49 protein-coding genes and 1 pseudogene are annotated in these 51,304 nt (G+C 60.5%); 36 read left to right on the top strand and 14 right to left on the bottom strand.

From position 1 onward, the window contains the following. Positions 1-136: 136 nt before the first annotated feature. Complete coding sequence (locus AWB69_RS35495; protein ID WP_062091469.1) at positions 137-385, top strand: hypothetical protein; 249 nt, start codon at positions 137-139, stop codon at positions 383-385. Between the two features lie 43 nt (positions 386-428). On the opposite strand, the gene AWB69_RS35490 is transcribed toward AWB69_RS35495, so the two are convergent. Then, positions 429-1,334, bottom strand: coding sequence for a LysR family transcriptional regulator (locus tag AWB69_RS35490; protein ID WP_062091468.1), 906 nt, complete (start codon positions 1,332-1,334; stop codon positions 429-431). A 176-nt stretch (positions 1,335-1,510) separates the two neighbouring features. Between AWB69_RS35490 and AWB69_RS35485 the strand changes: the two genes are divergently transcribed. The 6 genes from AWB69_RS35485 (at position 1,511) to AWB69_RS35470 (ending at position 4,969) form a co-directional block, all read left to right on the top strand. After that, on the top strand, positions 1,511-2,518 hold the full coding sequence (locus tag AWB69_RS35485; protein WP_062091467.1) for an aldo/keto reductase family protein: 1,008 nt from the start codon (positions 1,511-1,513) through the stop codon (positions 2,516-2,518). Beyond that, a complete protein-coding gene (locus tag AWB69_RS50620) occupies positions 2,502-2,711 on the top strand; it encodes an SDR family oxidoreductase (RefSeq protein WP_082913735.1) in 210 nt (69 codons plus the stop codon). Before AWB69_RS35485 ends, AWB69_RS50620 begins: the two co-directional genes overlap by 17 nt. 30 nt (positions 2,712-2,741) lie before the next feature. After that, positions 2,742-3,548, top strand: coding sequence for an SDR family NAD(P)-dependent oxidoreductase (locus tag AWB69_RS35480; RefSeq protein WP_062091466.1), 807 nt, complete (start codon positions 2,742-2,744; stop codon positions 3,546-3,548). Then, entirely contained in the window at positions 3,523-3,924 is a 402-nt protein-coding gene (locus tag AWB69_RS47275) for an Arm DNA-binding domain-containing protein (protein WP_082913732.1), read from the top strand. Before AWB69_RS35480 ends, AWB69_RS47275 begins: the two co-directional genes overlap by 26 nt. 535 nt (positions 3,925-4,459) lie before the next feature. Beyond that, on the top strand, positions 4,460-4,723 hold the full coding sequence (gene flhD / locus AWB69_RS35475) for a flagellar transcriptional regulator FlhD (RefSeq protein ID WP_051888582.1): 264 nt from the start codon (positions 4,460-4,462) through the stop codon (positions 4,721-4,723). 51 nt (positions 4,724-4,774) lie between these two features. Further along, positions 4,775-4,969, top strand: coding sequence for a hypothetical protein (locus tag AWB69_RS35470; RefSeq protein WP_062091465.1), 195 nt, complete (start codon positions 4,775-4,777; stop codon positions 4,967-4,969). 582 nt (positions 4,970-5,551) lie between these two features. On the opposite strand, the gene AWB69_RS35465 is transcribed toward AWB69_RS35470, so the two are convergent. Continuing rightward, positions 5,552-6,295: a bestrophin-like domain gene (locus AWB69_RS35465; RefSeq protein ID WP_231937337.1), complete on the bottom strand. Its 744-nt coding sequence runs from the start codon at positions 6,293-6,295 to the stop codon at positions 5,552-5,554. A 607-nt stretch (positions 6,296-6,902) separates the two neighbouring features. Here AWB69_RS35465 and AWB69_RS48200 point away from each other — a divergent pair. Continuing rightward, complete coding sequence (locus AWB69_RS48200; protein WP_062091464.1) at positions 6,903-7,130, top strand: LysR family transcriptional regulator; 228 nt, start codon at positions 6,903-6,905, stop codon at positions 7,128-7,130. Positions 7,131-7,829: 699 nt separating this feature from the next. Here the strand turns inward: AWB69_RS48200 and AWB69_RS35455 are convergent. From AWB69_RS35455 to AWB69_RS35440, 4 genes are all read right to left on the bottom strand, one after another. Further along, positions 7,830-9,557: a carboxylesterase/lipase family protein gene (locus AWB69_RS35455; protein WP_062091463.1), complete on the bottom strand. Its 1,728-nt coding sequence runs from the start codon at positions 9,555-9,557 to the stop codon at positions 7,830-7,832. A 665-nt stretch (positions 9,558-10,222) separates the two neighbouring features. Continuing rightward, complete coding sequence (locus tag AWB69_RS35450; protein ID WP_062091462.1) at positions 10,223-11,566, bottom strand: SUMF1/EgtB/PvdO family nonheme iron enzyme; 1,344 nt, start codon at positions 11,564-11,566, stop codon at positions 10,223-10,225. A 104-nt stretch (positions 11,567-11,670) separates the two neighbouring features. Next, a complete protein-coding gene (locus tag AWB69_RS35445) occupies positions 11,671-12,411 on the bottom strand; it encodes a helix-turn-helix domain-containing protein (RefSeq protein WP_075644048.1) in 741 nt (246 codons plus the stop codon). Positions 12,412-12,544: 133 nt separating this feature from the next. Then, positions 12,545-13,018 (bottom strand): universal stress protein, encoded by a 474-nt coding sequence (locus AWB69_RS35440; RefSeq protein WP_062091460.1) that lies wholly within the window; start codon positions 13,016-13,018, stop codon positions 12,545-12,547. Between the two features lie 351 nt (positions 13,019-13,369). On the opposite strand from AWB69_RS35440, the gene AWB69_RS35435 reads away from it, so the two are divergent. From AWB69_RS35435 to AWB69_RS35425, 3 genes are all read left to right on the top strand, one after another. Continuing rightward, positions 13,370-14,878 (top strand): MFS transporter, encoded by a 1,509-nt coding sequence (locus tag AWB69_RS35435; protein WP_062091459.1) that lies wholly within the window; start codon positions 13,370-13,372, stop codon positions 14,876-14,878. Between the two features lie 119 nt (positions 14,879-14,997). Continuing rightward, positions 14,998-15,252 (top strand): AbrB/MazE/SpoVT family DNA-binding domain-containing protein, encoded by a 255-nt coding sequence (locus AWB69_RS35430; protein WP_062091458.1) that lies wholly within the window; start codon positions 14,998-15,000, stop codon positions 15,250-15,252. Beyond that, complete coding sequence (locus AWB69_RS35425; RefSeq protein WP_062091457.1) at positions 15,252-15,614, top strand: type II toxin-antitoxin system PemK/MazF family toxin; 363 nt, start codon at positions 15,252-15,254, stop codon at positions 15,612-15,614. Before AWB69_RS35430 ends, AWB69_RS35425 begins: the two co-directional genes overlap by 1 nt. A gap of 143 nt (positions 15,615-15,757) precedes the next feature. Here the strand turns inward: AWB69_RS35425 and AWB69_RS35420 are convergent, their stop codons facing one another. The 3 genes from AWB69_RS35420 to AWB69_RS35410 all read right to left on the bottom strand — a co-directional run bounded on the left by AWB69_RS35420 (position 15,758) and on the right by AWB69_RS35410 (position 19,499). After that, on the bottom strand, positions 15,758-17,329 hold the full coding sequence (locus AWB69_RS35420) for a DHA2 family efflux MFS transporter permease subunit (protein WP_062091456.1): 1,572 nt from the start codon (positions 17,327-17,329) through the stop codon (positions 15,758-15,760). 175 nt (positions 17,330-17,504) lie between these two features. After that, positions 17,505-18,299: an ABC transporter substrate-binding protein gene (locus tag AWB69_RS35415; RefSeq protein WP_062091455.1), complete on the bottom strand. Its 795-nt coding sequence runs from the start codon at positions 18,297-18,299 to the stop codon at positions 17,505-17,507. A 45-nt stretch (positions 18,300-18,344) separates the two neighbouring features. Then, positions 18,345-19,499: a methionine aminotransferase gene (locus tag AWB69_RS35410; RefSeq protein WP_062091454.1), complete on the bottom strand. Its 1,155-nt coding sequence runs from the start codon at positions 19,497-19,499 to the stop codon at positions 18,345-18,347. A 125-nt stretch (positions 19,500-19,624) separates the two neighbouring features. Between AWB69_RS35410 and AWB69_RS35405 the strand changes: the two genes are divergently transcribed. Further along, entirely contained in the window at positions 19,625-20,539 is a 915-nt protein-coding gene (locus AWB69_RS35405) for a LysR substrate-binding domain-containing protein (RefSeq protein ID WP_062091453.1), read from the top strand. Positions 20,540-20,624: 85 nt separating this feature from the next. On the opposite strand, the gene AWB69_RS35400 is transcribed toward AWB69_RS35405, so the two are convergent. Further along, positions 20,625-21,785 (bottom strand): branched-chain amino acid ABC transporter substrate-binding protein, encoded by a 1,161-nt coding sequence (locus AWB69_RS35400; RefSeq protein ID WP_062091452.1) that lies wholly within the window; start codon positions 21,783-21,785, stop codon positions 20,625-20,627. Positions 21,786-22,544: 759 nt separating this feature from the next. On the opposite strand from AWB69_RS35400, the gene AWB69_RS35390 reads away from it, so the two are divergent. The 12 genes from AWB69_RS35390 (at position 22,545) to AWB69_RS35335 (ending at position 36,500) form a co-directional block, all read left to right on the top strand. Next, positions 22,545-24,098, top strand: coding sequence for a carbohydrate porin (locus AWB69_RS35390; protein ID WP_082913728.1), 1,554 nt, complete (start codon positions 22,545-22,547; stop codon positions 24,096-24,098). Between the two features lie 38 nt (positions 24,099-24,136). Continuing rightward, positions 24,137-25,276 (top strand): NHL repeat-containing protein, encoded by a 1,140-nt coding sequence (locus tag AWB69_RS35385; RefSeq protein ID WP_062091450.1) that lies wholly within the window; start codon positions 24,137-24,139, stop codon positions 25,274-25,276. A 54-nt stretch (positions 25,277-25,330) separates the two neighbouring features. Continuing rightward, positions 25,331-26,611 carry an iron uptake transporter deferrochelatase/peroxidase subunit gene (gene efeB / locus AWB69_RS35380; protein ID WP_062091449.1) on the top strand — a complete coding sequence of 427 codons (1,281 nt, stop codon included), beginning with the start codon at positions 25,331-25,333 and terminating at the stop codon, positions 26,609-26,611. A gap of 76 nt (positions 26,612-26,687) precedes the next feature. After that, a complete protein-coding gene (locus tag AWB69_RS35375) occupies positions 26,688-27,713 on the top strand; it encodes an iron ABC transporter substrate-binding protein (protein ID WP_062091448.1) in 1,026 nt (341 codons plus the stop codon). A gap of 12 nt (positions 27,714-27,725) precedes the next feature. Beyond that, positions 27,726-29,381: an ABC transporter permease gene (locus AWB69_RS35370; protein WP_062091447.1), complete on the top strand. Its 1,656-nt coding sequence runs from the start codon at positions 27,726-27,728 to the stop codon at positions 29,379-29,381. A 6-nt stretch (positions 29,382-29,387) separates the two neighbouring features. Further along, on the top strand, positions 29,388-30,443 hold the full coding sequence (locus tag AWB69_RS35365; RefSeq protein WP_062091446.1) for an ABC transporter ATP-binding protein: 1,056 nt from the start codon (positions 29,388-29,390) through the stop codon (positions 30,441-30,443). A gap of 83 nt (positions 30,444-30,526) precedes the next feature. Beyond that, positions 30,527-30,958: a MarR family winged helix-turn-helix transcriptional regulator gene (locus tag AWB69_RS35360; RefSeq protein ID WP_062091445.1), complete on the top strand. Its 432-nt coding sequence runs from the start codon at positions 30,527-30,529 to the stop codon at positions 30,956-30,958. A 69-nt stretch (positions 30,959-31,027) separates the two neighbouring features. Continuing rightward, on the top strand, positions 31,028-31,216 hold the full coding sequence (locus tag AWB69_RS35355; RefSeq protein WP_062091444.1) for a Rossmann-fold NAD(P)-binding domain-containing protein: 189 nt from the start codon (positions 31,028-31,030) through the stop codon (positions 31,214-31,216). A gap of 31 nt (positions 31,217-31,247) precedes the next feature. Continuing rightward, complete coding sequence (locus AWB69_RS35350) at positions 31,248-32,435, top strand: thiolase family protein (protein ID WP_062091443.1); 1,188 nt, start codon at positions 31,248-31,250, stop codon at positions 32,433-32,435. Between the two features lie 380 nt (positions 32,436-32,815). Beyond that, positions 32,816-33,286: a hypothetical protein gene (locus AWB69_RS35345; RefSeq protein WP_062091442.1), complete on the top strand. Its 471-nt coding sequence runs from the start codon at positions 32,816-32,818 to the stop codon at positions 33,284-33,286. Positions 33,287-34,085: 799 nt separating this feature from the next. Beyond that, complete coding sequence (msrB, locus tag AWB69_RS35340; RefSeq protein ID WP_062091441.1) at positions 34,086-34,598, top strand: peptide-methionine (R)-S-oxide reductase MsrB; 513 nt, start codon at positions 34,086-34,088, stop codon at positions 34,596-34,598. 99 nt (positions 34,599-34,697) lie between these two features. Beyond that, the gene (locus tag AWB69_RS35335) at positions 34,698-36,500 is read left to right on the top strand and encodes a cytochrome c biogenesis protein DipZ (protein ID WP_062091440.1); all 1,803 of its coding nucleotides are present in this window, start codon (positions 34,698-34,700) and stop codon (positions 36,498-36,500) included. A gap of 52 nt (positions 36,501-36,552) precedes the next feature. Here the strand turns inward: AWB69_RS35335 and AWB69_RS35330 are convergent, their stop codons facing one another. After that, positions 36,553-37,257, bottom strand: coding sequence for a class I SAM-dependent methyltransferase (locus AWB69_RS35330; protein WP_062091439.1), 705 nt, complete (start codon positions 37,255-37,257; stop codon positions 36,553-36,555). A gap of 208 nt (positions 37,258-37,465) precedes the next feature. On the opposite strand from AWB69_RS35330, the gene AWB69_RS35325 reads away from it, so the two are divergent. The 5 genes from AWB69_RS35325 to AWB69_RS35305 all read left to right on the top strand — a co-directional run bounded on the left by AWB69_RS35325 (position 37,466) and on the right by AWB69_RS35305 (position 43,108). Further along, the gene (locus AWB69_RS35325) at positions 37,466-38,485 is read left to right on the top strand and encodes a LacI family DNA-binding transcriptional regulator (RefSeq protein WP_062091438.1); all 1,020 of its coding nucleotides are present in this window, start codon (positions 37,466-37,468) and stop codon (positions 38,483-38,485) included. Between the two features lies 1 nt (position 38,486). Continuing rightward, positions 38,487-39,974, top strand: a complete 1,488-nt coding sequence (locus AWB69_RS35320) for a sugar ABC transporter ATP-binding protein (RefSeq protein ID WP_062091437.1) — start codon at positions 38,487-38,489, stop codon at positions 39,972-39,974. Further along, entirely contained in the window at positions 39,955-40,971 is a 1,017-nt protein-coding gene (locus AWB69_RS35315) for an ABC transporter permease (protein ID WP_062091436.1), read from the top strand. Before AWB69_RS35320 ends, AWB69_RS35315 begins: the two co-directional genes overlap by 20 nt. Positions 40,972-41,033: 62 nt before the next feature. After that, on the top strand, positions 41,034-42,008 hold the full coding sequence (locus tag AWB69_RS35310) for a substrate-binding domain-containing protein (protein ID WP_062091435.1): 975 nt from the start codon (positions 41,034-41,036) through the stop codon (positions 42,006-42,008). Between the two features lie 44 nt (positions 42,009-42,052). Further along, positions 42,053-43,108 (top strand): sugar phosphate isomerase/epimerase family protein, encoded by a 1,056-nt coding sequence (locus AWB69_RS35305; protein ID WP_062091434.1) that lies wholly within the window; start codon positions 42,053-42,055, stop codon positions 43,106-43,108. 57 nt (positions 43,109-43,165) lie between these two features. Here AWB69_RS35305 and AWB69_RS35300 read toward each other — a convergent pair whose 3' ends face one another. The 3 genes from AWB69_RS35300 to gndA form a co-directional block, all read right to left on the bottom strand. Beyond that, the gene (locus AWB69_RS35300; protein WP_062091433.1) at positions 43,166-44,308 is read right to left on the bottom strand and encodes a hypothetical protein; all 1,143 of its coding nucleotides are present in this window, start codon (positions 44,306-44,308) and stop codon (positions 43,166-43,168) included. Further along, entirely contained in the window at positions 44,298-44,867 is a 570-nt protein-coding gene (locus AWB69_RS35295) for a DUF4365 domain-containing protein (RefSeq protein WP_062091432.1), read from the bottom strand. Before AWB69_RS35295 ends, AWB69_RS35300 begins: the two co-directional genes overlap by 11 nt. A 187-nt stretch (positions 44,868-45,054) precedes the next feature. After that, the gene (gndA, locus tag AWB69_RS35290) at positions 45,055-46,461 is read right to left on the bottom strand and encodes an NADP-dependent phosphogluconate dehydrogenase (RefSeq protein ID WP_062091431.1); all 1,407 of its coding nucleotides are present in this window, start codon (positions 46,459-46,461) and stop codon (positions 45,055-45,057) included. Positions 46,462-46,856: 395 nt separating this feature from the next. On the opposite strand from gndA, the gene AWB69_RS35285 reads away from it, so the two are divergent. The 7 genes and pseudogenes from AWB69_RS35285 to AWB69_RS35260 all read left to right on the top strand — a co-directional run. Beyond that, entirely contained in the window at positions 46,857-47,228 is a 372-nt protein-coding gene (locus tag AWB69_RS35285; RefSeq protein ID WP_062091430.1) for a hypothetical protein, read from the top strand. A gap of 106 nt (positions 47,229-47,334) precedes the next feature. Continuing rightward, on the top strand, positions 47,335-48,291 hold the full coding sequence (gene panE, locus AWB69_RS35280; protein WP_062091429.1) for a 2-dehydropantoate 2-reductase: 957 nt from the start codon (positions 47,335-47,337) through the stop codon (positions 48,289-48,291). A gap of 172 nt (positions 48,292-48,463) precedes the next feature. After that, a complete protein-coding gene (locus AWB69_RS35275; RefSeq protein WP_062091428.1) occupies positions 48,464-49,048 on the top strand; it encodes a chromate transporter in 585 nt (194 codons plus the stop codon). Beyond that, complete coding sequence (locus AWB69_RS35270) at positions 49,045-49,575, top strand: chromate transporter (RefSeq protein ID WP_062091427.1); 531 nt, start codon at positions 49,045-49,047, stop codon at positions 49,573-49,575. Before AWB69_RS35275 ends, AWB69_RS35270 begins: the two co-directional genes overlap by 4 nt. 93 nt (positions 49,576-49,668) lie before the next feature. Next, positions 49,669-50,007 (top strand): thioredoxin family protein, encoded by a 339-nt coding sequence (locus tag AWB69_RS35265; RefSeq protein WP_062091470.1) that lies wholly within the window; start codon positions 49,669-49,671, stop codon positions 50,005-50,007. A 162-nt stretch (positions 50,008-50,169) separates the two neighbouring features. Further along, positions 50,170-50,304 (top strand): annotated as a pseudogene (locus tag AWB69_RS48895) (hydroxypyruvate isomerase); the annotation flags it as partial. Between the two features lie 222 nt (positions 50,305-50,526). Beyond that, the coding region (locus tag AWB69_RS35260; RefSeq protein ID WP_156529073.1) for an aldehyde dehydrogenase family protein at positions 50,527-51,304 on the top strand (778 nt) is incomplete at its 3' end.

Below are 51,304 nucleotides of genomic sequence, written 5' to 3'. Positions count from 1 at the left end.
GGTTGCCGGTCTATCGCGCGTGTTCAAGCGCCCGCTGCGCGACGTCCCTGTGGCGCGAACCATACCTGCGGATGCGACCGGGCGTGCCGGATGATTTCTTCAAGAATCCAGATCCGCGACCGGTAGCCGGTCACATATGGATACATCGTCAGTTGGAAAATTATCCGACCCGAAGGTCATCGCGACTCCGCACGTCGGCGGTCTCACGCTGTCCGCCAGCGAAAACCAGGCAATGGACACGGTGCGTCAGGTGCAAGCGCTGCTGGACGGCGTCGTGCCCGATCATGCGGTCAACGCCGGACACGCCGCGCGGCGGACGCGCTTGCCGAGTTTTTCTGGCGCTTTGCGCCCCGTCCTTTGGGGCGACGAAGACATCAAGCTGTGACGATAGATGCCACGCCGCTACGAAGTTCCCGTTGGCGATGCCATCAGCCCTTCGTTCCAGTACTGGAAGTCTTCCGAAGGCCAATCTCCCTGGCCATATCCACAAAAGCGCGCAAGCTCGCGGCCGTGTGGCGACGTCCAGGATAATAGAGTGAATACCCGGGATGTGAGGGTGTCCAGTCGCTTAGAACTTCAATCAGGCTGCCCGAGGCGATGTCATCCGCAACCGTCCAATCGCTCACATAGGCAAGACCGATACCAGCCCTGCTCGCTTGCACCATCGTGCCGGGCTCATCAAGCGTGAGTGATCCGGGCACATCAATCGTCGTCGCTTCGCCGGCACGTGCGAACTCCCAGCGATAAAGAGTGCCACTTGGAAATCGAGCGCGGATGCATTCATGCCTCATCAGGTCGGCCGGAACAATGGGGCGGGACCTATTCGCGAAATAGCTTGGCGCTCCGACTACGACATGGCGCGTGGTCGGACTAAGGGGTATTGCAACCATGTCACGCGGAACAGCTTCGGCCAGACGTATTCCGGCGTCGAACCCATCCTTGATAATGTCGATCAGTTGTCCTTCCGTTACGACTTCGACGTTTATCTCGTTATAACGACGAAGATACTCGATGACGAAGGGCATCAGCACATGGCGCCCACCGGAGGGTGAGCAATTGAACCGTAGCGTACCTGTCGGTTTGCGGCTGTGATCGGCCACCGCCTGGTTGGCGTTGTGGATGCACGCCAGCGCTGGAGTGATGGCCTCGACGTATTCGCGTCCAGCATTCGTCAGGCCAACGGTGCGAGTCGTGCGGTTGAAGAGGCGGACGCCAAGGTGCTTTTCAAGACTAGCAACGGCATTGCCGATTGCTGTCGGCGACACGTCAAGTTCGGAAGCCGCTGCGCGGAAACTTCCGAGCCTGGCGATAGCGACCACGGCCTCGAGTTCCATCCACACACTTTTGTGCTTTGTCACGATTTTTGGGGTTACACGATAACTGTTTAATCGTCGCCCTTATTGTAGGCATTATCGCGATTTTCGTGTTACACGATCTCAGTTTGCACCGTTTATCGCGACGATCAGAATCCGATACGATGCGGCCATACTCAATGCAAAAGGAGTTTGGAATGCCCAAAGCCCCTGTCACTAACATCACCTTCGGCACCATGACGCTCGGCTACCGCGGATACGGAGCCCGGGTTCATGACGCTGCGACTGCAGACGCAATGCTTGGCGCCGTCTTGGAATTCGGCCACGACCAGCTCGACACGTGCTCTGTCTATGGTGATGGTACCTGCGAACAGATGTTGGGTGATCTCCGCGCAGCCGAACGGTTCGGCATTGCCACGCGGATTCATTCCGGAAACACTCCCGGCCACGAACCTGGGAATCTGAAGCGAGTCTTCGAACCTGAGAACCTGAAGCGAGTCTTCAAGGAGTCCTTGGCGCGCCTGAAGACCGATAAGGTCAAGATCTTCTATTTGGTGACGCCCGACAGCGCCACGCCGATCGAATCGACGCTGTCGGCCGTCCAGGAACTTCATGACGAAGACCTGTTTGAGGAGTTCGGCCTCAGCAATTACAGCGCGTGGCAAGTGGCGGAGGCATCGGAAATAGCCGCGCGCCATGGATGGATAAGGCCGAGCGTCTACCAGGGACTGTACAACGCGATCACGCGTGCGGTCGAACCGGAACTATTCAAATGCCTCGGCAACTATGGCATCCGCTTCCATGCTTACAATCCGCTGGCCGGCGGTGCTTTCAGCAGGAATTTTGCCGATAGCGCTGCGGTGGCTGCCGGCTCGCGTTTCGACAGATCAACTGCTCAAGGCAAGCTGTATCGCGATCGCTATATGAACGACGCCTATCTCGGTGCCTTGGCGGAAATTCACCGATCGTGTGAAGGCCATGGTCTTGATGCTATATCCGTGGCGCTGCGCTGGCTGATTCACCACTCCCAGCTAAACGCCGAGCGCAATGATGGCATTATCATCGGTGCCTCGTCGTTGGAGCATCTCCGACACAATCTCACGGCCGCAACTGAAGGTCCGTTGCCAACCGAGGTCTTGGCTGCGATCGACGACGCAGCTCTAAAGGCCCAGCCGAAATGGCCACCCTATTTCTCGGGGGTTTAGGTTTTGGTCCGGGAGCGAGGCGAGCGAAATCGAAGCCGGAGCGTGCCTGGACTTTATCCCGAACGACATTCGGCGCCTCGGACGACCTGAAGAGATTACCGCCGCCGTCGCCTATCTTGCGAGTCCTCACGCTGACTACGTCAGCGGTGCAATGATCCGTGTCGATGGCGGCCTGAATAGTTCAATCCCCTGATCCAATCGTCATATCTAAGGAATGCTAAATATGGATATGTTGTTGAAAGGAAAACGTGCACTTATCACAGGGAGCACTTCCGGGATTGGTGCACAATGCGCGCGTGTCTTGGCCGGTGAAGGTGTCAGCGTCGTCATCAACGGCAGGAGTGCGGATCGGGCAGCAGCCGTTACGGAGGAAATCCGTAAGGTTGGCGGCCAGGCGAAATTTGTTCTTGGCGATGTAACGACCGAGGATGGATCGAATGCCGTTATTGAGGGGGCTAAATCGGCTTTTGACGGCATCGATATCCTCGTGAATAACGTCGGCAATCCCACTCAAGAGTCCCACGTCTCGTGGTTCGACGCTCCCTTTCAGGAATGGATCGACGACTACCATCAGAACACGATCGCCGCGGTTCGCCTGGTCCATGCCTTTACTCCGGCGATGAAAGAGCGCGACTGGGGACGTTTGATCCAAGTCTCGTCTCGAAACGCTATCTCGCCACACGCGCTTCTCCCGGCCTACGGCGCCGCGAAGGCCGCGCTCAACAACATGACCCTCAGTCTGTCTAAGGAACTGGCTGGAACTGGCGTCACATCTAACGGGATCATGCCCGGCCTGATCTACACACCGCAACTGGAAAAGTTTTTCGTCGAGATCGCGCAAAGGCAAGGGAGTGACGACCCTGAGTTTGGCAAGCAGTATGTTCTCAAGAACATCGTGCACCAGACCGTCAGCAGGCTTGGGCAGCCTATGGATATTGCAGCCGCGGCTTGCTTCCTAGCTAGTCCGCTAACCGACTTCATGACCGGCACGACTTTCCGCATCGATGGCGGCTCGACACCCACCGTGTAGAGCGCTGAAACCAAAGAAAAAAGACTACAAAGTGACCGACCACGACGGGATGTATGTTCACGTCACGGCAAAGGGCGGGATGTCCTTTCGGATGGACTACCGTCTGAACGGGCGACGGGGGACGATTTATCTCGGCAAATATGGACCCGACGGATTGTCGCTAGCTCGGGCACGCGAGAAGTGCATCGACGCAAGGCGCAACATCGTTGCTCGATATTCTCACTGCTCCAAAAGACCTGTGCCGGAAACTCGCGGTTTTGCTTCCTACCAAACGGCAGGAGCCGCGACGCGCCCGGATTTTTTCGAACGTCCGATCACCGCTCCGGTGAAGTCGTTCAACACATGTGGCACGTGCGTCCGCAGAGGGTCGAACTGAGACGATCAAAGTCACTTTGGCCCTGCTCTATGCCGGCGATAGGTCAGGGGATGGAATGACGAGTTCCAGTGCAGCACAACCTATCTTCCCCGCCTTGCTATAGGGATTCCGTAGCAAATCCGATTCGACTTATTGCCCAAACGCCCCTACCTGGATCGGTTCGTACTCCATACCGATGCGTGTCAGATCGGGACCAGCGTGGGCGAAGCTGACGTTCTGTTCTCAGGGTCCTCAATGCCAACGGTCACCACCGTCAATACAATCCAGTAAAGCGACATGACCTTAACGGTTAGACAAATACGTAATTTTTGCCGTGACTCTCTAGCAACATTGGGGAAATCACTGAAAAAAAACCTTGCTGAACGTTGATTGTAACCGCAGAATCACTCAAATGTTACATTGTGTAACCAAACGTTACGCTTCCTCTCGCGTTTTGCCTGGCAGCGTGACGCGTCTGGATCTGATTGCAGAGGGCGCTGTGATAACTTTCAATGACTCGTCGGAATCGATTCGGGAAATTAACCTCTCGTACATCATGCTTGTACAGCGGCTGCTGCAAAAGGATCGCTCCGCCGGGATGCTGCGCCTTGGGCTCTCCAAGGAAGTCGCGGATATTTTGGCTGCCCTTACCTTGGCTCAGGTGGTGAAATTTGCGGCGTCGAATCATCTGCTTTGTTCGTTTCGCTTCAACGATCACGCGATGCTATCGGCGTTGACGGATTCGACGCACAGAGCCGACATCGCTGAGGAACGCGCCGCAGTATCAATGGTCCGGCAGCAAGCTGTGCAATTTGCATAAGGGTGCAACAAAGGTCCAGATGTTTGTGCAACGCGAGCTCAAGAGAGTTTTATGGACGAAGATGATTGCTCCTCCGACAATAGCATCCCTCCTTTCGAAGAAGCAAAGGCGCTAAGCCAGAGCATCGTTACGATTCGCACGGCGCAAGGCAAGAACGTGCCGAGTGATTTTCCTCACGGTTCCCCAGAGTGGCAAGCAACGGCACTCGAATTTGTTCAGGACATCGACCGCGTGTTGGTGCGATAAATGATGGACGCGTACCGAACCGTTTTTGGACGAAGTTGAAGAACCGGCGTGAATCGAACCGGGGCGTCCAAAGTTACTTTTCCCCACGGGCGAAGGCCAGTATCGCGATCCATCCGTGACGGCCTTCCAGTACTCACCAAAACGGCTTTGCAGGCCGTCGTCATTCCTGTTAATTCAATTACTTACCGCGATTGACCATCCACATTAACCGCTCCTCATACCGTAGCCGACCCTGCTCGTTGTCTGCGAAAGACGGCAGTCAACCCAAAGCGGTAGTTCGCGATGAGCCGATCAAATGACGGCTTTCGTGTGAGAAGCGGACACATTCTCCAGACGGCACGAATAGGAAGGCGTATTTCGCAAGATCGGAGAACAGCTCGGCAACTGAACTATGCCGACCACCGTCACTCTTCATCTTCCTGAGCAGGACCACCGCGCCATCAACCGCATCGTCAGACCGATGATGGCTTTCAAGGATTCCTTCCCGACACGCTGACGGAGATGCTGACGACGCCGCTTCGACTCCTGAGCTATTTGAGGCTGCGTGTGGCCATCTCGGACAAGCTGATGAGCGGGCAACGGTCAGCGATTCTCAGGCATCACCTGCAACAGCGGCTCCGGCGTCAGCGCGACTTCTCCTGTAAAGGGCCGATCGTGGGAGAGGATGAGCAAAAAGGTTGTGGCGAGTGCCGCCGAAAACAGACCGATTGCCACGGCAGATGTCAGCTGGTTGTCGCAATGAACGAACGCGATGGCGAACAGCAGGCACACCGCCAGAAACGCCAGGCATAACCATTTGACACCATTCACTTCGCTGCGACTGATCAGGATACGCTCGCGACGCGCTTCGAGAGCCTGCTCCAGGGACGCCGCGACCTCGCGCTGAGCCGTCTGCTGTCCGGGCGTAATGACTGGCAGGGATAGCGTGAACTTCAGTGCGTTGTTCAGCATGGGAGGACTAACGTTAAGTGTGACGGCTCCCTTCGCCACGAGCGGCCACTCAGTCGTCGCGGTGTACTGGATGTAGTCTCGGACCATCCTTCGCAGTTCGGTCTGGGCTTCGATTGGCAAAACGGCAGACATGACAACAACCGATCGCAGCGCACTCGCTTCAGTAGCGACCGCGACATTGGCGCGCGCTGTATCGTTCCAGACCTGCGAGGCCGTGAAGGCGATAAATAAGCCGAATATGATACCGAGTGGAGAAAGCAGACCGGGCGAAATTGCCTTGAATGATCGCCCATATCGACCGGCAGCAAGCCGTCCGGTGACGAAATGGATGGTCGCGCCCACGAGAAATATCGCGCCGAAAGTGACAAGTGCCATCAACCATAACGGCAGCTCATGTACCCATGTACTCATCATTGAGGTTGCGCAGTGCGCAGTCCGAACGGGATATTCCTGGTGGGTCGGGGAGTCCAAACCCCTCAACCAGACCACGAAGCTCCATCGGTGGTCTGTGCGCTCGACCACGTTGCGCCGTGATGGCCGAACAACCTATCCCTCGGCATTGGATGGTCGTAAGCGCGCGATTTCGCACACCTGACTTCCATTGGCGAGAAGGGCCACGATTGCGTCCGCAAGCCAACTTTGCAAACGCAATCCATGAGAGACGATGACCTCAGCTTTTTGCCCTTGCGTGTGCCGCGTGTCGGTGTCGGCGGCAAGCGAAGCTTTGACCCGAAGGACAAGCGACGACTGGTTGAAGCCTGTCTGGGTCCGGGGCCTCGCTATCGGGCCTCGCCCTTAAGGACGGCGTGAATGCCAACCAACTGCATAAGTGGGTTCGGACGAGCGAACAGGGCGGTCCCCCGGTCAGGCACGACGTGCCGGTCGTCGAGATCGATGAGCCGGCGCCAATCATGGCGCTCACGTCGAACCGCGCCATCATCGGTGGGCGAACGGCCGTTGACGGAGCGAAGCGGTCGCACGAATGTCCAAATGGCGGCCGCAACGAAAGACTCTTCCCGGCATCGGTGAGCTTCCGATACAGCTCGCTGAACACGACGGCCTCGTGCAGATATGGCCGGAACCCGCACGCGGGGCGGTCTATGAAATCTGGCTCGTCATGCATCAAGACCTTCGGCATACCGCGCGCATCGCGGCAATGATCGACGGCATTGTCTCCGCGTTCGAAGATCACACCAACCACACGAAATAGTGACGCAGGACTTAACTGCGGCTGCGGCTGCGGCTGCTGCGCGTCGCGGTACATGCCCGAGCGGCCGGTTTATGCAACATGTCAGCCGTTCAATGCAACGTCGCGACCGTCGCCTCCTGGCCGAGAGCACCAGTTCCGTGGACGTTCCACGTAGCTGACATTGGAGTAGTCAACGGCAGCATTCCGACGAGGTGGGTGAATGCGTACTGCCGGCCACGAAGCGTCATTCGCCCGCACCGTCGCCAGGACATTCAGACGTCGCTTCTACCCAGGAAGCGGCCATTCAATTCACGATGGTGATCGTTGCTTGATCGGCCGTTTCCGCTGTTCGTGACTTCCCGGTTCCGGTCACTCGCGACGTCAGGTTTGTTGTGCGGCTCACAGGTCGGCCCGCGCATCGGCCTACGTTGGCGGCTAATTGCTTCGGTAGACTGACGCAAATCCTTTCACCTCGCGCAATCCACACTGTCTATCGCGCGTTTACCGTTGGTTCAAATCGCTCAAAGATGCCAACTGCAAAATCGAGGCTCGATACGAATTCTATAGCGAGGTGCATATCGACTATTTGCACCGCCTTGGATGACGCTGGCCGATTTGGTCAGCCAAAGCGTCATCCAATACCGATTCCCTCCATTCGAAATAGTCCTGACACTTTTCCCTTAGTACCATTAAGCAGGTATGGATCTTAATCTCGCGTGCTTACTGGTATTGGCGGTTAACTGTCAGGTTTGCGTCGTTAAGTGGCTGCACAAGATCGATTTGTGCTTTCACCGGATTTGGTTGATCCACTTGCATCGTACCGGCCGCGGTAAACTCGATCTGATTGTCGAGCGCGATGCTGTACACCGGCCAGTTGGTGACGCCCGCGTCAGATGGATTTCCCGTTTTGGCAAACGCCGCCCAATACGCATTCATGCGTTGCGCGACCTGCTCGTCCTGACTCGTGACCGCGTTGCCGTACTGCGACGCAAGGGTGTCGAAGACATACGGTACCTCGGCAGCATGCACTGCGCCGCTGACTGTGTTTTGCACTGATTGTGCAACGTACGAAAAGCGATACAAGTAGGTGGGGGCGCCCCGGGAGGCGAAGTTTCGTGCAACAAAACGCGCGGGCTCGTCCATCGTAATTACACGGGAGATCTGGCTTTCGACGGCGGCGACGGTGGCCGTGCCCGTGGGATCAAATGCCGCGCTTGCTGCGGCCACATTTTGAGCGCCAAAGATCGCGTACGCCTGGTCTTTCGTCGTAATACCGGGAGTGGAAAAGCCGAGGTCGGCATTGTTTACCCCGAGCATGAGAGGCATTTTGGCGAATTGCCCACTGTTGTATAGATTTTCGGGTTCATCGAGCACCAATTTGCCATCGACGATCGCGCCGCCCGAAAAGGTAGCGACGTTTTGCGGAGTATTCAACGTCGTGATGTCGAGTCCATCGACGACTTGATCTGCGGACAGCGCGCGCAGCGCTTGCAGCGCGTTCGTGTCGGCGCCATTGATACCGAATTCCTGAGCGAATACGGTACCCTGTTCTTCGGCGGAGGCGCCGACGGTTTTTGAGTTACGTGTAAGGGAACGCCCGTAATATTGATTTACGCGTCCATTGCCAGACTCGTTAATTGCCTTCTGGAATAATCCTGCGGCCAATGGTGACGTCAAAAGATTATGGATTGACTCACCGCCGGCCGATTCGCCGAAAAGCGTGACGTTTCCGGGGTCGCCACCAAAATTGGCGATGTTGCGCTGCACCCACTTCAACGCGGCGATTTGATCCATGTAGCCGTAATTGCCCAACACCTGGCCGGACTGGGCTGCGGCCGTGGTGAGCGCGGGATGGCCAAAGAAACCGAAGCGGCCGACACGATAATTTAAAGTGACGAGAATGACACCTTGCTTGGCAAATTGCGTGCCGTCATATTCGGGCATGGACGTGCCGCCTACGACGTATCCACCGCCGTAGATCCAGACCATGACCGGTAACTTGGTGTTTGACGAGGATCCGGAACTGCTGGTGGGACGCCAGATGTTGAGATACAGGCAATCTTCGGACGGCGTCGTGGCCAGCGGCGTAACTGCCGGGTCGACAGGCTGCATGCAGTCATGAACAAATGACGTGGCCTGGAGCACGCCGTTCCAGGCCGCCACAGGTTGAGGTGGTTGCCAGCGTAGGTTGCCGACTGGCGGAGCCGCAAAGGGGATGCCCTTGTACGCGATGACGCCCTTGGCCGTCGCGCCCTGCACCGCACCGGCATCAGTCATGGTGGTAGTCGGCGTGGTCGACGAGCCGCTACCACCACATCCCCCCAGCATTACAGCAACACTGGACGAGACCAGGAGTGTCGGTAAACGTTTCAATCTGGTTTGCGTCAATACCGCGTAAAATCTGAATTTTTCCAACACGTGGTTTCTTGGCGTATTAGTGGATTTCATTATCCTGTCCAGGTGCGTGAAACATCATTTGCCCACGATGGTGCCCATGTCGTAAGGCGGGGTGTGCGGCGCCGCATGGAATCCAGTATCTGTGGGGTGATTTTGAGGGTCAAATTCGCGACAATAATGGCGAATATGAATTCCGTTCATGCACATTGACCAACGGCCAATATATAAATGTGGATTTAAAACTGACCTGCTTTAGTTATGAAGTCGAGTAAATGTGACCCACCTGGACACCTAATCCATTCTTCAAATTGATCAAACTGGGCTTTCGTTTATCACAGAACGGGCAGCATGGCGGGATCGGAGTCGGTAGCGGCGATTCGGCAATGCACGAAAGCGGGCATTGCGGAATGACTAGAACGGGGAAGGCGTGAATGGCCGCAGTGGCTGAGAACCTGCCGCCCGTTTCAGACTTGCGGAAGACCGTTGGACCCTGGAAACGGCTAAGACGCGGGGCGACCCGGCCAGCCAGCCTCACCGGGCGGGACCTGCCGCCCGTGTCCGCGCGTGCCGCCGGGGGCGCACAGCCAGTGTGCCCAGAGGATGAGCGCTAAGATGAGATCAAAAAATCGGAGCAGCGCCAGCCGTTAAAGCAATAGTTGATCGCTGCTCTCATTAAAGCAAAAGATGGCACTTTGAGTCATATTTCGCTTTATTCGTCACTCCCGCACGCACCGAAAACCTGCATACACGTACTGGTAATGTGCTTGAAACCAGTTCCGGAAACTCGGTCTCAGCATGCAAGCGGCCGTACGCGGCGAACCGCCTTTGAGCACGAAATGCTGGTCGTCATAGAAGTTCGCGGAGTAGCCGAGATAGAACGGAAACGGCTCGAAACCGGGTAACGGCCCGAAGGTCGTCGACGTCCATTCCCAGCCGTTGCCAAACTGGCCGACCACGCCGGCCGCGCTGCGATTTTCCGGGTGTGCCTGAACGGGCGACGCTTCCCACCGGCGGAAGTCGAAATTGCCTTGCTGAGCGTGCGGGGCGGCTTCGGCGGCACGTTGCCACTGCGCTTCAGTCGGTAGCGACTTGCCTGCCCACTTCGCATACGCGCTGGCTTCTGCGTGGCTTACATACACCGGCCAGTCTGCGGGAAGCGGTATCTCGTCAAACATGGTCCGCAGCTTCCAGCCTGAGCCTTTCGAGGTCTCAGCGGATTCCTTAACAGATTCGTCACGCACCCAGAACGCCGGCTTCTCGATACCTTCACGTTCCTTCCAAGCCCAGTCGCTGTCGCGCCAGTACTCGCGATGGGCATAACCGCCGGCATTGATGAAATCCACCCAGTCCGCATTCGTGACCATGTAGCGGTCCATCTCGAACGCCGGCACGTCAACGTTGTGTTCACCGAACTCGTTGTCCCAGCCGAACGTACCGCTGTCACGCGTGAGGCCAAGCGTGGCCACGCCTGCGGGCACGTGGACCATCTCCTGTTGCCTGGCATCGTCGAGCGGGCGTTGCGTGGTGTCTTCGGGGGCCGCAGGCCGGGTTTTCTGGTGCAGCGGCAGTTGATGCAGCATGTACGCGAGGGTTTCCGCGTGCATCAGCCTGTGCTCGATCGCGACCTCCAGCAGCGTCTCGGGCGTGGCTTCCTGCGCGATGGGACTGTCACGCTTATCTTCACGTTTTGTAATTCCGACGGGATCAAAACGCGAATCGATGTCATCGCGAATCTGCTGACCATAAGCGCGAATCGTGTCGAGCGACGGCCAGTCATGCGGCTGGTCGCTGGGCAGGCCGCCATCGACGGGATCGATGCCGAACGCAAACAACTGGTCGAACTCGGGGTTGTGACTGGGCAGGTCGAAGAGGCGCTGATCGAACAGGTTGCGGTCGAACGCTTCCAGATGCCCGATGTAGAACACGATCCGATGCCGCTCGGAAATCGGGCGCTCATACAGGAATTCGGGTTTGACGATGGAGAACAGCGCGTCAGTGGTCTGGCGGGCATCGCGCAGGCGAGCGAGCAGCGGATGCAGCGGGGTAGGTTCGCGATTCATTTCGCTCTTGTCTCCGGGCATGGGCCGATGCAAAACGATTAATCGTAGCAGAGGGCATGCCAAGCCTGCTTGGATCGCAAGCGGGCCGGAAACTGGATCACGCACTAGATCGCGCGCAGGCCGTCGAAGTCGAGGATCCGGATGAGCTTGCCGTTTGCATTGATCAGGCCCCTCGCCTGGAAACGCGACAAGGTCCGGCTGACTGTTTCCAGCGTGATGCCGAGGAAACTGCCCATGTCGTCGCGCGTGAGACGCAGGTTGAACTCGTTGCCCGCATAACCGCGGCGTGTCAGCCGGCTGGAGAGATCAAGCAGCAGCGCGGCGACTCGCTCGTCGGCGCGTAACGTGCCGAGCATGAGCGTTTGCGCTGTTTTCCGGACCATTTCGCGGCTCATCAATTGCAGCAGCCGGCGCTGGATGGCGCCCGTTTCGCGGCACGCACGCTCAAAATGCACATAAGGGATCAGGCAGACCGAACTGTCTTCGAGTGCGATGGCGTGGCACGCGTGCCGGCCGTTGTCGAAGCCTTCCAGGCCGAGCGCGTCGCCACTGAGGTGAAGGCCCATGACCTGTTCGCGGCCGTTGCCGTTCGCGGTCGATACAACCGTTTTGACCGAGCCGGAGCGGATGGCGTAGAGGGTGTCGAAGGTGTCGCCGACTCGAAACAGCGTTTCGCCCCGCTTGATTGCGCGAGCGTTGATGATCACTTTCTGCAACCGGTCGACGTCCTCGGAGGACAGGCCTTGCGGCAGGCAGTAGTGCTGCAAGGCGCAGGTCGAACAATGAGCGGCGTGGCGCGAGGGGGCGCTGGGCAGAGGAACTGAAGTCTCGTGGACGGTTTGCATGGCTCGCTCGCTTTTGGCTCGTTTTGATCTGGAACAAGGAAATTGTCCCATCGATGCGATCCGCCCCCGGGTGGCAAAACGTCGCGCGATGATGACACCGCCCGCCGTCGCCCGGCCACCCGTTCCTACGTTTTCACTCCTTTGGCTCAGGCGCTTCAGCCCCGGCGGCGGCTGGAATCAGCAGCACTGGCAGCGTCGCTTGCCGCAGGCACCTTTCCGCGACACTGCCGAGGATCAGCCGCTGGAAACCCTTGCGGCCGTGCGTGCCCATCACGAGCAGGTCCGCGTTGAACGCGGAGGCCGCCGCGAGCACCAGCTCCGCGACATCATCCACCGACGAACCCTCGGCGATCACCGCTGCGCCTTGCACGCCGCGCTGTTTCATCGCGGCGTTCGCTTCGTCGGCAAGTGTGGCGCCCTGATCAGCGAGTTCATCGCGCAAGACGGATGGATCGTAGCCCGGCACGTCGTAATAGACCGGTGCGTTTTCCACCACGTAATACGGCTGCAGCACCGCGCCGTGCATAACGGCGAGTTCAAGCGCGGATTCGAATGCGTGACGCGAGGTGCGGCTGCCGTCAATAGCCACGACGATTCGTTTGAACATACGGTTCTCCTTCAGCGGTTAACAACGCAAGCGACGAACGCAAGCGACAAACTCAAATGACGTTTTTAATCAACGAAAACGGTCGTGTCCGATTACCCGTCTTACAAATGTACGACAGTAATAATCCGATTAATGCTCCCTTTTTATCGATGTCAGCACCGATCCTGAGCGACCGGATGAAATAATGACGTCATACAATCCGGGCGTGATGTTTGTATCGACCCCCTCTATTTTCACTCTCCCAGCTTCCAGCCCGTGTCCCAGTCAGCTCCTGAATCCGCTCCCCAGTCCACCTCCACGCCCCACCCTGACTCCGCCTCTCCACTGCCTTTCCGTAACGCGCTGCTCGCGATGCTCGGCATCGGCCTGGTCAACATGCTCGTCGCGCTCGACCAGACCGTGGTCAGTACGGCGCTGCCGTCGATCGTCGCGGAATTGCATGGTTTCGAGTATTACGCATGGATCGCGAGCGTGTATTTGCTGGCGTCGGTGGTGACTGTGCCCGTGTTCGGCCGGCTTGGCGATTATTTCGGCCGCAAGCGCTTTGTGATTGCCGCGGTGATCACGTTCACGGCGGCGTCCGTGCTGTGCGGCGTGGCCAACGACATGCTGTTCCTGGTCATTGCGCGCGGGTTGCAGGGCGTGGGCGGCGGGATGATGGTCGGCACCGCGTTCGCGTCCATTCCAGACCTCTTCCCCGATCCGCGTTTGCGGGTGCGCTGGCAGGTGGTGATGGCGGCGTCATACGGTATCGGGACCGCCGCAGGGCCATCGCTCGGCGGCTGGATGAGCGAGCATTGGGGCTGGCGCTCGACCTTCCTGATCAACCTGCCGGTGGGGATTGCCGCGTTTTATTTCATCTGGGCGCATTTGCCGAATTTTCATCGGCCACGCGAGGGCGCGGTGAAGATCGACTGGCTGGGCGCGGTGCTGGTTGCGCTGGTGCTGGGGGGGCTGCAGGCATTCATCGAAGCCGTGCCGAAGAGCGGGCTGACCGCGGGGAACGTGGTGCTGGCTGCTTGCGTGGCCGGCGGCGCGGTGGCGCTGCTGATTTGCGAGCGTCGCGCGACGCATCCGATCATTCCGCTCGATCTCTTCAAGGACCCGCAGCTCGTGACGTTATTCACGTTGTCGATGCTGTCTGGTTTCGTGATGTTTTCGCTGATCTTTTTTGCGCCGCTTTTGCTGCAGGGTGGTTTTGGTTTATCGCCTCAGGAGGCTGGATTACTTGCCACGCCGATTGCGGCGTTTATTGCCATTGGCAGTTTTATCAACACGCGCATTGTGATTCATTTGCGCAAGCCCACGTTCATCTTGTCGATAGGATTTACGTTGCTGTTATTCGCGTGTATTGCGCTGGCGTTTGCCGACGCTTCCACGCCGCATATCTGGATCGAGATTCCTATGGCGGGCATTGGTGTTGGCCTGGGGTTCGTGCTGAATAACCTGAATGTATTCGGGCAGGAAATTGCCGGACGTGAGCGCTTCGGCATTACTACGGCGTTGCTGCAATCCACGCGCATGGTGGGCGGGATGCTTGGGACGAGCGTGGTCGCGGTGATCGTGCAGCATCATTATCGGGACGTTATTACGCGTACGCTGCGAGTGCTCGGCGAACCGGCGAGTACCGCGTGGCTGCCGAGGTTTAACGATCCGCGAATCCTGATCGATTCCGCGTTGCGGGGGAAGCTCTTGGCCGATCTGGTGCCGGCCGGGCTGGATGGACCGGCGATGATCGAGAGCGCCCGCGAGGTGCTCGTGCAGTCGATCCACATTGGTGTCGCGCTGACCGCGGTGGCAGCATTGTCAGCCGTGCTGATGGTGCGAAGGGTTTCGCACATTACGTTTCGGAAGGCGTAGGGGTTGGTAGTATTTCCCCGGCGCATCACTGGCTACAGGCATGTCTGCGCCGTATAGACATGTTGAAACCTCTCTTCAAGACGTATACACTCGTATCAACGTCAACAGGAGGTTGCACCATGGCAAAAACAGCGACGCTCACGATCCAGCAGTGGGGAAACAGCCTGGCTGTCCGCATTCCCGCCGCTGTAGCACGCGCTGCACATTTCGAGGTCGGCCAGGAGGTCGAAGTGATGACTGACGAGATTGGTGTGACGGTGAAGCCGGTGGGTCCTCGCAAGCTCACGCTCGCGGAGAAACTGGCGAAGTTCGATCCTGCAAAGCACGGCGGTGAAGCGATGGCGACGGGCCGCATTGGTGTGGAGGAGTTTTAATGGCAGTCGCTTCGTGGGCGCCGGATCGACGTGACATCATCTGGATTGACTGCAACCCTCAGGTCGGTCGGGAGATGAAGGATTTGCACCCTATGCTGGTCCTGTCACCGAGGCCATTCAACGAGCGGACCGGGATCGTTATCGGACTTCCAATGACGACAGCCGCGTTCAACGATACGAATCCGTTTGCAATAAAGTTCAAAGGACCGAAAAACGTTACGGGTTACGTGCTTGGACACCAGCCCAAGTCTTTTGATTGGCGAGCGCGGGGAGCGAAGGCCCATCCGTGGAAGCATGCGCCCGAAGAGGTGTTTGCAGCGGCGTGCGAGCAGTTGAACCAGATCATCGCAATCGGCGACTGACGAGAGGGAAGAGGGGGCGCCATGCTCGCAGCCACCCCCGATGCGCCGAAATGGACGGATTACCTGACGGGGACGGTCCGGGGCCCCAAACCCCGAACGGCCCCCTTCACCCCGAGCGCCAAGCGAACCCCCCTAAACCAAACTCAATGCGCGCCCGCCGCCGCTCCGCCTCCACCGCCTTTCGCGCGTTTCGTAATCCAGATAAGCGGAATAATCAGAATGAAAATAATGGCGGAAGCAAAAAAGATGTCGTTCAGCCCCATCATTGCGGCTTGCGTATTCACGGTGAAATCGAACAACCCGCGCGCCTGAGCTTCGTTGACATTCAGCGTGCCCTGTGACGCCTGCAGCGACTGCAAAAACACCGGGTTATTGGCATTTGCCTGCTCGGTCAGCCGCTCATGATGCAAGGCAATCCGGTTTGTCCACTCATTGCCTGCCAGCGACGTTCCCACGGCCCCGCAAAACACCCGCGCGAAATTCGATAACCCCGCCGCAGCCGGAATTTTCGACGGCGCCAACCCCGACAAGATGATCGACGTCAACGGCACAAAAAACAGCGCCATCGGAATGCCCTGCAAAAGCGTCGGCAGCACCAGATGCCAGGTATCGACCTCAATCACATACTTCGAGCGCATGTAAAACACAATGGCGAAGCCGATAAACGCCATGGTTGCAACAACCCGCGCGTCGGTCCTGGGTAGAACCCGCCCCATGACCGGCGCGAGAATCACCGCAAAGATCCCCAACGGCGCGGTGACCAGCCCCGCATCGACGGAGCGGTAATTCAGATATTCCTGCAGCCATTGCGGCAACAAAACAAGGTTGCCGAAGAACACCCCGTAAGCCACCGAAATGGCGACCGTGCCACCAAAGAAATTCCGCCCGGCGAACAGCCGGAGATCGACGACGGGATTGGCTTCGGTTAATTCCCAGACCACAAAAAGCGCAAAGGCAATCAACGCAATGATCCCGAGCCATACGATTACCGGCGACGAAAACCAGTCGAGATCGCGTCCCTTGTCGAGCATGATCTGCAGCGACGCCACCCACGCAATCAGCAACATGAGTCCAATCGTATCGATAGGTGCTTTACGCGTGGCCGATTCCCGTTTGCGGTAGATAAACCACGTGACGCTGCCGGCGAACAACCCGACAGGAATGTTGATATAGAAGATCCACGACCAGCTATAGCTGTCGGTAATCCAGCCGCCTAAAGCCGGTCCGGCAATCGGCCCGACGACGGCGGTCATCGCCCATAGGGAAAGCGCCATGGACGCTTTCTCCTTTGGATACGACCCAAGCAAGATAGCTTGCGACAGCGGAATCAGCGGCCCGGCAACGGCGCCTTGCAACACCCGCGCGGCGAGCAATACCGGCAAAGTTGGTGCAAGCCCGCAAAGCCAGGAGGAGATCACGAACAACAGGATCGCGCCGACAAACAACTTGATCTGCCCAATACGCTGGGTCAGCCAGCCGGTCAGCGGAATCGAAACCGCATTGGCCGCGGCGAATACGGTCACGACCCACGTGCCTTCGTCGACGGACACGCCGAGGTTGCCGGAAATGGTCGGGATGGCGACGTTCGCGATCGATGAATCGAGCACGTTCATGAACGTGGCGAGCGCCACGGCAATGGTCGCAAGAACCAGTTGTCCGCCTTTCAATGGCGGCGGCGGGGAGGGCGCAGGCGGCGCGGCGGGCGCAGTGCTCATGGGATATCCGGGTAAAGCGGCCACCCGATGCAACGTGGCGGCCGATTGTGCCAACTATGAAGGCCGCAGTGTGCCAGCGTTCAAAAAACCGCGCTGATCACGCTGCGGCTTTCATCCAGCTATCGGCCCTCAGCCGGCTCTTCCATCAAGCCGGATATGCCGTTTCAAACCATGCTTATTTAGCTGACACGTCGATGTCACCAAGATACTTCTTCGCGTACTTCGCAATCGTTCCGTCTGCCTTGAGCTTCGCGATCGCCGCGTTCAGGCGCTGTTTCAACGCTTCGTCACCCTTGCGAATGCCGAATGCAATGCCGCTGCCCAGGATCTTGTCGTCGCTGACCGGGCCACCGGCAAAGCTGTATCCCGCGCCGTCCGGCTTCGACAAGAAGCCCGTTTGTCCGGCTGCGGAAAGTACGAGCGTACCGTCGAGACGGCCGGCCTTCAGATCCGTATAAGCCTGGTTCTGATCCTGGTACGGCACGACATTCACACCCGCGTTCGCCCAATGCGCCTTGGCGAAACTTTCCTGGATCGAACCCTGCAGCACGCCGATGTTCTTGCCCTTCAGCGACGCCGGTGTCGGCTCAAGACCGCTGCCCGTTTTCGCAATCAATTGCGTGGGCACGCGGTACACGACTGTCGTGAAGTCGATAGCCTGGCGGCGCTGATCGGTTGCGTTCATCGCGGAATTGATTGCGTCGAATTTGCGGCCTTGCAGGGCGGGGATCAACCCGTCGAACGAGGTCTCGACCCACACGCATTTCATCTTCGCCGTGGCGCAGACAGCGTTGCCGACATCGATATCCAGCCCTTGCAGCTCACCGGACGCCGCCTTCGATTCGAACGGCGGATATTGCGCTTCCACGCCGTAGCGCAAGGTGTCGGATTCGGCCGCGTGCGCCGCGGTAGTGCATAGCGAGGCGGCCAGCAGCAGTGCGGCCGTCAATGCGTGAGCAGTTTTCTTCATGAGCGTCTCTCTATTGGTAGAAATTGAATGGACTTGACACCCGCATCAAACTGCACACAGGCGGCGCGCGCCTTCCCGCAGCGTGTCGTCGTCCTTGGCGAAGCTGAGGCGGATGATGCGGTTGTCCGTGCCGTCGGTATAGAACGCCGACAACGGAATCGTCGCGACGCGGGTTTCGCGAATCAGGCGCAGCACGAAGTCGCTGTCCGATTCATCGGAGAACGCGCCGAAGCGCGCCAGCATGAAGAAGCTGCCTGCGCTTGGGCAGAGTTCGAAGCGTGAACCGGCGAGTGCTTCGGCAAGCAGATCGCGTTTCTTCTGATAGAACTCGCCGAGTCCGAGATAGCTCGATGCGTCGCCGAGCGCTTGCGCGAATGCGATCTGCATGGGGGTATCGGCGGCAAAGGTCATGAACTGGTGGACCTTGCGGATTTCGTTGGTCAGCTCGGCGGGCGCGAGCGTGAAACCGACACGCCATCCCGTCACGTGATACGACTTGCCGAACGACGACACGATCACGCTGCGCTCGGCCAGCGCCGGATAACGCGCCATGCTGTGGTGAATGGCGCCGTCGAACACAACATGCTCATACACTTCATCCGACAACACGATGATCTTCGAATCGCGCGTCAGTGCCGTGAGGCGATTGATGTCTTCAACAGTGAACGCGCTGCCGGACGGATTGTGCGGAGAGTTGATGATGATCATGCGCGTGCGCGGCGTGATGGCCGCAGCCACCTCATCCCAGTCGACATGAAAGTCCACCGGCGAGAGCTTGATCGCAATCGGCGTTGCGCCCTGCAATTGGACAATGGGCCCGTAGCTATCGAATGACGGTTCGAAGTAGATCACTTCGTCGCCGGGGTGCACGAGCGCGCTGATCGACGCGTACAACCCTTCGCTGGCGCTTGCCACCACGGTGATTTCGCTGTCAGGGTCGTAGGTGGCGCCATAGAGTTGCTGCGTTTTGAGCGCCAGGGCTTCGCGCAGCGCCGGCACGCCGGACATGGGGGCGTACTGGTTATGCCCGGCGCGCATGGCTTGCGCCGCGTTGTCCACCAGCTTCGGATCGCAGGCGAAATTCGGGGCGCCTTGCGAGAGATTCAGCGCCTGATGTTCCTCGGCGAGCTGGCCGATCACGGTAAAGATGGTCGTGCCAACATTAGGCAGCTTCGACGCGGGGGTCCAGGCACTTTTCACGACGGTTGTCTCCGGAAGACTGAATTCAAGTATCGATTGTCATTCGACTGCAGCAATAAAGCGCGGACAATCGAAAGTTTGTCATACTAGCCATGAACCCAGATCATGGCTTACGAGACCCGACAATGAAACCGCTGCCGTCCTTGGATGTACTCAAAACCTTCGCGGTCGTGGCGCAGCGGCTGAACTTCACCCGTGCCGCCGATGTTCTCAACATCACGCAGGGCGCGGTCAGCCGGCAGATTTCCGGGCTGGAGGCGCATCTGGGTTATGCGCTGTTCGTGCGCCAGCCGCGCGGGCTTGCGCTGACGCCCAATGGTGCGATGCTGCTTGCGCCTTTGCAGCAGGCGCTGACGCAGATTACGGAGGCGCTGGAGCGCAGCGGGGCGCAGTCCGGCACGCTGCGGGTGAAATGTCCCACGTGCGCGATGCGCTGGATTTTGCCGCGTGTGATCCGTTTGCAGAATGAGCGGCCGGAACTGGTCATCGAGGTGACGGCGGCGGTGTCGCACGGCGTGGAGTTCAACGCCGAGCAGTTCGATGCCGCCATCGTGTTCGGCCAGCCGACGTTAAAGGGCGTGAGTTCGCATCATCTGTTCGACGAGGTGCTGACGCCGGTGTGTGCGCCCGGTCTATGGAAGGAGCGGCGGGTCGGCGCGGCGACGCCGGACGATCTTGCCGATCAGACCTTGTTGCATCCGACACGCGACAGGCGTGACTGGTTGAGGTGGCTGGACGCTTATGGGTATAAGGGATTGCCGTCGGCGAAAGCGCAGCACTTCGACACACTCGATCTCGCCATTTCGTCTGCCATGCAGGGGTTGGGCGTGACGATCGGGGATGTGTCGCTGATCGAGGAGGACTTGCGGGCGCAGCGGATCATTACGCCGTTTTCGCTGTGTGTGCCCAGCGGGGCGTCGTATTACCTGATCTATCCGGAGCGGCCGGCGCCGTCGACGGTCCTGCGGGAGTTTGCCGAATGGCTCGAGGGGGAGGCTGCGGTGACGAGGGCGAATCTTCTGGCGTATATGAGCCGGTGAGTTTTTTATCGCCCGGGGCGGGGGGAGCAGGTCCAGGACCAGGACCGTACACGCCGCCCCCCGCGTCCGTTGCGTCCGTTAAACCCTAGGTCCCGTTCTTCGTCACGACGGGCACCCAGGCTCCGCCCTTGACCTGATACATCGTCGACGATGCATTTTTCAACGCGCCGTTATTGTCGAAGGCAATCGTGCCCGTAATGCCCGGGAACGAAATAGTCTTCAGCACCGGACGGTACACGTTCGGATCGATGGAATTCGCCTTCTGCATGGCATTGATCGCGGCCCACGCAGCGTCATAGCCGAACGGCGAATACGAGAGAATCGCCACACCGAAATGCTTCTGGAATTTCTCGGCGAACGCCTTGCCCTGCGGCAGCTTCTCAAGCGGACTGCCATATTCCCACGCCATCGCGCCATCGGCTGCTTCGCCGGCGAGCTTCAGGAAATCCGCGTCCATCACGCCGCCGCCGCCCACGAACTGCGCGGTAAGACCAAGCTGTTTCATCCGCTTGGCCACCGCCGCCGCTTGCCGGTCGAGGCCGCCAAAGAAGACCAGGTCGGTGCCCACACCCTTCAGCGCCGTAAGCTGCGCACTGAAATCGACGGTCTGGTTATCACTGTACTGGCGCGCAACGATGGTGCCGCCCGCCGCCTTCACCGCTTTCTCGAACTCATCGGCTTCACCCTGGCCGAAGGCCGTCCTGTCGTCGATGATCGAGATCTTCTTCGCCTTCGTCACCGTTACCGCGTACGTCCCGGCGGTACCGGCGTTCTGGGCATCGCTGGAAATGACGGTGAAGACGTTGTCGAAGCCTCGCTGCGTGATGGTCGGATTGGTCGCGGCCGGATCGATCACCGGAATGCCGGCGGTCTGGTAGACCTGCGACGCCGGAATCGTCGTGCCCGAATTAAAGTGGCCAACCACCACGGCCACGCCGCCATCGACGAGTTTCTGCGCTGCCTGCACCCCGATCCGCGGGTCGGCCTGATCGTCTTCCGCCTGGATGACAAAGTTGGCCGTCTTGCCGCCAATCTGGATCTTCTTCGCGTTCGCTTCATCCAGCGCCAATTGCACGCCGTTCTGCAGGTCCTTCCCGTAACCGGCGTTCGCGCCCGTCAGCGGGGCGGCAAAGCCGACCTTGACGTCGAACGTATCGGCAGCGGCGGACAGCGGCAAACCGCCCAGAGTGGCGGCAGCACACGCAAGGATCCAGGCAAGCGGTTTGATGCTTGTTCGAAGATGCATTGTTGATTCTCCTTCGGGGTTGGACAGGTCCGGCGAGCAGGGCAATCAGCTTTCGCTTTCGCTTTTTGGTTTTATCTACAGGTTTTCAACTCCGTTTTCCCGATACACGACTGCACTACTGAAGGCACGCTTGCAAGCAAGACGGGATTTGCTCGTGCGCGCCGCCATTATCGTGTGGACGAAAAAGACATTGAGCTTGTTCAACGAACTCGCTGGCGACCAGCAGGCAGATGCAATTTAGGAAGCCAAATTAGTGGCGTCTTGGCAGTTCGTCGCATTGGCAATGCGGATTTCGGCATAGCGGGTTTAAGCCGATTGCCGAAGCTCGCCTAAGCCGCACTGCCGCCGTTGTTGACGCGCTCAGTCAATACCCTGATGCGGGCGATTACCTACCCGGTTTGACCCTGAAGATTGCGGCACAGGCTGAACGGGGATGAACAACCCATGCTCGTGATCATTTCGTGATCTAAAAATATCAAAAACATTACTAAATTATTTCAAATAACTAAATCAATAAGCCGTAAAAAACGGCTTATGTAAGGGATTTTTCACCCCGATGTAATTATAATGAGAATCGTTCTCATTTATATTGACGTTCACACATGGCGTGGGTACGATTCGCTTCGCCGGTGCCTTCTGGATGGTGGCCCGGAGGACGTTTCAACGCTGATGTACGGGGTTTTTGCCTGCGTTGTCGCAACGTCCTTAGAACAATCAACGCGACGCGTTAGAGCCGTCGCAACAAGACTGAGGATTTCGATGCAACCCGTCCAGCTCGCTCCGCGCGAATCGCGCGCTGAATCGCGACACGATTCACGCCCCGACGCGACCCTGCGCGCTGCCATCAGGCGCCGTGGTGCGCCTTTCCGCCGCGCGGTGCTCGGTACCAGCCTCGCGTTGTTCGCGCTGGTCTCATCGGCGGCATTCTCGGCGGCATTTGCCGCAGGCGAGCCGGCAAACCCGGACGCCACTCCTTCCGATGCCCCCGAAGCCGACCTGAACATCCAGGCGCAACCGGCGGGTCAATGGACCGGCGTATGGGGCCGTTCGACCCTGTTCGGCGACATGGGCGGCATCCGCCCGTGGCTCGGCCAGTACGGCGTGACGCTGCAAGCCACGGAAGTATCGGAATATCTCGACAATACGCGCGGCGGCCTGAAAACCGGCGGCACCTACGACGGCCTGACCACCGTCACCCTCGGCCTCGATACGCAAAAGGCCTTCGGCCTGCCAGGCGGCACGTTCAACGTGAGCGCGCTGCAGATTCACGGCCGTAACCTGAGCCAGTACAACCTCGGCACGCTGAACACCGCGAGCGGGATCGAAGCGCAGGACACCACGCGCCTGTGGGAGCTCTGGTATCAGCAGTCGTTCCTGAACAGACGCGTGGACGTGAAGGTCGGCCAGCAAAGTATTGACCAGGAGTTCATGGTCAGCAGCTACGCGGCCACGTTCGTGAACACCATGTTCGGCTGGCCCGGCCTGCCGTCCTACGACATGCCCTCGGGCGGTCCGGCGTATCCGCTGTCCGCACTCGGCGTGCGCGTGCGCGGCCAGATCACGGGTTCATTGATGGGGCTCGCGGGTGTGTTCGACGGCAACCCGCTCGGCAACAACCTGAACAATCTCAGCGGCACGAACTTCAACCTGCATAACGGCGCGTTGTATATAGGCGAGTTGCAGTACTCGATCAACCAGCCGGCGGACGGCGATATGGTCGGCGTGCCGCAAACCGGCTTGCCCGGTACATACAAGATCGGCTTCTGGTACAACAACGAACGCTTTGCCGACCTGAGCACCGACAACACCGGTCTGTCGCTCGCGAATCCGCTGAGCACCGGTACGCCGCAGACTCATAACGGCAACTACAGCTTCTACGCCGTTGCGGACCAGATGATCTGGCGTCCGAACCCCGACGAACCGCGCAGCATCGGCGTATTTGCACGCGTGATGGGCGCGCCGGGCGACCGTAACCTGGTGAGCTTCAGCGCCAATGCGGGCATTGTGATGAAAGCCCCGTTCGCCGGCCGCGACAACGACAGCGTCGGCCTGGGAGTCGCCTATATCAAGGTCGGCAACGCCGCGCACGATCTCGATGTCGCGACTGCTGCGCAACTCGGCAGCCCGTACGGCATCCGCACCCAGGAAACCGCGCTCGAGGCGACCTATCAGTACCAGGTCAACCCGTGGTGGGTCATGCAGGGTGACCTGCAATACACCTTCAACGCGGGCGCCGGCCAGAATCCGAGCGATCCCACGCAGCCGTTGCGCAACACGTTCGTCGTCGGCGTGCGCACCACCATCACTTTCTGATCGGCGTGATCTTGAACGCACGCACCCGAGGTTTTTGCATGAAACAACTTATCAAATCCAGAGCGCTGTCGGGCATTGCATCAGCCGCATTGCTGGTTAGCGGTCTGGTCAGCAGCGTGGCGCACGCTGCTCCAACCGGCTTTCTCGAAACGCTGCACAAGCACACCACGCTGATCAACACCGTGCCGTCCAACGGCGACCAGAACCCGTATGCGATCGTGGTCGCGCCGGTATCGTCAGGCACGGTCAAGCAGGGCGACGTGCTGGTCGGCAACTTCAATAACTCCGCGAACCTGCAGGGTACCGGCAGCACGATCATCAACTATCATCCCGATACCAAGGAGATGACGGTGTTCGCCACCGTGCCGCGCGACCTGAAGGACTGTCCGGGCGGTATCGGTCTCTCCACCGCGATGACCATGCTGAAGTCGGGCTGGGTGATCGTCGGCAGCACGCCAAGCAACGACGGCACGACCGGCACCAAGGGCGCGGGTTGCCTGATCGTGCTCGACAACCAGGGCAAGGTGGCGTCTACCATCGCGAGTCCTGACATCAACGACCCGTGGGGCAACATGGCGGTCGTCGATAACGGCGATCACGCCACGCTCTTCGTCAGCAATGCGGGCTTCGGCGTGGGCGGCGCGGGCGGCAATCCGCCGGTCTTCAAGCAGTCCACCATCCTGCGACTCGACCTCGATATCCCCCAAGGCAAGGCGCCGGTGGTCAAGCAGGAAACGGTGATTGCCAGCGGATTCGGCGCGCAAGCGGACAAGGGTGTGTTCCTGATCGGACCTACGGGTCTGGCGTTGTCGCCGGATCAGAAGCTGCTGTACGCATCCGATGCCATCGGCAACCGTGTGACCGAGATCGATGACCCCATGACGCGCGATACCAGCGCGGGTGTCGGCCGCGAGTTGACCGCCGATGGTTTCCTGCATCGCCCGCTCGCCATGGTGACGGCACCCAACGGTCACTTGCTGGTCACGAATGCATTGAACGGCCAGGTCGTGGAAATCGATCCGGCGACAGGCAAGCAACTGTATGCACGCTGGATCGATACCGACAAAGCACAATCGCCGCCGGGCAATGGTGACCTGTTCGGTATCGCGATGACGCCTGAAGGCGATGGTTTTTACTACGTACAGGACGATGTCAACACGCTGGTCCTGGCGAAGTAAAGCGAAGCAGGTAGTCCCTGGCAAAGTGAAGTAACTGGCATAGCAGACGACATCATGGAAAACGATCAGGACCCACCGCGCCGCCGCTTTCTCAAAGCGGGCGTAGCCGCGGGTGCGGCATTAGGCGCGGGTTCAGTCGCGCACGCCGCGACGGTGACAAGCCTCAAGCAGTCGAAGCAACCCGTCGACCCCATGCTCGTGGTCGAGCCGTTCTTCGGCGAGCACCAGGGGGGTATCGTCACGCCGCAGCAGAGCCACACGTATGTGGCGTCGCTCGATCTCACCACCGATAAACGTGAAGACGTGATCGGTCTCCTCAAGACATGGACGGACGCGGCGGCGCGCATGTCCCGTGGCGACACGGCCAAGCCCTTGCCCACCGACGACAAAACCGCACCCGATTCCGGCGATATCCTCGGCCTGGGTGCAGCAGGCCTGACGATCACGTTCGGTTTCGGTCCGGGGCTCTTCACGCATGAAGGCAAGGACCGCTACGGTCTGGAGAAGCGCCGGCCCGCCGCGCTGGTCGACTTGCCGCGTTTCAACGGCGACCAGTTGCTGCCGCAAAAAACCGGCGGCGACATCCTGATCCAGGCCTGCGCCAACGACGCCCAGGTCGCGTTCCATGCCGTGCGCCAACTTGCGCGCATGGGCTACGGGATCGTGGCCATGCGTTGGGGTCAGGCAGGGTTCCTCTCCGGTCCGCGTGGACAGACGCCGCGCAACCTGATGGGCTTCAAGGACGGCACCAACAATCCGTCGACCGCGAAACCCGCGCTGATGAACCAGTTCGTGTGGGCCAAATCGTCCGATGCGCCCTGGATGGACGGCGGCACGTACACGGTCGTGCGCCGTATCCGTATCACGCTGGAACACTGGGACACAATGGAACGAGGGTTCCAGGAACAGGTGATGGGCCGCGAGAAATACAGCGGTGCGCCAATCGGCAAGAAGAATGAATTCGATGCGCTGGATCTCGATGCCGCTGACAAGGACGGCAACCAGGTGATCCCGGAAAACTCGCACGTGCGCTTGTCGAACCAGGCGACGAACAACGGTGCGCAGATCCTGCGCCGTTCGTATTCCTACAACGACGGCACCGATTTTTATATCGAGCGCTGGCCGCCATGGCGCCAGGAAACCGAGTACGACGCGGGGTTGATCTTCGTCGCCCATCAAAGCGATCCGCGCACCGGTTTCATTCCGATCAATGACCGGCTGGCGAAGTTCGACATGATGAACCAGTTCACCACGCATGTAGGCAGCGCGGTGTTCGCATGCCCGCCGGGCGTGCGGCCCGGTTCGTTTATCGGCGCGGGGCTGTTCGAAACCTGATTCGAAGAAGACGTAGGCCAAGCTAAAGCACACGCCGGCGACAAGCCGGCGCACCACAACGAAAGGAATGACAGCAATGAACACCACACGCTCCCTGCCCGTGCTGCGCACGCTTTGCGGCATCGCGGTGCTGGCTGCCGCCGCGGCGTTGCCGCTGAACGCGGAAGCGGCGACGCTGACCTTGTATAACGCGCAACACGAGCAGGTCGTGGCCGCGTTGGCGAAGGACTTCGAGAAGCAGACCGGCATTTCGGTGAAGGTCCGTAACGGTGAAGGCCCGGCCATGGCGGCTCAACTGGTGGCCGAAGGATCGGCTTCTCCCGCCGATGTTTACTTCACCGAGAACTCGCCGGAACTGATGTTGCTTGATGAGAAGGGCCTGCTCGCTAAAACCGATGCGTCCACGCTCTCGACCATCCCTTCGCGTTACAACTCGCCGCAGGGTGACTGGGTCGGCGTGCTCGCGCGTGAGAACGTGCTGGTCTACAACACGAAGAAGATCGATGCGGCCCAACTGCCGGCATCGCTGATGGATCTCGCCAAGCCGGAGTGGAAAGGCAAGGTCGGCATTGCACCCAGCGACGGCGATTTCCTGCCGGTGGTGAGCGCGGTGATCGCCATGAAGGGCGAAGCGGACGCGCTGGCATGGCTCAAGGGCCTGAAGAAAAACTCGCAGATCTTCGATGACGACGAAGGCGTGGTGGCCGCGGTGAATCGCGGCGGCGTGGCGACGGGCGTGGTGAACAATTACTATTGGGCGCGCCTGCACGTGCAACTGGGCGACAGCGCGACCCGCAGTGCGATCTATCACTTCGGTAACGGCGACGTGGGCGCGCTTGTGAACGTATCGGGCGCGGCGGTATTGAAGTCGAGCAAGAACCAGCAGGCGGCGCAGCAATTCCTGGCGTATCTGGTCAGCGAACGTGCGCAGGACCTGATGGCCAAAGGAAAGATCGCGTTTGAATATCCGCTGCATGCAGGCGTTTCTCCCGATCCGCTGCTCAAGCCTTTCGACCAGTTGAGCCCGCCGTCGTTGACTGTCGAACAACTCGGCGATGACAGCAAGGCCGCCAAGCTGATGCGTCAGGCCGGATTACTGTAAGCGCAGGAGCGTATGAGTGATGTCGTGAAGGCGGTTGGCTTATCCGCGCTGCCCGAACCCCGCAGCCGCAAACGCGCGCCGCGGGGTTTGCTCGTGGCGGCGGGATTGTGCGCGCTGCTGGTGTTGATGCCGCTCGCCTTTACGGTGTATCGCGCGGTGACGTTCGGCTGGGATGACGCCATCGAGTTGATTTTCAGGCCGCTGGTGGGCGAACTGCTCATCAATACGCTGTCCATCACCGTGAGCGCTACGCTCGTGGCAGGCGTGGTGGGGACGGCGGCAGCATGGTTTATCGAGCGAACGCGCTTGCCCGGGCGGCGGCTGTGGGCGGCTCTCACGGTCGCGCCGCTTGCCATGCCCGCGTTCATCACGAGTTATGCATGGGTCTCGCTGAGCCTGGATCTGCAGGACTTCGCGGGCGCGTTGCTGGTGATTTCCACCGCGTATTTTCCCCTTGTCTATCTGCCGGTTGCCGCCGCTTTGCGCGGCATGGACCCGGCGCTCGAAGAAAGCGCCCGCTCGCTCGGTTGCGGGCGTGTTGGCGTGTTCGTGCGCGTGGTGTTGCCGCAATTGCGGCCTGCGTTGTTCGGCGGAATGCTGCTGGTGGCGCTGGGCGTGCTGTCGGAATTTGGCGCGTTTACGCTGCTGCGCTTCCGGACCTTCACCACCCAGATCTACGCCGAATACAGGACGAGCTTCGACAGCAGCGGCGCGTCGGTGTTTGCGTGCATTCTCATCGCGATGTGCCTCTTCTGCCTTGCGCTGGAAATGCGCGTGCGCGGCGGGGCGCGCTATGAACGCGTTGATCGCGGCGTGAGGCGCGCGGCATTGCGTTATGAACTCGGTGCGTGGCGATGGGCGGTGGTCGCCGCGTTTGTCGTGCTGGCGATCGTGACGCTGGGCGTGCCTATCGGCATGATCGGTTTCTGGCTGACGCAAAGCGGAGCCGCCGCCATCACGCCGGCGGAAGTGTCACCGGAACTGCTGATCGAATCGACGTTGTCATCGATCGGTTATGGCTGCGCCGCCGCGGTCGTCACTACGCTCGCGTGCGTGCCGCTGGCGTTCCTGCTGGTCCGTTTTCCCAGCAGGATTGCGACTACATTCGAGCGCATCGTGTTCCTCGCGCAAGGTTTGCCGAGCCTCGTGGTCGCGCTGGCGATCGTGTCGCTGGCCGTGCACGCGTTGAGGCCGCTGTATCAAAGCGCCGAGCTGCTGGTCGTGGCCTACGCCATCCTGTTCTTGCCGCTCGCGCTGGTCAGCGTGCGCGCGGCGTTCACGCAGGCGCAGCCGCGTCTGGAAGAGACCGCCCGATCGCTTGGGCTGAGCTGGCGCGAGACCGTGCGGCGTGTGCTCTTGCCGCTGGCAGGTCCAGGCCTGGGCGCCGGCGCCACGATGGTCTTCATCTCGGTCGTTACCGAACTCAATTCCACGTTATTGCTGTCGCCCAGCGGCACACGTACGCTCGCTACTCAAGTATGGATCGATACGTCCACGCTCGCGTTTGCCGCCGCTGCGCCGTACGCGGCATTGCTCGTGGGCATTTCGCTGGCGGCATCGGTCGCGCTGTTCACGTTGCTCGGGAGATCGGCGGTGGCGGGGCGTGCGGCTGATTTAAAAGTAGGACTACAAGCAGGACTACAGGCCGGTTCGCCGCCTGACGAGTAAATCGATATGAGCGAACTTCGCGTTACCAGCCTGACCAAGTCCTTCGATGGTCAACCCGTGCTTCATGGCGTCGATTTATCGGTGGAACGCGGCACCTTGCTTGCCTTGCTGGGGCCGTCCGGCAGTGGCAAGACCACGCTGTTGCGCGTGCTGTGCGGCTTCGAGCGGGCGGACGGCGGCACGGTCGAGATCGACGGCGTGCGCGTGGCCGGGCCGGGCATTCATGTGCCGTCCGAAGCGCGCCGGATAGGGTACGTGCCGCAGGAAGGCGCGCTGTTCCCGCATCTTTCAGTGGCTGACAACATTGTCTTCGGCTTGCCGCGGCAGCAGCGGCGGGCGCGGTATCGGGTGGACGAATTGCTGGCGCTCGTCGGCCTGCCGGCGGCCTATGGCGACCGGCCGCCGCAGGCATTGTCCGGTGGACAGCAGCAGCGCGTTGCGCTGGCCCGGGCGCTTGCGCCGTCGCCCTCGCTCGTGATGCTCGACGAACCGTTTTCTTCCCTCGATGCCGCGTTGCGGATCGAAACCCGTGAAGCCGTGGCGAACGCGCTAGCGGCCACGGGCGCCACCGCGGTGCTGGTCACGCACGATCAGGCGGAGGCCTTGTCGCTCGGGCACGAGGTCGCGGTGTTGTGGCGCGGCCGTCTCGTGCAGACGGATTCGCCGGAGGCGGTGTATCGGCGGCCGGTGTCGCGTGAGCTGGCGAGTTTTGTCGGCGACGCGGTGATCGTGCCGGGATCGATCGATTCCCGGAATTCGAAGCAGGTGATATGCGAGTTCGGCACCTTGCCGATCGCCCGCGCGGTAGTCGGCAGCGATGTCGACGTGATGATCCGGCCGGAACAGATCCGGATTGTTTCGGAACAGGGTTTGAACGGTGACGGCGTTCAGGCGGTGGTCGAGAAAGTCGTGTTCTATGGTCACGATGCGAGCGTCATGCTGCGCTCCCTCACGGGCGAGCGCGGTGTCCAGATTCGCGTGGCGGGGCATTCGCATCCGCGTGTCGGCGAGCGTATCGCGCTGTCGGTTGAAGGCGACGTCGTCGCGTATCCCAAGGGGTAGCCAAGGGCTGATTGAGGGCTGGTTCGATGACCGGCCATTCCGTTGATTTGACAAAGTGCATATGCACGAATAGAATCGCGTGTATGACTACTCAAGATTTGTCCTATCTCGACTGCAACTGCTTCGCCATCCGTCAGGCGGCGCGGTTTGTGTCGCAGCTTTATGAGCGCCACGTCAGCCAGGCAGGCGTGACGGCGGCGCAGTTCACATTGCTTGCCGCAATCCACCGGCGGCCCGGCGTGACCATGGCCGAACTTGCAGATGCCATGGTGATGGAGCGGACCACGCTGGTCCGAGCGCTGAAACCGCTGCAGCGCGACCGCCTTGTGAATGCCGTTCAGCAAGACGCCAGCACCCGCGCTGTTGCGTTGTCGCTATCCGACACCGGCAGAAAGACGCTCGGCGAAGCCTCGCTGCGCTGGCGCGAGGCACAGCAGGAATTCGAGGACAAGTTCGGCCGGGAACGCGCCGCGGAACTGAGAAAGTCGCTGCTCGAACTGACATCAATGGAATGAAACAGTCGCCAGGCGTCCCGCCGGGCGTTTTTTTACCTCATAAAGTGCATATGCACGAAAGAAGTCGACGTGGAAATCATCGATACCGACATGACCGCCGGGATCAACGCGCCGAAAACATCGCCGGAGGAAGTCGTGCGTCAGGTGCTCGAAGGAATCGAGCAAGGCAAGGAAGAGATTCTCGTCGATGAAACCGGCCGCAACGTGAAGGCGTCGTTGTCGTCGGCATCGCCTGCTTATCTCACCCGTGCCCATTAAGTTTTTTCAGGTCAATCTGGAGTGAAGAATCATGAGCCAACAACGTGAAATCGTACTGTGCCAGCCGGTCAGGACCGCGATCGGCGCGTTCAACGGCGCGCTGAAGGGCACGCCCGCGACAGACCTTGGAGCGGCCGTTGTCCGCGAAACGCTGCGGCGTGCCGGGGTTGCCGGGCAAGACGTGGATTCGGTCACCTTGGGTAACGTGATCCAGGCGGGCAACCGCATGAATCCGGCGCGCCAGGCGGCCGTGAACGGCGGGTTGCCGGTCTCGGTACCCGCGCTCACCGTGAACCGCGTGTGCGGCTCGGGGGCGCAGGCAATCGTATCGGCGGCTAACGAGATCGCCGCCGGCTTTACGCAGCTCGCAGTGGCGGGTGGCATGGAGAACATGGACCGTGCGCCGTATCTGCTCGATAACGGGCGTTTCGGGTATCGGATGGGCAACGCGGAAATCCACGACAGCATGTTGCGCGATGGTCTGGACGATGCCTTCTCCGGCAAGCACTCCGGCTGGCACACGGAAGATCTCGTGACACAGATGGACATCACGCGCGAGGCGCAGGACCGCTTCGCCGAGCGCTCGCAGCAACGTTTTGCCGCGGCGCAGGCGAAGGGCTGGTTCACGGCGGAGATTGTCGGCGTGGAGGTGAAGGCGGGCAAGCAAAGCATTGTCTTCAATACGGACGAACAGCCGCGCCCCGACACCACGTTCGCGACCTTGTCCAAACTGCGGCCCGCGTTCCGCCCCGACGGGACGATCACCGCAGGCAACGCGCCGGGCCTGAACAGCGGGGCGGCAGCCATGCTCGTGGCGGACCGCGCGTTCGCCGAGCGCAAGGGGATCGAGCCATCGGTGCGGCTGGTCGCTTATGGCATTGCAGCAGTCGAACCGGGCATGTTCGGTCTTGGGCCGGTGCCTGCCGTACAGCAGGCGCTGGATCGCGCCGGCTGGAAGCTGGGCGATCTTGAACGCATCGAGATCAACGAAGCGTTCGCCGCCGTGCCTATCGCGGTTGCGCGCAAGCTGGGTCTACCCGATGACGTCGTGAACCCCGAAGGCGGCGCGATCGCCCATGGTCACGCTATCGGCGCAACCGGCGCGGTGCTGGTCACGCGTCTTGCCCACGCGATGAAACGCGACGGGCATAAAAAGGCGATGGTGACGCTGTGTATCGGCGGCGGGCAGGGCATTGCGCTGGCGCTGGAAAGCGTTTGATCCGGGTGGGTTGAGCTCGCGGCTTCATGTGGCTTCACGTGGGTTAAGCGCGAGTATTGGCAAGCGCGTTCGGGTTGGTGATTCAGGAGGGGTGCGTTAGCTGCGCACATCGCGAACCGGACGCCTTGTGGTGCGTTGCACAAGGCCGATCCGTGGAACCGCGCGTCATGGCTTCCATGGCTCCCGGATCGCTCACGATCGTCGAACGAACGCGGTCCAGCACGCTAAACGGACGAATAATGCGAAAAGTTGGCGGATTACAGCGATAGTCTTTCGCATGGGTGCGGGGTGCGGACAGTAAGGTGAAAGCTCGTTTGGCGGCGCGTCGGAATCGACTTGATCCGGATGTCGCCATTCCTGTTTCCCGGAGTGCACGAGCTATGAGAATCCCCCTGTCCGCCGGCATTGCCGTGCTGTTCTTGAGCACCAGCGCGCTTGCGCAACAACCGCTTGCTTTTCCCATGCGCAGCCAGAGCCCCGCGCAAACCAGTATCGATACCGCCATGTGCTTCAGCTACGCCAATCAACATACCGGCGTGGTGATGGCGCGCGTGTCGCAGGCACCTGAAAAGCCGGTGGCCACGAAGCCCGGTGCCGTGCATCCGGTTGCGGTGGCGGCGCCGTTGCCGTCGGCGATTGCGCCCGGGTCCGCGCCGGTCGCCGCATCGGCGATGGAAGCGTCTGCGACGCCCACGCCCGGCGTGGCTGCGGACGCGCGGGCCGCCGCGCATGCCAGTTCGACTTCCGCAGATGCTCCGATGCCCGCCTTGCCCCCGCCCGAGCCGCCAATGGTCCAGTACTGGCGCTCGTATGGCGAATGCATGACCGACCGTGGGTATATGGTGCGGTAAGGTTTTCGCTCGCGCCGGTGGACGGGTTTGGGGGCGGGGGGAGCTTGCAGGGGGAGGTTCCGGGGCAACGGTCTGAGTCAATGCCGGGTTGCTGCTTTCAGGGCCTTCGCGCGTTATATGCCAGCCATTCTCTTTGCCACTATTAGCCACTGTGCGTGGCGGCACGTCATTTCTTGGTCCTTAGCGACAAAGAAACGAAGCAAAGAAAACGCTTTCACCGCACTACCCTAAGTGTCCACAGCGTGCAGTTTTTATTCATGGGTGCCCCAAAAGCACGGTGCTCGCCAGAGCGACGGATGGTTGAACCCCTCCTTCTCGCGAATCCTGACATGAACACGCTTCGCCACCAGTGCTCTCGGGCAAGCACGATCTGACCGTGAAAGCAGTCGCCCGGATCAAACCCGCTCTCCAAGTATGTCAACTCGATGCCGGCTGCGTTACGCTATATTTCATAAAATATAGCGTAACGTAGAAATACGACGTGTCTGTCGGGGTATCCATAAACCGGCCAAACGAATTTGATTGATTGCGTGTAACCGGTCGTTGCCCCCGGACGAACTAGCTAACAGACGCACAGTGAATGTTGGGGCTGGTAAAACCGCGCCACATTCAAGACCCGGTTGAAACAGGCTGCATGCCTTCAAAAATTCATCACGATTTTTCCGTTTCGATGAATTAAAGCCGTCATTGAAGTGTTTGCCTGTCAGATGCCTGACCGCGGTTCCCTGTCGCGACCCGGAAGCCGATTCACACAAAGAACGGCCTTCCTCAGAGAGTTGGTTTTGTTCTGGAGCACATCATGCACACCCGGCGCAGGTTTATTTTTGCAGGCAGCGTCTTTGCTGCAGCGGCGGTTGCCGCGTTCAATCAACGTCGCGTATTGGGCGCGACCGGAAAAAGCAGCAACGCCGATCAATCGTTCGAGGTCGTTCATCCCGACGACCAATGGCGCCGCCTGCTGACTCCTGCTCAATACAGCGTTCTTCGGCATGAAGGCACAGAGCGTCCTTACAGCAGCCCTTTGAACGACGAACATCGCAGCGGCACGTTCGCGTGCGCCGGATGCCAGCTCGAGGTCTTTTCATCGCGTACGAAGTTCGACAGCCACACCGGCTGGCCCAGCTTCTGGGCTCCGCTGGAACACGCGGTGGGGACTCACGAAGACTTGTCTTTCGGCGTATCGCGCACGGAGGTGCATTGCCGGCGTTGCGGCGGCCATCTGGGTCATGTCTTCGATGACGGCCCCAAACCAACCGGCTTGCGCTACTGCATGAACGGCGTGGCGATGACATTCAAAGCCGCCGCGGCCTGAGTAGGAAGCTTGAGTCGGCGGCCTGACCTGCCGCACACGCTCCCGGAACTGTTTTGCGTTGAACCCCGACCACCCAAATAACCAAGAACCTTCACGCTCATGTTACTCATTGTCCTGGCTTATCTTGGCGGTGCGCTCACTATCCTGAGCCCCTGCATCTTGCCCGTGCTGCCGTTCGTGTTCTCGCGGGCGGATCAGCCGTTCGTGCGCAGCGGCCTGCCTTTGCTTGCCGGCATGGCGATCACCTTCGCAGCAGTCGCGACGCTCGCCGCGGTGGGCGGCGGTTGGGTGACGCAGGCGAACCAGTATGGCCGCTGGCTCGCTGTCGCGTTGCTGGGCATCTTCGGCTTGACGTTGTTGTTGCCAAGCTTCGCCGAACGCCTGATGCGTCCGTTTGTCAGCGCCGGCAACCGGTTGTCCCAATTCGCCCAGGCCGACGGACAACAAGTCCGCGCGAGTTCGTCATTCCTGCTGGGTATTGCCACTGGTTTGCTGTGGGCGCCGTGCGCCGGCCCGATTTTGGGCCTTGTGCTGACAGGCGCGGCACTGCGCGGCGCAAGTGTCGGCACGACGCTGTTGCTGGTCGCTTATGCGGCGGGGGCGGCTACGTCGCTGGCGGTGGCGTTGCTGATCGGTGGCCGGGTGTTCGCCGCAATGAAACGCTCGCTTGGGGCGGGCGAGTGGATTCGTCGCGGCATTGGCGCTGCGATGCTGCTTGGTGTTGTCGCCATCTCGTTAGGACTCGATACCGGCGTGCTCGCGCGCGTGTCTACTATTGCAACAGGCGGCATCGAACAGAAACTGGTGGACCGGTTGTCGGGTGGTTCTACGCAGGCCACGCCTGCCCCGACCACCACGGCATCCAATGCGGCAGCGCCCGCCATGATGCGCGCAGCCGCGAGCACGGAGGCGCCGCTGTCGCTGCCGGTGGAGGGCGAACTGCCGTCGCTGTCCGGCGCCGTTCAATGGCTCAATTCGCCCCCGCTGACGGCGCAGGATTTGCGCGGCAAGGTTGTGCTCGTCGACTTCTGGACTTACTCGTGCATCAACTGTTTGCGCTCGCTGCCTTACGTGAAGGCGTGGGCGCAGAAGTATCGTGATCAGGGGCTGGTGGTGATCGGCGTGCATGCACCCGAGTTTGCGTTCGAGCGTAACGTGGACAACGTCAAGCAGGCAACGCACGATCTTGGAGTCGACTATCCGGTTGCCATCGATAACAACTATGCAATCTGGCGTGCATTTGGCAACCAGTACTGGCCGGCGCATTATTTCATCGACGCCAAGGGGCAGATTCGCTTCCACCACTTTGGCGAAGGCGACTATGCGCATTCGGAGCAGGTGATCCAGCAGTTGCTGGCTGAAGCCGGTCACGCGAATGTGGCTCCGAATGTGGCTCCGATGGTCAGCGACACAGCAGCGAACGGCGTGCAAATGGCCGCCGATAACGCCGACATGTTGTCACCGGAAACCTATGTAGGCTACGAGCGCGCGGAGAATTTTGGTGGTCGGGGCGGCGAGTCGCACGACCGCGTTCACACGTATGCCGCGCCTGCTCAGCTCGCGCTTAATGAATGGGGTCTCGCAGGCGCATGGAAAGTGGGAGCGGAGGAAGCGTCGCTGGCGGCTCCGACGGGAACCATTGTGTATCGATTCCACGCGCGTGATTTGCATCTCGTACTGGGACCCGGAAAGGACAACAAGCCGGTGAGGTTTCGCGTCAGCATAGACGGCGCGGCGCCTGGCGACGCGCACGGTACCGATGTCATGGCTGACGGCACCGGCACGGTCACGGAGCAGCGCTTATATCAACTCGTGCGTCAGTCGGGCGACGTGAAAGATCACACCTTCACCATTGAATTCCTGGACCCGGGTGTCGAGGCGTACGCGTTCACGTTTGGTTGATCAGTAAGCAGTAAGCAGTGAGCAGCGAGCCGCGGACGCATGGCGCGCGGTGTCATGCGTCGTTGAAGCGGTAGATCAGCAGGCGGCCTTTATAGGCGGCAATGTCGTCGAAAGCGATCTGATCCAGCCGTTCCTCGCGCATCTGGAAGCCGCGTTCGCCCATTTGCCGGTTGAACGCGGCGCGGTTGCCCCGGTCGGGGTCCACGATCCAGACCTCGGCTGCCGGCGATGCATGCAAGCCGATGAACGCTGCAAGCGTCGCGTTGGCATCGCGTTCATAGAGCAGGTCGCTGCCCATGATCAGGTCGAAGCGACCATCGACAATGCGGCGTCCCGCCTCGTCTTCCAGAGTGTCTTCCAGTTCAGTGATGGACCAGTTGCCGTGCCGGTATTTCATGGGCGGCAGGTGGTTCAAGCGCAGGTTTTCTTTCAGGAAGTCCGCCGTCAGCGGATGGCAATCGCTGGCGGTTACGTCTGCACCCCGCCGGTGTCCGACGAGACTTGCCAGGGCCAGTCCGCAGCCGATTTCGAGAATTCGTTCACCGGTCAGGACCGGCCGCAGGGCGAGGCGTGCGGCGAGGTGCGCACCGGATGGCCACAGCATGCCGAACAGCGGCCACGTGGCGGAGGAGATGCCGATTCGTTCGGCGTCGCCGGCGGGGTCGGAGAATTGCTGAAGGTCCAGCAGCGAACGAATAATCAGGTCGTCAACGCCAGCAACGGCGATGTTTTGTTGCTTGGTCAGGTAACCGGGCATCAGGGGGGCGCGAAGTGAAGCCGCGCGGGGGGACGGGGACGTAGTATGCGCTAGTTTGGGAATCCTTGACCCGTTGTGCCGGCTGTGGCGGTTGCCTGCTGCCTGGGTTCGTTTGAACAACCTCCCTTCGTGTTTGTCCCTATCGCGCACGGCCCGCCTCCAATCCAATAATGTAATCCATTACATTCGCGGGCCGCGAGTTGAAAAGATGACCGATTCGTTGCGCTCTACCGATGAAATCTCGATCGCCGACGTCGCACAAAGGGCGGGCGTATCGGTCGCGACCGTGTCCCGAGTCCTCAACGGCCACACCAACGTCCGCGAACCCACCCGCGACAAGGTGCTCGCAGCGGTAGCGGCCAGCGGGTACCGAATCAACGAACTCGCCCGCAATTTGCGCACTGCGGAAAGCCGCATGCTGCTCACCATGGTCCCCGACTTCGGGAACCCGTTCTATGCGGCCATTGTTCGCGGCATAGACAGCGTGGCGCGTCAGAACGGCTATTTCATGCTGCTCTGCGACACGGGCGCAGACCCCGGCCGCGAACGCAGTTACTTCGACCTGCTGCGAGGCCGCCGCGCCGACGGCGCCATCTGCCTCGATCCTGCAGCCATTCAGCAAGCGCTAGCCGAAGAAGCCGCCACGCTGCCCTGGGTAGCCTGCTGCGAGTTTGATCCCGCCGCAGGCGTACCGTATGTAGGCATCGACAACTATCAGGCCGCCGGCGACGCAATACGCCACTTGCTCAGTCGAGGCCATCGAAAAATCGCACTGATCAATTCAGGCCACGGATATTTGTATAGCCGCCAGCGCGCGGCAGGCTACCGGGATGCATTAAGCGCTGCAGGGATCGACGCCGATCCCGCCTGGCAGGTCGACCTCGATACCCTCGATTACGCAGCCGGCGAAAGCGCCGCGCGCACGCTGACACGCCTGCGGCGCAACCGGCCAACAGCAGTGTTTGCCGTCTCCGACACACTCGCTATCGGCGTGATCAACGGCTTGCGGGGTGTTGGCTTGCGCGTGCCGGACGACATGGCGGTGATCGGTTTCGACGATATAGCCGTCGCCGCGCAAATCGATCCGCCGCTCACGACGGTCGCCCAACCCATGCGCGAACTTGGCGAAACCGCCGCGCGACTGCTCCTGAAACGCTTGCGCGAACCAGACGCGGATGTGCCCGGCGTGCTGCTGCCGCACAAGCTGATGATACGAAGGAGTGCGTGACATGAGCCTGGCCGTCGCCTTCGATAACATCGAAAAACAGTTTGGACCCGTTCGCGTGCTGCATGGCGTGAGCTTCGATCTTGCCCCCGGCCGCATCTACGGCCTGATTGGAGAGAACGGCGCGGGCAAGTCGACGCTGATGAAGATCCTCGCGGGCTATGAACGCGCGAGCGCGGGCACTGTTTCCATCGACGGCGTGGTCAAGGCCTTCAATACTTCCCGCGATGCCGAAGCCACCGGCATCGTGCTGATCCATCAGGAACTGAACCTCGCGGATCATTTGAGCATCGTGCAGAACATGTTTCTTGGTCACGAGAAACGCCGCGGTTTCTTCCTCGATGAACCCGCCATGCGCGAGGCCGCACGCGCGCGTCTCGCCGATGTCGGCCTGCACAAGCACCCGGATACCCGCGTGCGCGACCTGATCGTCGCAGAGAAGCAGCTCGTGGAAATTGCCAAGGCCATGCTGCGCGATGCCCGCCTGCTGATCATGGACGAGCCCACCGCGACGCTTACGCCCGCAGAAACGCAACGGCTCTTCGCACTGATGGCACGGTTGAAGGAAGACGGCGTGACTATCGTTTATATCTCGCACAAGCTCGACGAAGTGGAGCGCGTCACCGACGAAGTCATCGTGATGCGCGACGGCCGCTTCGTCACACGCGGCTTGACCGCCGGCACCACGCGTCAGCAGATGGCGAACCTGATGGTCGGGCGCGAAGTGTCCGACATGTTCCCCGACAAACCCGTCCTCGCCGACGAAACCCGCGTGGCCTTCAAGGTCGATAACGCCTATGTGCCGGGCTGGGCGCAGAACGTCAGTTTCGCGGTGCGGGCAGGCGAGGTGTTCGGCTTCGCGGGACTCGTGGGCGCGGGACGCACGGAACTCTTCGAAGCACTCATCGGGCTGCGGCCGCGCACGGCGGGACGCATTGAGCTTGACGGCGAGAACATCAATCCGCGCAATCCCCGTGCCGCGATGGAACACGGCATCACGTATCTGAGCGAGGACCGCAAGGGGCGTGGCCTGCACGTCGACATGGCGTTGAAAGACAACCTCACGATGATGACGCTCGAGCGGTACGCGCATCCGCTGCTCGACGCGCAGGCGGAACGCGATGCGCTCAAAAAGGCGGTCGGCGACTTCGGTATCCGCACCGGCAATCTGGCGAGCCGCGCACGCATGTTGTCGGGCGGCAATCAGCAAAAGCTGGCGCTCGCGAAGTTCCTGCATCCCGATCCACGCGTGGTTGTCCTCGACGAGCCCACTCGCGGTGTCGATGTCGGCGCGAAACGCGACATCTATTTCCTGATCCACGCGCTCGCCGCCGAAGGCCGCGCGGTGATCGTCATCTCATCCGAACTGATCGAGCTGATCGGTTTATGCCATCGCGTGGCGGTCATGCGCGGCGGCCAGCTTGTCGCCACGCTTGGGCCCGGACATCTGACTGAAGAGAGGTTGATCGCGCATGCGACCGGCACACACTGAAGGCGTTGAACGATCGAGCCGCCTGGGCGGCTTGGCGCGGCGGCTGCACGGCGTCGGGCCGCTGCTCGGGCTGGTCGCGCTGTGCATAGGCGGCACGCTGCTGAACCCGGATTTCGCCACCTTCGACAACGCGATGAACGTCCTCACGCGAACCTCGTTCATCGGCATCATTTCTGTGGGGATGACCTTCGTGATCATCTCGGGCGGTATCGATCTGTCGGTCGGATCAATGGCCGCATTGATCGCGGGCAGCATGATCTGGGTCATGAACGCGCTTGCGCACGGCGTGGGCGGACACCCCCTCGCGCCACTCGCCATCATTGCTGCCGGCATCGTTTTAGCCCTTGTTCTAGGGGGTCTTTTCGGTTTGGCGCATGGGCTGCTGGTAACCAAGGGGCGCATAGAACCATTCATCGTGACACTGGGTACGCTCGGGATCTTTCGGGCGGTGCTGACGTGGATTGCGGACGGCGGCGCGCTCACGCTCGACAATAACTTGTCCGATCTCTACGGCCCCGTGTATTACGCCAGCCTCTTCGGCATTCCCGTGCCTATCTGGGTGTTCCTGATTGTCGCGGCGGGCGGTGTGATCGTGCTGAACCGAACCGTGTTCGGGCGGCATGTGCAGGCTATCGGGTCGAACGAGCAGGTCGCGCGTTATGCGGCCATTCGCGTGGACACCGTGAAGATCGTCACGTACGTGCTGCTTGGGTTGTGCGTCGGCGTAGCGACGGTGCTGTACGTGCCGCGTCTCGGATCCGCCACGCCTACCACGGGGCTGCTGTGGGAGCTTGAAGCGATCGCTGCGGTGGTCGTCGGCGGGACCGCGTTAAGAGGTGGAGAAGGGCGTGTGATCGGGACGGTGATCGGTGCGATCCTGTTGTCGGTGATCGCGAACATCCTGAATCTCACCAGCATCATCAGTGTGTATCTCAATGCGGCGGTGCAGGGCGCCGTGATTATTTTCGTAGCGTTTTTACAGCGTGGTCGTCGTTGAAGTGTGTTCGAACCGTGCCCTGAAATCCTCTCAGGCGCCTGTCAAAACAATGGAGACACAGCATGAAAAACATTCTTCGCGCACTCGGCGCCCCACTCGTCACCTCACTCGTCGGATTAACGCTGGCGGCGAGCGCCGTCTCGGCCGTCGCCGCCGATAAAGTCACGCTCGGGGTCGCCATCCCGACTGCGACGCACGGCTTCACCGGCGGCATTGTGTGGTGGGCCAACGAGGCCAAGAAGGAACTGGAACAGGCGCATCCTGACCTGAAGATCATCATCAAGACCGCCGCCGGTGCACCGGAACAAGCGAACCAGTTGCAGGACCTGGTGACGGTGAACAAGATCAATGCGCTGGTGGTTTTCCCGTTCGAATCGGCGTCGCTGACGCAGCCGGTGGCGCAGGTCAAGAAGAAGGGCGTGTACGTGACCGTGGTGGATCGCGGGCTGACCGATACCAGCGCGCAAGATGCGTACGTCGCCGGTGACAACACCGCGTTCGGCAAGCTGCCGGCGGAATACCTGGCAAAGACCATGGACGGCAAGGGCGATATTGTCGCGTTGCGCGGCATCCCGACCACGCTCGACAACGAACGCTGGGCTGCGTTTGAATCAGTGATCAAGCAGCATCCCGACATGAAGATCCTCGATGCCAAATACGCCAACTGGAATCGCGATGACGCGTTCAAGGTCATGCAGGATTACCTCACGCGCTTCAAGCATATCGACGCGGTCTGGGCGGCTGATGACGACATGATGATCGGCGTGCTGAAGGCTATCGATCAGGCGAAGCGTACGGACATCAAGCAGGTGTTTGGCGGCGCGGGATCGAAGGAGGCGGTCAAGCGGATCATGGACGGCGACAAGCTGGTCCAGGCCGATGTGTCCTATTCGCCCAAGTTTATCTACGACGCGATCAAGCTCACCGCCGAAGCGCGTTTGAAGGGTGAAAGCTTGCCGGCGACGACCATCATTCCTTCGGTGTTGATCACAAAAGACAACGCCAAGCAGTTCTATTATCCGAACTCGCCATTCTGAGTTCCAGGCGGGTTGAAGACAGTTAAGTTCGCGGATCGACGCTCATGAAAACCATCAAAGGCCCGGCCATTTTCCTGGCTCAGTTTCTAGGCGACACGTTGCCCTTTGACAACCTCGCGCATCTTGCAGGCTGGGCGAAGGGCCTGGGTTACGAAGGTATCCAGGTGCCGTGCGATCCGCGGCTGATCGATCTCGAGCAGGCCGCAAAGAGCGACGCCTATTGCGATGATCTGCTTCGCGTAGCGGACGACGCGGGCGTGAGCATCACGGAGTTATCGACGCATTTGCAGGGGCAGCTCGTCGCGGTGCATCCGGCCTACGACACGCTCTTCGACGGTTTTGCCGCCACGCATGTTCGCGGCGATCCGAAGGCTCGCACGGCTTGGGCGATCGAGCAGGTCGCGTTTGCCGCGGCGGCGTCGAAACGCCTGGGCCTAAGCGCGCACGTGACGTTTTCGGGGGCGCTGGCATGGCCGTATTTTTATCCGTGGCCGCAGCGCCCGCAGGGTCTGGTGGAGGCAGCGTTCGAGGAATTGGCGCGGCGCTGGCGGCCGTTGCTGGACGCCTTCGATCAAGCCGGTGTGGATGTTTGCTATGAGTTGCATCCGGGAGAGGATTTGCACGATGGCGTGACGTTCGATCGCTTTCTTGCCGCCGTGGATGCTCATCCCCGAGCGAACATCCTGTTCGATCCCAGTCATTTCATGCTGCAGCAACTGGACTACCTTCAGTTCATCGATATCTATCACGAACGCATCAAGGCTTTCCATGTGAAGGATGCGGAGTTTCGTCCTGACGGCCGTCAGGGCGTGTACGGCGGTTATTCGGGGTGGGTGGACCGGGCGGGGCGATTCCGGTCGCTGGGCGACGGGCAGATCGACTTTGGAGCGATCTTTTCGAAGATGGCGCAGTACGATTTTCCCGGCTGGGCCGTGCTTGAATGGGAGTGCGCGCTGAAGCATCCGGAGGATGGCGCGCGGGAGGGGGCGGAATATATCCGCAAGCATATTATTCGCGTAGCGGACCGGGCGTTTGATGACTTCGCCGGAAGCGGGGCAAACGGTGAGCAAATACGGGAGGTGCTGGGGTTCGGGCCTTGAGACTTGGGTCTTGAAGCACCGAACACCAGCCCATTTGCCAAGCCGAACTGATTTGTATTAGCCCAGCCCCGGGCCGATCAGCATAAAGCTTGTCACCTCGGTGAGCGTACGCGGTTGGCGACCGGGCCGCAGGCGTCCCGCGATTCGAACCAGGGCGCGATCGTCAAGGTGCGCGGCGACTGCCTTCGCATACTGTTCCTGGTCGAGCACAACGCGGGCCTTGATGATCTCGACCTCACGCAGGAGCAGTGCCACGAGTACCTCGCCGGCCCGATTTCCTGCAATATCGAATTCACCGTTCAGATGCTCGACCGTGCCGATGAATACGTCGTCGCGGTCACGCTCGACTGCGCGCAATTCCTGGCGAACTTCATCAATACGTCCGAAATAATCGCTTCGAATCCTGATGTTCTCGCCGGCTGCGGCGTCGTGCGGTAACGCCACGGTTGTTGCCCAACGAAACGACATGTCGATGTTGTTGCGCACGTCGTCGTTGTGAAGACGAGTGAGCCCTTCACAAAGATTCGACGAAACCACAGGCGCTGCCGCTGTCCTTTGCGAATCCACAAAGCGGCTCAGCGTGTCTTCTTCGATGGCCTTGACGAGTTGACGCACGCCATTTCTGGCGGTAAGCATGGTCATGCGAACAAACGAGTCGTTCGCATGTGCGAGGTCGGGTACGGCAGGCGTTTCCATGGCGTCGACAGGACACGACACCCGAACCACGAAGCTGCCTCGCTCGGTATGTCCGAACCGCGCATGACCGGCAAGTTGCGTAGCTTCCGCCCTGTGCAGACGCGGATGATGGGTCTGCGGCCGCAATACGGTACATGCCGACGCGAGCAGGATCTGCTCCGCGCCCTGCAGCAACGAGGCGGCGAACGACAATGGCAGGCCGTCGTCAACAGAGCGGCTGCTCGTCACGCGGTAGTAGACGGAGTCGTCACGCGAAATGGCAGCGAGCTGAATCAGGTCCGCCAGCTTCATACCTTGCAAGTCTGCGAGCTTGGACAACGCGAGTTCACAAGCCTCGGCATAGTCTGGCGCATCCTGATCCATTGGAATGACGATCTGGCGGCGCGGCACGTCGGCGTGATGCAGGACGTAGAGACGATCCACAATGCCGTCGGGCAGCGACTGCCATCCCAGCGATTTCACGAAATCACGCAGGCCAGACGGTGACAGATCTTTAATCGCCATGGGGAACTCGATGAGCAGGAGCGCTATAAGAAGGAATTTCGCGACGCGAGATGCTCGCCATGAGTCGCATGAGGCCGATACCGTCAAACACCTGCTTCTTCGGAATTTTCACCGTGACGCCTGCATGGTTGTCCGTTGGTGGAGCGCCACGCAGACTGACCCAGTACGCGCATTTTCGGAGCACGAGTTGCTCGTGAGAGTGCGTTAGCCAGTCTTCCGCTTTCGGCGGGAGGAACAGCACGGCAAGTATGCGCGGCGACGCGTGTGTTTCGCGGCGCAGGTCGTCGTATTGCTGTGTGCCGGACAGAAAATAGGAGAGCGAATCGCCGTCGTCGAACGGGGTCTTGATGCTTGCCTTCAGCTGGACCTTGATGTCGACTTCGGTCAGGCTTCCGCCATTCGGAAATGGCTCCCAGCCGGTGAGCATGGCATCGATGCCGGCATTGTCGTCGTGCCGGTTGCTCGTCTTGCAGTTGACGCCCGCGTGGGATGCAATCGCGTGGAGGTAAGCGTAGCTCAACTCCGATTCCCGATTCAATGTGGTGAGTGCTGTTGCCATGATCTTCCCGCAGGTCCGTTATCCATCGACAGGAAAGAGTAGCCTCAAACACGCTTATTCGACTTGTGGAAAAATTCGCTGCGACAAAATTTGACGACTTGCACAGGGCAAAAGAAAACGCCGACGCGAATGCGTCGGCGCGGAACTACTGGAACGACCTGCCGCTTTTCAGCGGCATCTCAGCGACTCATGACCAGTCGGCGTGGAAGCTGCCCTTCTTGTCCACTCGTTCGAACGTATGCGCGCCGAAGAAATCGCGCTGCGCCTGTACCAGGTTCGCCGGCAATGTCTCCGACCGGTAACTGTCGTAATAAGCCACCGCCGACGAGAACGCCGGCACCGGCACGCCCGCCTTGACGGCCGCCACGACCACGTCACGCAACGCACCCTGATACTTCGTTGCGATGTCGCTGAAATACGGATCAAGCAGCAAGTTGTGCAAGTCCGGGTTGGTCTTGTATGCGTCCGTGATCTTCTGCAGGAAGCCCGCGCGGATGATGCAACCCGCCCGGAAGATCTTCGCGATCTGACCATACTGCAGGTCCCACTTGTACTCTTCCGACGCCGCGCGTAACTGCGCGAACCCTTGTGCATACGAGACAATCTTGCTCAGGAACAACGCGCGCCGCACGGCTTCCACGAACGCATCGCGGTCGCCATCGAACTTGGGCGTGGGTCCCGTCAACTGCTTGCTCGCCTCAACGCGCTGATCCTTCAGCGAGGACAGCACGCGCGCAAACACGGCTTCGGTAATCAGCGGGAGCGGAGCGCCGAGGTCGAGCGCATTCTGGCTCGTCCACTTGCCCGTGCCCTTTTGCGCGGCACGGTCGAGGATGACATCGACCAGATCCTTGCCCGTCTCTTCATCCTTCTTCGAGAAGATCTTCGAGGTGATCTCGATCAGGTAACTATCCAGTTCACCCTTGTTCCACTCGACGTAGACCTTGCCCAGTTCTTCGTTCGACAAGCCCGCCACGCGCTTGAGCACGTCGTAGCTTTCGGCGATCAACTGCATGTCGCCGTATTCGATTCCGTTATGGACCATCTTCACGTAATGTCCCGCGCCGTCCGGGCCCATGTACGCCACGCACGGTTCGCCGTCCGGCGCCTTGGCGGCGATCTCGGTCAGGATCGGAGCCACCAGGTCATACGCTTCCTTCTGGCCGCCCGGCATGATCGACGGGCCTTTCAACGCGCCTTCCTCACCGCCGGACACACCCGTGCCGATGAAGTGCAGGCCAGACTTGGCGAGGTCGGTGTTGCGGCGGATGGTATCGGTGAAATGGGTGTTGCCGCCGTCGATCAGGATGTCGCCCTTGTCGAGCAGCGGGCGTAGCGAGTCGATGGTGGCGTCGGTGCCCTGGCCGGCCTTGACCATCAGCAGGATGCGGCGCGGTTTTTCGAGCGATTCGACGAATTCTTCCAGCGTGTACGAAGGCACGAGTTTCTTGTCGGGATGCTCGGCCATCAGGTCGTCGGTTTTTTCGCGGCTGCGGTTGTACACGGACACCGCGTGCCCGCGGCTCTCGATGTTCAACGCCAGATTGCGTCCCATGACGGCGAGGCCGACAACGCCGATTGCTTGCTTGCTCATGTTTCTCTCCGAATGACCGAAGCGCGGGCGGCTCGTGGCTACACACGCGACGGATGCGATTTGTCAATTGGGGCGGTGCCCGCGACGGCGTTCCGGACAGGCTTTCGCGACAGGAAGCAGTGAAACAGTGGCAAAAGCGGCACGGACACTACACGTTTCCGCGAGCAGGGCCGACGGAAACACGCAAACGCCGCGCGGAACGCGCAGACGGAGCGAGATTACCACTTTGACACGGCGCTGGCAGACATCGTACGCGCTCGCACGGACGGGCGGCAGGCGGGCAGCATGAGCGGGAGCGGCCGGGCAAGAGGTTTGGGGCCGGTCTAGAATGAGCATCCGCGGCGCGTTTCAGGCGCGGCGCGACTCGCTTGAACCAGGCGAAACAGGGTAACCGCATGGCGCTTCGAACAAAGACTCAGCAAAAGGCCCAGGAAAAGGCCCACCCAAGGACTCACCATTACCACGTCTACGTGATCGAACTGGCCGATACCGTCTGGAACGAAGCGCGTTTCCGGCGCGCGAATCCGGATTACGTGCTTGGCATGCCCTTTGTCTATGTAGGCATGACGGGCATCGATCCCGACGTTCGTTTCGACAAACACAAGGCCGGCATTCAGTCGAACCGGTATGCGCGGGAATTCGGGCTGCGATTGTTGCCGCAGCTCTACGAACTGTATAACCCGATGCCGTACGAAGGCGCGCGGGAGATGGAAGTGGAATTGGCAATCGGCTTGCGGGAGGCCGGGTACGGCGTCTGGCAGGCATAGAACAAGGCAGGCGTAAGCAAGGCAAGGTAAAGCGCAAGGCAAAGCAAAGGCGGCGCCGCTGCATCTGCGGCCGGCGTTCGATCAGACTAAATGCAAGGAGCAGGACATGCGGATTCTGGTGGTGGGAGCGGGCGCGATTGGCGGCTATTTTGGCGGACGGCTGCTTGACGCAGGCCGTGACGTAACGTTCCTCGTGCGCGAGCGGCGGGCTGCGCAACTTGCCCGGGCGGGGCTCAACGTGCGCAGCCCGAACGGCGATCTGTCGATACCCAATCCGCCGGTCGTGCTGGCGAAAGACGTCAGCGACGTCAGCGAACCGTTCGACCTGATCCTGCTCAGTTGCAAGTCTTACGATCTCGACGGCGCCATCGAGTCGATAAAAACCTCGGTCGGACCCAACACCTCCATCCTGCCGATGCTCAACGGCATGCATCACCTGGATGTGCTCGAAGCGCAATTCGGCGCGGAGCGCGTGCTCGGCGGGCAATGCATCGTGGCTGTGACGCTCGACCCAGATGGCACCATTGTTCACTTGAACAAGCTGCATTCCATGGCATTCGGCGAGCGCGCAGGCGGTTTGTCGGCGCGTATCGAGGCAATCTCGGCGCAGTTGTCAGGCGCTCGGTTCGACGCTGCCGCCAGTCCCGAGATCATTCAGTCGATGTGGGAAAAGTGGGTATTCCTCGCGACACTCGCGGCCGGCACATGCCTGATGCGCGCGCCGGTCGGCGACATCATCGCGGCGCCGGGCGGCCAGAAACTGCTGCTCGATCTCTTCGATGAAGCCCGCACCATTGCAACCGTGAACGGCTTTGCGCCCGGGGAAGCAGTGGTCACGCGTGCCCAGGCGATGTTCACGGAGGCCGGCTCCACGATCACCGCCTCGATGCTGCGCGATCTGGAGAACGGCGCGCGGATTGAAGCGGACCACGTAGTGGGCGATCTGATCGCGCGTGCCAAAGGGGCGCAGGGTGCACTCAGCACGCCGATTTTCTCAACGGCCTATACCCATTTGAAAGCGTACGAGTCCCGTCGCGAACATGGCGGCGTCAAGATTTCGTAAGCCGATTCCACCGATCAAAGCAGGGCGGTGCGGACGATTGCGCCGGCGCCGCCTCTCGCTGCCTGAAAAATCCGCATCGCGCTTTAAACAGCTGCTTCGTACTTTGAATCAGTGGCCATAAAGCGTTACGCTTTGCCCTTCTTAAAAGTAACGCTCTAACGCTCGCCGAATCATGCACGATCATGCCTTGCAAGCGCCGCTCGCCCCGCCGACTGTCGCGGAAATCTTTATCGGCTTCCTGACGCTTGGGCTGACCGCGTTCGGCGGCGCGCTGCCGCTTGCACGGCGCGAAATAGTCGACAGGCGCAAGTGGCTCACCTCCGACGAATTCGTCGATCTGCTGGGTCTTTGCCAGTTTTTGCCGGGCGGCAATGTGATCAACCTCTCGGTTGCGGTCGGCATGAAATTTCGCGGCGTGGCGGGAGCGCTGGCCGGCCTGCTCGGGCTGATCGTCGGGCCGTCGCTGATCGTGATCGGGCTCGGCGTGCTGTATCAACGCACGCATCAAGACCCGCACGTCCGCCATTTGTTCGCGGGACTCGCCGCGGCAGCCGCGGGCTTGCTGGTGTCGATGGCCATCAAGGTAGCGTGGCCGCTGCGGCACAAACTTTCCATGTTGGCAGTCGCGGCCCTGGCCTTCGTCGCGATCGCATTGCTGCGCTTGCCCCTGTTGCCGATCATGCTTGTTCTCACGCCCATCTCGATCTTCGTCGCATCGAAAGTGAGTCGCGAGATGAACCACGGGGAGAACGAGTGAATCACGATCTCGTTTCGCTCGCGGCCATTTTCAGCCAGCTTTCACTGCTCGCCTTCGGTGGCGGCAACACGATCCTGCCCGAGATGCAGCGCCAGGTGGTGGACATACATCAGTGGATGTCGAAGGCGGATTTTTCCGCGCTGTTCGCGCTTGCGCAGGCGGCGCCCGGACCGAATATGATGATCGTGACGCTGATCGGCTGGCACGTGGCCGGTTGGCCGGGCGTGCTGGTGACGTCGATCGCCAAGTTCGGGCCGTCGTCCATCGTCACGGTTGCCGCAATGCACGCTTGGGAACGCTTCAAGGATCATCCGTGGCGGCGGTACGTACAACTCGGTCTCGTACCGATGACAGCCGGCCTGGTCGCAGCAAGTGCGTCGTTGATTGCCGAAGCGTCGGATACCCGCTGGATACTCACGGCCATTACCGCGGTCATCGCGTTCCTGTCGTTCAGGACAAAGGTGCATCCGCTGTGGTTGCTGGCTGTGGGCAGCCTGATCGGATTGACCGGTTTCGGGCAGTTCTAGACTGGCGTTGGCGTTAAAGGAGCAAGGCCGGACCTGTTGCGGGCATCGACCTTGTTTGCTTTTCACGCGTTTCGTTTCGAGGAGAAAAAGCTGATGGCGATGACTACGGAATTCGCACGCACCGCGCCGCCGCGCGCCGAGATCGACGCGCTCGCCGGGCCGACGGTAATCGAATTCGGCACCTCCTGGTGCGGCTATTGCCGTGCCGCCCAGCCGCTGATTGCAGAGGCCTTCCAGGATCACACCGGCGTCCGGCATTTGAAGATCGAAGACGGTAGCGGCCGCCCGCTCGGCCGCTCGTTCAGGATCAAGCTCTGGCCGACGCTGATCTTCCTGGACAACGGGCGCGAGGTCGCACGCGTCGTGCGCCCGAAAAGCACATCGGAAATCCGCGATGGGTTCGCTCTGATCGACCATCCGGTTTCGCCGTAACAAGGGTTTTTACCGATCATTCCACGCGCGTGGGGCGGGAATATCATCGATTCCAAGCTCGCTTTGAAGCTCGATTCCAAGCCAGGACAAACGTGCCATGATCGAACCGGGCGCGGGAGTTGCGCACTCCATCTTGCGCGTCGTCCGGCAATCCGTGCCCGCTATCCGTATCTCTTCGACCTGATCGATTCACTCGGGTATGGCGGATGGATCGGTTGCGAATACCCGCCGCGCGCAGGCCCCTCCAACGGCCCGGTCTGGTTGATGCCGTGTCGCCACGCGGGCCGCGCATCATGAGCAGGCCGGAAAGGTCCGATGCGCGATGTCCGGGCCGGCGGTTTGCTTTGACAGCGGTGGGTCAAGCGATGGAATCACTCGCACGGCGCTGAAACTTTCCGTGCAACGTGACGGTCCACGGCAACAAGCACCGTCGCTTGGCACCTCGCCTGACCCGGTCTTTTTCGTCACCCACGGCGCCCATCGCGGTCCGCGATGAGTGCTCCTTTCAGGAGAGTTCACATGCAGATCACCGGAGAAATGTTGATCGGTGCCACGGCGGTGCGCGGGAAAGACGCTACGCTGCATGCCTTCGATCCGGCGCGCGGCGTCGACTTGCAGCCGGCTTTCGGTGGCGGCGGAGCGAAGGAAGTTGCTCGCGCGGCCGATCTTGCCGAGCAGGCATTCGATCCCTACCGGCTCGCACCGCTTGAAACGCGTGCGCAGTTCCTGGAAGCGATTGCGGACCACATCGCGGGACTCGGCGATACGCTGATCGAACGCGCGCAAGCCGAATCCGCGTTGCCGAAAGCACGCCTCGAAGGCGAGCGCGCCCGCACGATCGGGCAGTTGAAACTGTTCGCGTCGCTCGTGCGCGAAGGCCGCTGGCTTGCCGCCACGCTCGATTCGGCGCAGCCCGAACGCAAGCCGTTGCCGCGGCCCGACTTGCGTTTGCAGAAGATTCCCGTCGGCCCGGTTGCAGTGTTCGGCGCCAGTAATTTTCCGCTGGCGTTTTCGGTAGCGGGCGGCGACACGGCAGCCGCATTCGCTGCTGGTTGCCCTGTGGTCGTGAAGTCGCATCCGGCGCATCTGGGTACCTCGGAGCTGGTCGGGCGCGCGATCCAGAAAGCGGTGGCGGATTCCGGTTTGCCCAAAGGCGTCTTCTCGCTGGTGGTCGGTGCGGGCAACGCCATAGGTGAAGCGCTGGTCGCGCATCCAGCCATCAAGGCTTACGCTTCATACTGCACCTTGTGTGGTTGGTGGAACAGGGATAAAAGTCGGCTCTGTCGAACTGTAGCGG

This window comes from Caballeronia udeis (assembly GCF_001544555.2).
Classification (GTDB): domain Bacteria; phylum Pseudomonadota; class Gammaproteobacteria; order Burkholderiales; family Burkholderiaceae; genus Caballeronia; species Caballeronia udeis.
Note: the sequence above shows the minus strand (reverse complement) of the source record. Positions and strands in the feature narration are given on the sequence as shown.

Bases quoted from the DNA above. Each gene is read 5' to 3' on its own strand.
- AWB69_RS35495 (WP_062091469.1), top strand. From the start codon at position 137: ATGGATACATCGTCAGTTGGAAAATTATCCGACCCGAAGGTCATCGCG.
- AWB69_RS35490 (WP_062091468.1), bottom strand. From the start codon at position 1,334: ATGGAACTCGAGGCCGTGGTCGCTATCGCCAGGCTCGGAAGTTTCCGC.
- AWB69_RS35485 (WP_062091467.1), top strand. From the start codon at position 1,511: ATGCCCAAAGCCCCTGTCACTAACATCACCTTCGGCACCATGACGCTC.
- AWB69_RS35480 (WP_062091466.1), top strand. From the start codon at position 2,742: ATGGATATGTTGTTGAAAGGAAAACGTGCACTTATCACAGGGAGCACT.
- AWB69_RS47275 (WP_082913732.1), top strand. From the start codon at position 3,523: ATGGCGGCTCGACACCCACCGTGTAGAGCGCTGAAACCAAAGAAAAAA.
- flhD (WP_051888582.1), top strand. From the start codon at position 4,460: ATGCTTGTACAGCGGCTGCTGCAAAAGGATCGCTCCGCCGGGATGCTG.
- AWB69_RS35470 (WP_062091465.1), top strand. From the start codon at position 4,775: ATGGACGAAGATGATTGCTCCTCCGACAATAGCATCCCTCCTTTCGAA.
- AWB69_RS35465 (WP_231937337.1), bottom strand. From the start codon at position 6,295: ATGGCACTTGTCACTTTCGGCGCGATATTTCTCGTGGGCGCGACCATC.
- AWB69_RS48200 (WP_062091464.1), top strand. From the start codon at position 6,903: ATGTCCAAATGGCGGCCGCAACGAAAGACTCTTCCCGGCATCGGTGAG.
- AWB69_RS35455 (WP_062091463.1), bottom strand. From the start codon at position 9,557: ATGAAATCCACTAATACGCCAAGAAACCACGTGTTGGAAAAATTCAGA.
- AWB69_RS35450 (WP_062091462.1), bottom strand. From the start codon at position 11,566: ATGAATCGCGAACCTACCCCGCTGCATCCGCTGCTCGCTCGCCTGCGC.
- AWB69_RS35445 (WP_075644048.1), bottom strand. From the start codon at position 12,411: ATGCAAACCGTCCACGAGACTTCAGTTCCTCTGCCCAGCGCCCCCTCG.
- AWB69_RS35440 (WP_062091460.1), bottom strand. From the start codon at position 13,018: ATGTTCAAACGAATCGTCGTGGCTATTGACGGCAGCCGCACCTCGCGT.
- AWB69_RS35435 (WP_062091459.1), top strand. From the start codon at position 13,370: ATGCTCGGCATCGGCCTGGTCAACATGCTCGTCGCGCTCGACCAGACC.
- AWB69_RS35430 (WP_062091458.1), top strand. From the start codon at position 14,998: ATGGCAAAAACAGCGACGCTCACGATCCAGCAGTGGGGAAACAGCCTG.
- AWB69_RS35425 (WP_062091457.1), top strand. From the start codon at position 15,252: ATGGCAGTCGCTTCGTGGGCGCCGGATCGACGTGACATCATCTGGATT.
- AWB69_RS35420 (WP_062091456.1), bottom strand. From the start codon at position 17,329: ATGAGCACTGCGCCCGCCGCGCCGCCTGCGCCCTCCCCGCCGCCGCCA.
- AWB69_RS35415 (WP_062091455.1), bottom strand. From the start codon at position 18,299: ATGAAGAAAACTGCTCACGCATTGACGGCCGCACTGCTGCTGGCCGCC.
- AWB69_RS35405 (WP_062091453.1), top strand. From the start codon at position 19,625: ATGAAACCGCTGCCGTCCTTGGATGTACTCAAAACCTTCGCGGTCGTG.
- AWB69_RS35400 (WP_062091452.1), bottom strand. From the start codon at position 21,785: ATGCATCTTCGAACAAGCATCAAACCGCTTGCCTGGATCCTTGCGTGT.
- AWB69_RS35390 (WP_082913728.1), top strand. From the start codon at position 22,545: ATGCAACCCGTCCAGCTCGCTCCGCGCGAATCGCGCGCTGAATCGCGA.
- AWB69_RS35385 (WP_062091450.1), top strand. From the start codon at position 24,137: ATGAAACAACTTATCAAATCCAGAGCGCTGTCGGGCATTGCATCAGCC.
- efeB (WP_062091449.1), top strand. From the start codon at position 25,331: ATGGAAAACGATCAGGACCCACCGCGCCGCCGCTTTCTCAAAGCGGGC.
- AWB69_RS35375 (WP_062091448.1), top strand. From the start codon at position 26,688: ATGAACACCACACGCTCCCTGCCCGTGCTGCGCACGCTTTGCGGCATC.
- AWB69_RS35370 (WP_062091447.1), top strand. From the start codon at position 27,726: ATGAGTGATGTCGTGAAGGCGGTTGGCTTATCCGCGCTGCCCGAACCC.
- AWB69_RS35365 (WP_062091446.1), top strand. From the start codon at position 29,388: ATGAGCGAACTTCGCGTTACCAGCCTGACCAAGTCCTTCGATGGTCAA.
- AWB69_RS35360 (WP_062091445.1), top strand. From the start codon at position 30,527: ATGACTACTCAAGATTTGTCCTATCTCGACTGCAACTGCTTCGCCATC.
- AWB69_RS35350 (WP_062091443.1), top strand. From the start codon at position 31,248: ATGAGCCAACAACGTGAAATCGTACTGTGCCAGCCGGTCAGGACCGCG.
- AWB69_RS35345 (WP_062091442.1), top strand. From the start codon at position 32,816: ATGAGAATCCCCCTGTCCGCCGGCATTGCCGTGCTGTTCTTGAGCACC.
- msrB (WP_062091441.1), top strand. From the start codon at position 34,086: ATGCACACCCGGCGCAGGTTTATTTTTGCAGGCAGCGTCTTTGCTGCA.
- AWB69_RS35335 (WP_062091440.1), top strand. From the start codon at position 34,698: ATGTTACTCATTGTCCTGGCTTATCTTGGCGGTGCGCTCACTATCCTG.
- AWB69_RS35330 (WP_062091439.1), bottom strand. From the start codon at position 37,257: ATGCCCGGTTACCTGACCAAGCAACAAAACATCGCCGTTGCTGGCGTT.
- AWB69_RS35325 (WP_062091438.1), top strand. From the start codon at position 37,466: ATGACCGATTCGTTGCGCTCTACCGATGAAATCTCGATCGCCGACGTC.
- AWB69_RS35320 (WP_062091437.1), top strand. From the start codon at position 38,487: ATGAGCCTGGCCGTCGCCTTCGATAACATCGAAAAACAGTTTGGACCC.
- AWB69_RS35315 (WP_062091436.1), top strand. From the start codon at position 39,955: ATGCGACCGGCACACACTGAAGGCGTTGAACGATCGAGCCGCCTGGGC.
- AWB69_RS35310 (WP_062091435.1), top strand. From the start codon at position 41,034: ATGAAAAACATTCTTCGCGCACTCGGCGCCCCACTCGTCACCTCACTC.
- AWB69_RS35305 (WP_062091434.1), top strand. From the start codon at position 42,053: ATGAAAACCATCAAAGGCCCGGCCATTTTCCTGGCTCAGTTTCTAGGC.
- AWB69_RS35300 (WP_062091433.1), bottom strand. From the start codon at position 44,308: ATGGCGATTAAAGATCTGTCACCGTCTGGCCTGCGTGATTTCGTGAAA.
- AWB69_RS35295 (WP_062091432.1), bottom strand. From the start codon at position 44,867: ATGGCAACAGCACTCACCACATTGAATCGGGAATCGGAGTTGAGCTAC.
- gndA (WP_062091431.1), bottom strand. From the start codon at position 46,461: ATGAGCAAGCAAGCAATCGGCGTTGTCGGCCTCGCCGTCATGGGACGC.
- AWB69_RS35285 (WP_062091430.1), top strand. From the start codon at position 46,857: ATGGCGCTTCGAACAAAGACTCAGCAAAAGGCCCAGGAAAAGGCCCAC.
- panE (WP_062091429.1), top strand. From the start codon at position 47,335: ATGCGGATTCTGGTGGTGGGAGCGGGCGCGATTGGCGGCTATTTTGGC.
- AWB69_RS35275 (WP_062091428.1), top strand. From the start codon at position 48,464: ATGCACGATCATGCCTTGCAAGCGCCGCTCGCCCCGCCGACTGTCGCG.
- AWB69_RS35265 (WP_062091470.1), top strand. From the start codon at position 49,669: ATGGCGATGACTACGGAATTCGCACGCACCGCGCCGCCGCGCGCCGAG.